At 71.9% G+C, this 57,671-nt stretch carries 33 protein-coding genes (1 of these 33 cut by a window edge); 13 read left to right on the top strand and 20 right to left on the bottom strand.

Going from position 1 to position 57,671, the window contains the following annotated elements:
* Positions 1-725, bottom strand: partial view of a carboxypeptidase regulatory-like domain-containing protein gene (locus tag OG776_RS38795; protein ID WP_329323422.1) — the 5' end (the start) only. 3,535 nt of this gene lie to the left of the window's left edge; the window shows 725 of its 4,260 coding nt (coding positions 1-725); its start codon is at positions 723-725; its stop codon lies beyond the left edge, outside the window.
* Positions 726-1,250: 525 nt separating this feature from the next.
* Between OG776_RS38795 and OG776_RS38790 the strand changes: the two genes are divergently transcribed.
* Entirely contained in the window at positions 1,251-5,318 is a 4,068-nt protein-coding gene (locus OG776_RS38790) for a carboxypeptidase regulatory-like domain-containing protein (protein WP_443077395.1), read from the top strand.
* 168 nt (positions 5,319-5,486) lie between these two features.
* Here OG776_RS38790 and OG776_RS38785 read toward each other — a convergent pair whose 3' ends face one another.
* From OG776_RS38785 to OG776_RS38775, 3 genes are all read right to left on the bottom strand, one after another.
* A complete protein-coding gene (locus OG776_RS38785) occupies positions 5,487-6,059 on the bottom strand; it encodes a hypothetical protein (protein WP_148011204.1) in 573 nt (190 codons plus the stop codon).
* 58 nt (positions 6,060-6,117) lie between these two features.
* A complete protein-coding gene (locus tag OG776_RS38780) occupies positions 6,118-7,485 on the bottom strand; it encodes a S53 family peptidase (RefSeq protein ID WP_329323419.1) in 1,368 nt (455 codons plus the stop codon).
* A gap of 252 nt (positions 7,486-7,737) precedes the next feature.
* On the bottom strand, positions 7,738-9,324 hold the full coding sequence (locus tag OG776_RS38775; RefSeq protein ID WP_329323418.1) for an MFS transporter: 1,587 nt from the start codon (positions 9,322-9,324) through the stop codon (positions 7,738-7,740).
* Positions 9,325-9,466: 142 nt separating this feature from the next.
* On the opposite strand from OG776_RS38775, the gene OG776_RS38770 reads away from it, so the two are divergent.
* Positions 9,467-10,063 (top strand): helix-turn-helix domain-containing protein, encoded by a 597-nt coding sequence (locus OG776_RS38770; protein ID WP_222723813.1) that lies wholly within the window; start codon positions 9,467-9,469, stop codon positions 10,061-10,063.
* A 116-nt stretch (positions 10,064-10,179) separates the two neighbouring features.
* Positions 10,180-11,052 (top strand): class I SAM-dependent methyltransferase, encoded by an 873-nt coding sequence (locus OG776_RS38765; RefSeq protein WP_329323417.1) that lies wholly within the window; start codon positions 10,180-10,182, stop codon positions 11,050-11,052.
* 160 nt (positions 11,053-11,212) lie between these two features.
* Here OG776_RS38765 and OG776_RS38760 read toward each other — a convergent pair whose 3' ends face one another.
* The 3 genes from OG776_RS38760 to OG776_RS38750 form a co-directional block, all read right to left on the bottom strand.
* Positions 11,213-14,440, bottom strand: coding sequence for a family 78 glycoside hydrolase catalytic domain (locus OG776_RS38760; protein WP_329323416.1), 3,228 nt, complete (start codon positions 14,438-14,440; stop codon positions 11,213-11,215).
* Positions 14,441-14,890: 450 nt separating this feature from the next.
* Positions 14,891-15,832, bottom strand: coding sequence for a D-2-hydroxyacid dehydrogenase family protein (locus OG776_RS38755; protein ID WP_148011209.1), 942 nt, complete (start codon positions 15,830-15,832; stop codon positions 14,891-14,893).
* 181 nt (positions 15,833-16,013) lie between these two features.
* Positions 16,014-17,069: an aldo/keto reductase gene (locus tag OG776_RS38750; protein WP_148011210.1), complete on the bottom strand. Its 1,056-nt coding sequence runs from the start codon at positions 17,067-17,069 to the stop codon at positions 16,014-16,016.
* A gap of 92 nt (positions 17,070-17,161) precedes the next feature.
* On the opposite strand from OG776_RS38750, the gene OG776_RS38745 reads away from it, so the two are divergent.
* Positions 17,162-17,758 carry a TetR/AcrR family transcriptional regulator gene (locus tag OG776_RS38745; RefSeq protein WP_329323415.1) on the top strand — a complete coding sequence of 199 codons (597 nt, stop codon included), beginning with the start codon at positions 17,162-17,164 and terminating at the stop codon, positions 17,756-17,758.
* A 135-nt stretch (positions 17,759-17,893) separates the two neighbouring features.
* Here OG776_RS38745 and OG776_RS38740 read toward each other — a convergent pair whose 3' ends face one another.
* On the bottom strand, positions 17,894-18,538 hold the full coding sequence (locus OG776_RS38740; protein ID WP_148011212.1) for a dihydrofolate reductase family protein: 645 nt from the start codon (positions 18,536-18,538) through the stop codon (positions 17,894-17,896).
* 665 nt (positions 18,539-19,203) lie between these two features.
* Here OG776_RS38740 and OG776_RS38735 point away from each other — a divergent pair.
* Complete coding sequence (locus OG776_RS38735; RefSeq protein WP_148011213.1) at positions 19,204-20,067, top strand: L,D-transpeptidase family protein; 864 nt, start codon at positions 19,204-19,206, stop codon at positions 20,065-20,067.
* Between the two features lie 109 nt (positions 20,068-20,176).
* Here OG776_RS38735 and OG776_RS38730 read toward each other — a convergent pair whose 3' ends face one another.
* The gene (locus tag OG776_RS38730) at positions 20,177-20,917 is read right to left on the bottom strand and encodes a VOC family protein (protein ID WP_329323414.1); all 741 of its coding nucleotides are present in this window, start codon (positions 20,915-20,917) and stop codon (positions 20,177-20,179) included.
* Positions 20,918-21,162: 245 nt separating this feature from the next.
* On the opposite strand from OG776_RS38730, the gene OG776_RS38725 reads away from it, so the two are divergent.
* Entirely contained in the window at positions 21,163-22,170 is a 1,008-nt protein-coding gene (locus OG776_RS38725) for a methyltransferase (RefSeq protein ID WP_148011215.1), read from the top strand.
* Positions 22,171-22,401: 231 nt separating this feature from the next.
* Here OG776_RS38725 and OG776_RS38720 read toward each other — a convergent pair whose 3' ends face one another.
* Positions 22,402-22,992, bottom strand: coding sequence for a malonic semialdehyde reductase (locus tag OG776_RS38720; protein ID WP_148011216.1), 591 nt, complete (start codon positions 22,990-22,992; stop codon positions 22,402-22,404).
* Positions 22,993-23,303: 311 nt separating this feature from the next.
* On the bottom strand, positions 23,304-26,162 hold the full coding sequence (locus OG776_RS38715; RefSeq protein ID WP_329323413.1) for a helix-turn-helix transcriptional regulator: 2,859 nt from the start codon (positions 26,160-26,162) through the stop codon (positions 23,304-23,306).
* Between the two features lie 159 nt (positions 26,163-26,321).
* On the opposite strand from OG776_RS38715, the gene OG776_RS38710 reads away from it, so the two are divergent.
* Positions 26,322-27,836: a 4-hydroxyphenylacetate 3-hydroxylase family protein gene (locus tag OG776_RS38710; protein WP_261994701.1), complete on the top strand. Its 1,515-nt coding sequence runs from the start codon at positions 26,322-26,324 to the stop codon at positions 27,834-27,836.
* 19 nt (positions 27,837-27,855) lie between these two features.
* On the opposite strand, the gene OG776_RS38705 is transcribed toward OG776_RS38710, so the two are convergent.
* From OG776_RS38705 to OG776_RS38690, 4 genes are all read right to left on the bottom strand, one after another.
* A complete protein-coding gene (locus OG776_RS38705) occupies positions 27,856-30,075 on the bottom strand; it encodes a helix-turn-helix transcriptional regulator (protein WP_148011219.1) in 2,220 nt (739 codons plus the stop codon).
* Positions 30,076-30,208: 133 nt separating this feature from the next.
* Entirely contained in the window at positions 30,209-30,679 is a 471-nt protein-coding gene (locus OG776_RS38700) for a flavin reductase family protein (RefSeq protein ID WP_148011220.1), read from the bottom strand.
* Between the two features lie 346 nt (positions 30,680-31,025).
* Positions 31,026-31,895: a dioxygenase family protein gene (locus OG776_RS38695; RefSeq protein WP_148011221.1), complete on the bottom strand. Its 870-nt coding sequence runs from the start codon at positions 31,893-31,895 to the stop codon at positions 31,026-31,028.
* Positions 31,888-33,021 (bottom strand): maleylacetate reductase, encoded by a 1,134-nt coding sequence (locus OG776_RS38690; protein WP_148011222.1) that lies wholly within the window; start codon positions 33,019-33,021, stop codon positions 31,888-31,890. Before OG776_RS38690 ends, OG776_RS38695 begins: the two co-directional genes overlap by 8 nt.
* Positions 33,022-33,378: 357 nt before the next feature.
* Between OG776_RS38690 and OG776_RS38685 the strand changes: the two genes are divergently transcribed.
* The 4 genes from OG776_RS38685 (at position 33,379) to OG776_RS38670 (ending at position 38,274) form a co-directional block, all read left to right on the top strand.
* Positions 33,379-35,553, top strand: a complete 2,175-nt coding sequence (locus tag OG776_RS38685) for a SpoIIE family protein phosphatase (protein ID WP_329323412.1) — start codon at positions 33,379-33,381, stop codon at positions 35,551-35,553.
* Between the two features lie 142 nt (positions 35,554-35,695).
* Positions 35,696-36,382: a TetR/AcrR family transcriptional regulator gene (locus OG776_RS38680; RefSeq protein WP_148014748.1), complete on the top strand. Its 687-nt coding sequence runs from the start codon at positions 35,696-35,698 to the stop codon at positions 36,380-36,382.
* A complete protein-coding gene (locus OG776_RS38675) occupies positions 36,379-37,143 on the top strand; it encodes an SDR family NAD(P)-dependent oxidoreductase (protein WP_148014747.1) in 765 nt (254 codons plus the stop codon). The genes OG776_RS38680 and OG776_RS38675 overlap by 4 nt, the downstream gene beginning before the upstream one ends.
* A gap of 252 nt (positions 37,144-37,395) precedes the next feature.
* Positions 37,396-38,274, top strand: a complete 879-nt coding sequence (locus OG776_RS38670; RefSeq protein WP_148014746.1) for an ABC transporter substrate-binding protein — start codon at positions 37,396-37,398, stop codon at positions 38,272-38,274.
* A 705-nt stretch (positions 38,275-38,979) separates the two neighbouring features.
* Here OG776_RS38670 and OG776_RS38665 read toward each other — a convergent pair.
* Entirely contained in the window at positions 38,980-39,498 is a 519-nt protein-coding gene (locus tag OG776_RS38665) for a hypothetical protein (RefSeq protein ID WP_148014745.1), read from the bottom strand.
* A gap of 523 nt (positions 39,499-40,021) precedes the next feature.
* On the bottom strand, positions 40,022-47,014 hold the full coding sequence (locus OG776_RS38660) for a glycoside hydrolase domain-containing protein (protein ID WP_329323410.1): 6,993 nt from the start codon (positions 47,012-47,014) through the stop codon (positions 40,022-40,024).
* A gap of 764 nt (positions 47,015-47,778) precedes the next feature.
* Here OG776_RS38660 and OG776_RS38655 point away from each other — a divergent pair.
* The gene (locus OG776_RS38655) at positions 47,779-48,675 is read left to right on the top strand and encodes an alpha/beta fold hydrolase (protein ID WP_261994786.1); all 897 of its coding nucleotides are present in this window, start codon (positions 47,779-47,781) and stop codon (positions 48,673-48,675) included.
* A 117-nt stretch (positions 48,676-48,792) separates the two neighbouring features.
* Here OG776_RS38655 and OG776_RS38650 read toward each other — a convergent pair whose 3' ends face one another.
* The 3 genes from OG776_RS38650 to OG776_RS38640 all read right to left on the bottom strand — a co-directional run bounded on the left by OG776_RS38650 (position 48,793) and on the right by OG776_RS38640 (position 53,230).
* Positions 48,793-49,680, bottom strand: a complete 888-nt coding sequence (locus tag OG776_RS38650; protein WP_148011774.1) for an NAD-dependent protein deacetylase — start codon at positions 49,678-49,680, stop codon at positions 48,793-48,795.
* Positions 49,681-49,922: 242 nt separating this feature from the next.
* Positions 49,923-52,013 carry a tetratricopeptide repeat protein gene (locus OG776_RS38645; protein ID WP_148011775.1) on the bottom strand — a complete coding sequence of 697 codons (2,091 nt, stop codon included), beginning with the start codon at positions 52,011-52,013 and terminating at the stop codon, positions 49,923-49,925.
* Positions 52,010-53,230, bottom strand: a complete 1,221-nt coding sequence (locus OG776_RS38640) for a hypothetical protein (protein WP_329323409.1) — start codon at positions 53,228-53,230, stop codon at positions 52,010-52,012. Before OG776_RS38640 ends, OG776_RS38645 begins: the two co-directional genes overlap by 4 nt.
* Positions 53,231-54,931: 1,701 nt before the next feature.
* Between OG776_RS38640 and rph the strand changes: the two genes are divergently transcribed.
* Positions 54,932-57,556 carry a rifamycin-inactivating phosphotransferase gene (gene rph, locus OG776_RS38635; RefSeq protein ID WP_329323408.1) on the top strand — a complete coding sequence of 875 codons (2,625 nt, stop codon included), beginning with the start codon at positions 54,932-54,934 and terminating at the stop codon, positions 57,554-57,556.
* The last annotated feature ends 115 nt before the right edge of the window (positions 57,557-57,671 follow it).

Genomic DNA, 57,671 nt, shown 5'->3' with positions numbered 1-57,671 from the left:
AAGTAGGCCTCGTCGTAGGCCAGTTGCCCGCTGTCGTCGCTGTAACCGCCCCAGGAGTTGGAGACGTAGCGCGCGCCGAGGGACACCGCGGTGTTCTCGGCCGTGCCCAGGTCGTCGGAGGACGGGGAGTCCGCCTCGACCAGCAGGATGTGGGCGTCGGGCGCGATCGCGGAGACCATGTCGAGGTCGAGGGAGATCTCCCCCGCCCAGCCGTCGTCGGCGGTCGGGTAGGCGGTGGCGCCGTGCTCGTCGACCTTGCGGAAGCAGCCGTTCTCCGAGGTGCAGGCGGGCAGCCCGAACTGCTGTCGGTAGACCGCGAGATCGGCCTCGGCGCCGGGATTGTCGTAGGCGTCCACGACGGCGATCGTGGCCCCGGCCCCGCCGTCGGCCGGCAGCCCGTAGGCCGCGCGGAGGTCGGCCGGTGAGTAGCCGTCGGGGTCCGTCCGGCCCGCCGCGTCGCGGCGCAGGCCGAGGGTGGCGGGTACGTCGGTGCGGCGCAGGGCGAAGCAGGTGAAGGAGCCTGGGCGGGGGGCGCCGCAGGCGGGCTCGGCGGAGACGGCCGGTGCCGGGGAAGCGGACGGACGGGACGGCGAGGCCGAGGCGAAGGCCTGTCCGGGCAGCAGTGCCCCCAGGACGGCGAGGACGGCGGCGGCCACCGTGGCCGCGAGGGACCGTGGGCGGGACGGTCTGCGCCGTCCGGGACCGGCGGGCGAACTGTGCAGCAAGGACGTCTCCATGGGGTGACGGGGCGGGGCCCGGCATCGTGCGGAACGGGGGCGCTCGGCGGAAGTGACGTGTTGACCAGCACAAAAGTCCAACCATTCGTGTCGGCCGGTCAACGCGGACACCTGGCGGTTTGACGCCGTGTCGTATTCACGCCTTGGACACATTCCGCTGAACACGGCTTCGCGGGGGGCGTATTGCGTCCGCTCAACGGACGGACGGAATCGCGCATTCCCTGTGAAACGCCCTTGAATCGCAGGTCAAGGACGCGTCCATCGGCCCTCACTGTTGACGGACCGTCACCGCAGTCACCCAACGCAACTGATTGACACGCGAATTACTGGTCCCGCTAATTAGCCCCCGGTGAATACCAACCCATTCACCGTCGCCCGAGAGCCGTGTACGGGTCGACCCCAGCAACCACGCATGGGAGTCACACGTTGCGCACCACAGGCACTACAGCGAGAACCAGATCCCCGCTCCGTCGGACCGTCTCCGCCGGCCTGGCCGTGTTCGGCGCCACCGCGATGGCGCTGCTCGGTCTCCAGGTCCCGGCGTCGGCCTCGACCGCCGCGCACACCTCCACCTCCGCCTCCGCCGACAGCGCGCGTCCGCTCTTCGAGCCGACCTGTGCCGTCCCGAAACGAAGCCACTTCTCCTGCTTCGCCCTGCGCCGCTCCGACGTCAAGTCGGTCAAGGGCGTGATGCGGGCCGCGGACTCACCCGACGGCTACGGTGCCGCCGATCTGCAGAGCGCGTACAACCTCGCGGCCGACGGCGGTGGCGGGCAGACCGTCGCCATCGTCGACGCCTTCGACGACCCCAGCGCCGAGGCGGACCTCGCCGTCTACCGTCAGCAGTACGGACTGCCCGCCTGCACCTCGGACAGCGGCTGCTTCCACAAGGTCGACCAGCGCGGCGGGACCGACTACCCCACTCCCGACCCCGGTTGGGCCGGCGAGATCTCCCTCGACCTCGACATGGTCTCCGCGATCGCGCCCAACGCCCACATCCTGCTCGTCGAGGCGGACGACAACAGCTTCGAGAGCCTGTCCGCGGCGGTGGACGAGGCGGTCGCCCTCGGCGCGAAGTTCGTCTCCAACTCGTACGGCACCGACTACCGCGGCGGGACCGGCGAGGACCCGTCCGAGACCACCACACTGGACGCCCACTACAACCACCCGGGTGTCGCCATCACGGCGTCCACGGGCGACTACGCCTACGGGGTCGGCTACCCGGCGGCCTCCCAGTACGTGACCTCCGTCGGCGGCACCACGCTGACCCGGGCGCCGTCCACACCGCGCGGCTGGACGGAGTCGGCCTGGAACCTCGCCGGCTCCGGCTGCTCGCTGTACGAGCCCAAGCCGGCCTTCCAGCACGACACCGGCTGTGACAAGCGGGCGCTCGCCGACGTCTCCGCCGTCGCGGAGGACGTCGCGGTCTACCAGACCTACGGCAACGGCGGCTGGGCCGTGTACGGCGGCACCAGCGTCTCCGCGCCCATCATCGCGTCGGTGTACGCCGACGCCGGAACCCCCGTGCCCGGCACCTACCCGAACTCCTACCCGTACGCCACGCACGCCGGGATCAACGACATCACCACCGGCAGCAACGGCACCTGCTCCCCGTCGTACCTGTGCAACGGCACCGACGGCTACGACGGTCCCACCGGCCTCGGCACCCCGGCCGGCCTGTCCGCGTTCCGCAGCGGTCCGCACGGCGTGATCTCCGGCACGGTGACCGACAGCGCCACCGGCAAGCCGGTCGCCTCGGCCACCGTCGGCGCGGGCACCAACGTCGCGCACACGGACTCCTCCGGCGCGTACTCCCTGACCGTGCCGACCGGCACGTACGACGTCACGGTCCAGGCGTTCGGCTACGCCGACGGCTCGGCCGGCGGCGTCGTGGTCGACGACGGCGCCACCCTCACCAAGAGCTTCTCCCTCACCCCGGTGGCGAGCCGGACCGTGGCCGGCAAGGTCGTGGACGGCTCCGGCCACGGATGGCCGCTCTACGCCAGGATCACCGCGGACGGGGTGCCCGGCTCCGTGTGGACCGACCCGGTCACCGGCTCCTACAGCCTCGACCTGCCCGAAGGACACACCTACACCCTGCACGTCGCCACGGCCTCCACCGGCTACCGGGCCGTCACCAAGAAGGTCGACGTCGGCGGCTCCGACCAGACCGTCGGCTTCCAGGTCCCCGTCGACTCCTGGGCCACCAGCACACCCGGATACCAGGTCCACGACACCGGCGCCACCGAGCCCTTCGACGCCACCGACGCCCCGCCGACGGGCTGGAGTGTGGTCAACGCGGAAGGGACAGAAGGTGGTTGGCAGTTCGACGACCCCTCCAACCGCGGCAACGGCACCGGCGGTGACGGGGCGTTCGCCATCGCCGACAGCGACCACTTCGGCGGCGCGGCCACCCAGGACACCTCGCTGGTGACCCCGGTCTACGACTTCACCGGCAAGGACGACCCGGAGCTGGCGTTCAACACCCAGTACCAGCAGTTCAACAACCAGACCGCCGAGGTCGAGGCGACGGAGGACGGCGGCAAGACCTGGACCAAGGTCTGGACCGCGGGCTCGTCCATCTTCCCCGGCCAGCGGATCACCGTCCCGCTCACCGACTTCGCGGGCAAGTCCGCGGTGCGGCTGCGCTTCCACTTCGCCTCGCACTTCGGCTGGTGGTGGTCCGTCGACAACGTCTTCATCGGGGACCGCGCGGTCACGCCCACCCCCGGTGCTCTCGTCGTCGGCACCGTGAGCGACGCGAACACCTCCACGGGCGTGGTCGGCGCCACCGTCACCAGCCAGGACAAGCCCACCGAGCAGGCCGCCTCGGTCGCCACCCCGGACGACCCGAACCTCTCCGACGGCTACTACTCGCTCTTCTCGACGACTTTCGGCAGCCACTCCTTCACCGCCGCCAGGTCCAAGTACTCCTCCCAGTCCAAGGCGGTCAAGGTCGGGGCCGACAGCGCGGTCGCGGCCGACTTCACCCTCAAGGCCGGAAACATCACCGTCACCCCCGGGTCCGTTGCCGCCACCGTCGCCTGGGGCGGCTCCAAGACGCAGAACCTGACGGTGAAGAACACCGGAGGGGCGCCCGCCACGGTCAAGCTCGGCGAGCAGTCCGGTGCCTTCACCCAGCAGGGCGAGGGCGCCGCGCTGCGGACCGTCAAGGGCGAGTTCACTCCGCTGTCCAGCAAGGCCCACGCCAAGAGCGGTACGGCCGGGCCCGCCGCCGTGCCGGCCGACGGCCCGTGGCAGACGGCCCCGGACTTCCCGGGCGCCATCATGGACAACGCTGTCAGCGCCCAGGACGGCAAGGTCTACTCGGCCTTCGGCTTCACCGGGACGGCCGACAGCAAGGACATGTACGTCCTCGACCCGGTCGCCGGCGGCTGGACCAAGCTGGCGAGCGCGTCCGACACCCGTGAGGACCCCGCGCACGGCTTCATCGACGGCAAGTTCTACGCCGTCGGCGGCTGGGCGGCGAGTGGCAACCCCGACGCCAAACTGGAGATCTACGACCCGGGTTCGGACAGCTGGACCACGGGCGCGTCCGCGCCCAAGCCGTACGCGGGCTCCGGCAGCGCCGTCCTCGACGGCAAGCTGTACATGGTCGGCGGTTGCGGCGCCGACTCCTGCGGCACCACCGACGCCAGTGTCTACGACCCCAAGTCCGACTCGTGGTCCGCGATCGCCGCCTACCCCGAGCCCATCTCGTGGCAGGCCTGCGGGGCCGTCGACGACCTGCTCTACTGCGCGGGCGGTCTGGGCTCCGGAAACAGCGACGTGTCCCACACCTACGTCTACGACCCTGGTGCCGACAGCTGGTCCCCGCTCGCGGACATGCCCGCCCCGCAGTGGGGTTCGGCCTACACCGCGGCCAACGGGCAGCTCCTGCTGGCCGGTGGTGTCGGCAACAACGCCCTCACCAACCGCAGCCAGGCCTTCGACCCGAAGGCCGGTACCTGGAGCGCGCTGCCCAACCCCACCGTTCCCACCTACCGGGGCGGCGGCGCCCCCGGCTTCTACAAGGTCGGCGGCGGCACCGCACCGAGTACTCCGACGTCCAAGGCCGAGCTGCTGCCCGGCTACGACCAGACCGGATCGGGCGACATCACCTGGCTGGGTGAGAGCACCGACCAGTTCACCCTGCAGCCCGGTGCGAAGGCGACCGTCACCGTCTCCCTGGACGCCTCGGTCCCCGAGGTGACCCAGCCCGGTGACTTCACCGCAGCCCTCACCGTCGGCACCGACACACCGTACTCCGTGCCGCGCGTCCCGGTCAGCCTGCATGTCAACCCGCCCAAGACCTGGGGCAAGATCACCGGTACCGTCCTCGGCGCCACCGCGTCCGGCGGCACCGCGCCGCTGGCCGGGGCGACCGTGCAGATCGACAGCTGGGCGTCGACGTACACCCTCACCACCGCCGCCGACGGCACCTACGCGCTCTGGCTCGACACCCGTAACAATCCGCTGACCGTCATCGTCGCCAAGGACGGCTACCAGCCGACCGTGACGACGGTGAAGATCCAGAAGGGAGCGACGGTCACCAGCAACTTCACGCTCAAGCGCAAGTAGCACGGAAGGCCGTGCCAGGGCGCCGACAGCGCGGGGAACCGCACCACTGACGCGCTGTCGGCCCGACTGGGCATGAAGGGTGGGCCGGTCCTCGCGGGCCGGCCCACCCGTGCTTCCGCGGGCGACCCCGTCTCCGGAGCGGGAGTTGTCCGCGGCAGCGGTCACCTCCTAGTAGGCCTCCTCGCCCTGTCCCAGCCCGAGCCCGGTGGTCCAGGAGGTGAACGTGACACCCGCCTGGTACACCTCGTTGGCTCCGGGTGTGTAGAAGTACGTGCTGCGGCTGGTGCGATCGGGCATGGACAGGGTCATCGAGCCGACCTTGAGGGTGTGTTCGGCGGCGTCCGGGATGTTGTAGATCGCCGTGGTGTGCAGCGGGGAGTCGGGCCTCAGGACGAGGGTGCCGCCCCGGCCGTTCACGCTGACCGGAATGGGCTTGTCCTCGTCGGCGGTTCCCTTCACGGTGATCAGCGGTGTGTCCTTGAGGGTGCAGGAGACGCCGTCATGGGCGAGCAGGGTCAGGTCGAAGCTGCGTCGGCTGAGACTCGCGGTGTAGCCGCCGAAGTAGAACGAGACGTCGTCCATGGTGCACGGGCGGGGTGCCGGTGCCTTCGCGGCCGCCGGTCGTACGACGGGCCCGGCGGCCGCGGTGTCGCCGATGGTGGCGCTCGCCACCGCCGCACCGCTCAGCAGAAGGGCGGCGGCCACTGCCCCGACGGCCGCGGCACGGGAATTGAGACGCATGGGGTACCTCCACAGCACGTAGGAAAGGCGGGCCGGCACGGCCCGGGAGACGGCCTGGTCAGAACGCGCCCAGGCCGTGCGGGACACCGAGACCGGTCGGACCGTCCCAGCCCGGGCCCGCGGTGCACACGGCGGTGGTGACGCCGGTGTACGAGGCGCACTGGTGGTAGTCCTCGTTGTTGCCGCTCGTGATGTCCGTGAAGCCGGCCTTCGGAGCGCGGTACAGACTCCTCGGTCCGTCGACCGCGGAGAGGTGGCCGGCGCGGGCGAACAGTCCGGCCACATAGGGCGCGGAAGCACTGGTGCCTCCGGCGACCGCCCACTCGTACGGGTCGTCGCTGCTGGGTGCGTAGGTGTCGTACACGGCCACCCCGGTGGCGGGATCGGCGTCCGCGGAGATGTCGGACGCCGCCCGGTGACCGCCGCAGGCCGCCGCGACCGAACGCGGCTGGCCGGTGGCGGCGGGGAAGGCCGTCTCGCACCCGCTGCCCGCGGCCCACCACGCGGTGGGCTTCTCGCCGTCGGCGGGCAGGGTGATGCCGCCCACGCTGATCACCGAGGGCAGCGCGGACGGCCAGGACTGGTGGATGCCGCCGTTGAAGCCGGTGTCGCCGGTGGACGCGGTGATGGCCACCCCCTTGTGGTCCAGAGCGGTGGCACGCGGGCCCCGTGTGTTCTGAACGTCCGTGCGGTAGCCGTAGCTGATGCTGACCGCCGACGCGCCCGCGTCCACCGCCGTGTTCACCGCGCGGGCGAAGTCGGCGGTGGACACGTCGTTGTCGTCCTGGGCGTCCTGCCACGGCACGGATATCTCCAGGAGGCGGCAGGTGGGGCAGGCGGCGGAGGCCATGTCGAGGTCGAGCGCGGTCTCGACGGCGACCTGCTCCTCCAGGTAGCTGCCCTGGGCTCCCGTCTGCGCGGCCGGCTGCCTCCTCCCGTCGTAGTTCGTCAGGGTGAGGCACCCGGAGGCCGTGGTGCAGGCCGGAAGCCCGAACTCCTCGCGGTAGACGGCGAGATCCTTCTCCAGCGTCGGATAGACACCCGCGTCGATGATGGCGATGGTCCGCGTGCTGCGGGAGACGGTGGTCAGGCCGTAGGCCGCCTCCAGTTCGGCCGGGCTGTAGCCGACCGGGGCCGCCGACCTCAGCGGTGTCTTCCCCGCTGAGTCCTCGGTGACCACCTTGGCGTGGCACCGGGGGCAGACGTCCCGTTGCGCATGGTGGTCGAGAAGCGTCCCGTCGCGCACCTCCTGGTGCAGACGCGCCACGCTCTCACCGGAGTTCGCGGTCCCGGTCAGCCGCGTGACCGGGGGCTTCGGTGTACCGGAGACCGCCGCGACGGGAACCGCCGCCGGCGAGTTCGCCAGGGCGGAGACCGCCGCGGCGGGAACCGCCGCCGGCGAGTTCGCCAGGAGCGAGGCACACACCAGCGTCATGATCGCTGCCGCCGCGCCCGCCCCCCGGCGTCTCCCCGAAACGGTTCCGGCCCAGGTCCATTCTCGTCGTCTCACACGCACTCGATTCACTGGTGACCGTGCGGCCCGCCGCACGAAGACTCGGCGGGCCTCTGACACCTCGTTAACGCTGATGCTCGAAGGGCGAGTTCACGGTTGATCAGTAATTTCTGAGCAAGGCTTCCGCGGGAGCGGCTCTCTGTCGCGGAACCGGCTCTCCCGCGGTCACCGGGTGGCGGCGGCCTCCGTGGCGCCGGTCCCCTCGGCGGCGGGGGTCGCGTCCCTCGGGCCGCGGAGGGCGACGTGGAGGAAGAGAGCGCCCATGACGGCGACGCCCGCCCACATGGCCTGCTTCCAGCCGTCGACGAAGGACTGCTGGGCGGCCTGGACCAGGTCGTGCGCGTACGGGCCGTTGTCGCCCGCCACCTCGACGGCGTTGGCCACGCCCTGCCGGGCGGTGTCCGCGGCCCCCTGGGGGATGCCGTCCAGCCTGTCGTCGATGGCGCTGCGGTAGCCCGCCGACAGCAGTGCCCCGAGCAGCGCGACGCCGAGTGCGGTGCCGAACTCGCGCGTGACGTCGTTGAGCGCGGACGCGACGCCCTGCTTCTCTCGCGGCAGCGACGCCGTGACCGCTTCGGTGGCGGGGGTCATCGACAGGCCCATGCCGGTGCCCATGGCGAGCAGGCCCGGCAGGACGGCCGGATAACCGCCGTCGACGGAGACGAAGAGGGCCATGAGAGCCAGTCCGAAGGCGGCCAGCGCGATGCCCGCGGCCATGGTCCGGCGGGAGCCCGTCCGCGCGGCGAGCCTGGGAGCAAGGCCCGAAGCCGCCATCATCATGACGGCCATGGGCATCAGGGCCACTGTGGACCGCAGCCCCGACCAGCCGAGAACCGCCTGGAAGAACGGGAAGAGGACCACGGCGATGCCGGCCTGGACGCCGAAGACCACGAGGAGGGTGATCGAGCCGCCGGTCAGGCCGCGCTCACGGAACAGGCGCACGTCCAGCAGCGCGGCGTCGCGGCGCGCCAACTGCCGGGCCACGAAGCCGATGGCGGCGATCACACCGACGGCGAGGCCGATCAGTGTCCTGGGGTTCGTCCAGCCGCGTTCGGGTCCCTCCTGCAGGGCGAGGACGAGTCCGGTGACGGCGACGGCCGAGAGCAGCGCGCCCACGGTGTCGAAGCGATGGGCCGAGCTCTCGCGGGAGTCGGGAACCCACCTCAGCGTCATGGCCAGAGCGACGACGACCAGGACGACCGGCAGGACGAACAGCCCGTGCCAGTCCGCCACATCGACGAGGAGCGCGGAGAGGAACATGCCCAGGATGCCGCCGCCTCCGGCGACGCCCGTCCACACGCCGATCGCCTTGCCGCGCTGCCGTTCGGGGAAGGTGGAGGTGATGACGGCGAGGGTGACGGGCATGATCATGGCGGCGCCGACGCCACCGGCCACGCGTGCGACGAGCATGATCTCGGCCGACCGGGCCAGGCCCGCGAGCACGCTCGCGGCACCGAAGACACCCAGTCCGGTGATCAGCACCGGCCTGCGGCCCAGCCGGTCGCCGATGGCGCCGAGCGGCAGCAGCAGCGCGGCCAGGACGAGGGTGTAGCTGTTGATGATCCACAGGACGGTGCTCTGCGCGGCACCGAACTCGACGGCCATGTGGGTCTGCGCGACGTTCAGCCCGGACACCGAGGCGATGACGGCCATCAAGGCGACGGAGACGGCGATCAGGATCGCGCGCAGCCGACGTGCGTCGGGCACACCACCTCCCGGTTCGGTGGGCTGTGCGGGCCGGTTCGTGTTCATGGGTCCTCCCGGAGAGGGGCATGGCGGGTCGGCGCCGGGACGGAGCCGGTCGCCGCGTGAGAAGGGCGGAGGCCACCGCGCCGCGGGCCGTCCACGCGAGGACGCTAATCCCGCCTTGCATCCGAGGCATACGATGTTGCCCATGACGCAAGAAGATGAAGAGCTGGACAGCCTGGTGCGCAAACGCATCCGCGCGCTGCGGGTGGCGCAGGGCTGGTCGCTGGAGGAGCTGGCCACCCGCGCCCGCCTGAGCCAGTCCTCACTGAGCCGTATCGAGAACGGCCGCCGCCGCCTCGCGCTGGATCAGCTGGTGACCCTCGCCCGCGCCCTGGACACCACGCTGGACCAGCTCGTCGAGAACGCGGCCGACGACGTGGTCGTCAGCCCGATGATCGACAGCGCCCACAGCCTGATGCGCTGGCCGGTGAAGGGTGACCCCGGCATGAGCGTGGTGCGGCAGCGCATGACCGAACCGGCACCCGACAACCCGGCGCGCATGCGTGCGCACCCCGGGCGCGAATGGCTCGTCGTCCTGTCCGGCACCGCGACCCTCATGCTCGGTCACCGCCGCTTCCGTATCGAGACCAACCAGGCCGCGGAGTTCCCGACGATGATGCCGCACGCGATCGGCGCCGAGGGTGGTCCCTGCGAGATCCTGGGCATCTTCGACCGTGACGCCCGCCGCGGCCACCAGCGCGAGGGGACGGACCCGCCCGCTCCACGGGACACGGACGCATGACCGAGAGGGCCGGGCGACCGGTCCGGTCTTGCGCGCCGGGCAGCAGACACGGCCATCGCCTTGCGCGTTCCGGGAGAACCTGTGCCCGAGGCGCATGACGGTCCTACCGTGAAGCCATGAACCGAGCTCACGCGCACACCCGCCACGACGACGCTCCGCACGGCGCCCACCAGGACCACGGACCCGACGGCGAGGCGGAGATCCTCGACCTCGACGCCGAGGTGCTGGCCGAGCATCTGGCGTCCGTCACGGCCTGGCTGCCGCTGGCGGCCGGTCCGCGCCGGATCGTGGATCTGGGCTGTGGCACGGGCGCGGGCACCTTCGCCCTTCTCGACCGCTTCCCCGACGCCCACGTCACCGCCGTCGACGCGTCCCCCGGCCACCTCCAGCACCTGCGCGAGAAGGCCTGCGCCCGCGGTGTGCAGGAGCGCGTACGGACGGTGCAGGCCGACCTCGACGACCCCACGTGGCCCGACCTCGGGACGCCGGACCTGGTGTGGGCGTCGGCCTCCATGCACCACATGGCCCACCCCGGCCGCACGCTGCGCGCCGTGCGTGACACGCTCGCGCCCGGCGGCCTCTTCGCGGTCGTCGAACTGGTCGGCTTCCCCCGCTTCCTGCCCGAAGGCGCGCCGGAGGACCGGCCCGGTCTGGAGGAGCGCTGCCACGCCGCCACCGACCGCTTCCACGCCGAGCACGTGCCCCACCGCGGCGCCGACTGGGGCCCGATGCTGACCGCCGCCGGGTTCGCGATCGAGGGCGAGCGCACCGTCGCCGTGCACATCGAGGGCTCGCGCAGCGAGGCGATCGGCCGCTACGCCCTCGGCAGTCTGCGCCGCATCCGCGACACCGCGGCCGTCACGCTCTCCCCCGACGACCTCACCGCGCTCGACCGCCTCCTCGACACCGACGGACCGCACAGCATCCTGCGCCGTGACGACCTGGTGGTACGCACCGAGCGCACCGTCTGGGCGGCGCGCCGCACCTGACCTCGGGCGCCCCCGGCCAGGGGCAGGCCGGTACCTGCCCCCGGCCGTCCGACGCGACTCATGGCCCTCGGCCCCGACCGGTCGGACGCGGAACGCGATCACGACCGGGGAGGGCCGAGGCGCCGAAGGCACGCGGCGCAGAAGTTGCCGGGGGCCGGGCCTACCCCGTCACACGGAAGCTGTGGCTGCCCGCGCCGACCGTGAAGTGGGCGTATCCGCCCTCGCGTTCGCCGGCCACGGCGTCCGCGGGTGCGTGGGCCGTCTGCCGCCCGCCGACCGGCACGAGGACGTCGGCGGTCGACCCCATCGGCACGTCGACGCGCAGGGTGAACCGCCCCCGCGTCCGGGCCCACGACGAGGTGATCCGGCCGAGCGGTGACTCGACATGGGCCGAGGCGTGGGTCAGGCCGCCGACGACGTGGGGCCGGATCCGCACCTTCGCGTAGGCGGGTGCGGTGGCCTGGACACCGGCGACGTCCTGGTAGAGCCAGTCGTCCACCGTGCCCATGAACGCGTGGTCGTGCGAGCGCGAGTTCGCGTTCCACTCCTCCCACATCGTCGTGGCTCCCAGGCCCTCGAACCAGTAACCCCAGCCCGGATAGGTGGGGTTGGTGGCCACCGCGTACGCCAGATCAGCGTGCCCCGCCTCGGTGAGGACAGGAAGGAGGACCTTGGTGCCGAGGGCGCCCGTGTCCAGGTGGTCGCCTCGGGCGTGAAGGTCCGCGACGAGGTGGTCGATCACGGCCGCACGGTGTTCCTCGGGTACCAGACCGAAGCTGAGCGGCAGCAGGTTCGACGTCTGCCGATAGCCCGCCGCCTCGTTGTCGTAGTAGGCCCCCTTGTCCCGGTGGTAGAAGGTGGCGTTGAAGGTGTCCTTGACCTGGGCCGCGAACGCGTCGAAGTGCCGCGCGTCGGCGTCATGCCCCAGCGCCTCGGCCATCGTCGCGAGCCGGGTCGCGGTGAGGTAGATGTACGCGGTTCCCGAAAGCCGGGTGCCCTCGGGCGCGTTGGAGCCCTCCGGGGAGAGCCAGTCGCCGTAGCTGAAGCCCGTGTAGATACCGCCGGTGCCGGCGATGTCGTGCTCGTAGTACGCCAGCCAGGCCTTCATCCCGTCGTAGTTCTCGGCGACCGCCTTCGTGTCTCCGTAGTACCAGTACAGGTCCCAGGTACCGAGCACGTAACTGGCCGACCAGACCGGGTCCTTGACCAGTTTGCCCGACTCGGTGGTGGGGACGGTGGGGCCGATCGATCCGTCGGCGTTCTGGTCGTCGCGGTGCGAGCGCATCCAGCTCTCGTAGAAGTTCCGCATGTCGAAGTTCGCGATCGCCGAGTCCGCGTACAGGAAGCCGTCGGCCGTGTAAGGGCGCTTCTCGTACATGGGTGTGTCGGTCGGGATCGAGTGCAGGTTGTTGAGGACGGTGTCGGCCTGGGCGTCCTGGTAGCGGTTCAGCAGGTCGCTCGAGCTGGTGAAGTCACCGGTCGTCCGCACCGCCGTGTGGACCCTCATCCCGTCGACGGACCGGAGGGTGACGCCCTGGGGGACGACGACCTGGGCGTAGCGGAATCCGGCGTAGCTGTTACTCGGCTGGTAGCTCTCCACTCCGTCGCCCTTGAGGGTGTACGAGTAGGTCTGCAGAGCCATCCCGAAGGCCCCGGTGTTGTCGACGGTTCCGTCGGCGCGCAGCTTCTCACCGTAGGTGACGGTCACGGTCGCTCCGGCGGGCCCCTGGACACCGATGCGGGCCCAGCCCGCCGTGGGGCTGCCGTAGTCGTAGACGTGTGTGCCCTCGGCCGGAGCGGTGGTGTGCTCGGCATTCAGATGATCGGTCACCTTGACGGGCGGGAAGCTCTCCGAGCGGAGGGTGCCCTTCGGCCCGTCGACGTTCAGCGCGGGGTGCCAGGCGGTGTCGTCGAAGCCGGGCCGGCTCCAGCCGGGCTGCTCCGCGCGGGCGTCGTAACTCTCCCCGAACCAGAGCGATTCGGTGATCGTCGGTCCGTCGGACACCTTCCACCCGCTGTCGCTGACCACTCGGCGGTGTGTGCCGTCGGTGTAGGTGAGGTCGAGTTCCAGCTTGAGCTTGGGCTCGCCCCACCAGGACGACGCCTTCCACTCGTCGGGGTTCGTCATCGAGTAGAAGCCGCGCCCCAGGCTGACCCCGACGGCGTTGCCGCCGGTGCGCAGCGCGTCCGTGACGTCGTACGTGGCGTACAGGACCGTCTTGTCGTAGACCGTGAATCCGGGTTCGAGCTCGCGGTCGCCGATGCGTCGGCCGTTCAGGTAGAGCTTGTTGTACCCGAGGCCCGCGATGTGGGCCCGGGCCGAGGCGATGGGCTTGCTCGCGGTGAACTCGTCCCGCAGCAGTGTCTCGGGGGGCGGTGGCGCCGACACCGACCGGCCCCAGGGACCCGAGCCGTAGCGGGCTGCCACGCGGGCGTTCGGCCAGGCCGTGTCGTCGTGTCCGGGCTGTTCCCACCCGTCGTCCGCGGAGTTCGCGGCCTTCCAGGCACTGTCGGTGACGAGGTCGGCCGGTGATCCCGCCCCTTCGAAGTGCACGCTGCCGAGCACGCCCGCCGGCCCCTGGCTGGTGTTCGTCGCCTCCACCGCGAGCACGTTGGTGCCCGTGCGCAGGTACGGGGCGATGTCGACGACGGTCGCGGTGCGCCAGGAGTCCGCGACGCGCGCGGAGCCGGCCACCTCGGTGCCGTTGACGTAGAGGGTGAAGCGGTCGTCGGCGGTGAGCTGCGTCTCCGCCGAGCCGATCCGCGCCCCGTCGGGCAGGTCGAAGCTCCGGCGCAGGTAACGCGACCCGGCGGGAGCCGAGTCGGACGGGTCCCCCTCCGGGTACCAGATCCAGTTCGCGTCGTCGAGCCGCAGCGCGGGAGCCTTCGCGTGCGCCCCGATCCAACTCCCCTGGAAGTCACCGGGGTCGACGAAGGCCGTCTCGAACCGGGCTTCATCGCTCCACGGTGACACCTCCCCCGCGCCGTCCCATGTTCGTACGCGCCAGTAGTAGCGGGTACGTGACGTGAGAGCGGGTCCGCCGTACGTCACGTCGTAGGACCGGGAGGAGCGCACGCGTCCGCTGTCCCACACCTTTCCCCGGCCGTCGCGCGACGTCGACACCTCGATCTCGTACGCCGTCTGCCCGGCGGCGGCGCGCCCGGTCGCGCCACGGCCCAGGGCCGACCGCCAACTCAGGCCCGGCCGGGGGACGTCGACACCCAGGGGCTGGACCTGATGCTCGACCTCGAGGTCGCTCACCACCGGCGCCGGCCCGCTTGTCGACCGCCCCTGCCGGATGTCCGCGCCGGACACCGCCGCCGCCCCGGGTGTCGTGGCCAGACCTGACGCGGCCACCACGAAAGACAGCATCAGCCCGACAGCCATCCCGCGCTTCCTCAAGCTTGCCTCCATCGGCCGCGGACGTCTCGGGGCACGGCACGGCCACCGCCCCGCCGAGTGATTGAATCGTTTCAATCGTCCCGTATGTCACTCAACCACAGGCGTCTCGACGGGGACAAGAGGCCGGCGGCCGATCCGTTCGTCGGGCGCCCCGTTCGTCAACGGGCCTCTGGCACAAGGCCGATGTGCGACTTCGGCCCGATAGCGTGGGCGACGGTCCGGTCCCGGTCAGATCAGGGTGAAAGCACCGTCCTCGGCCATGGGTATGGGTGGGCGCGCACGAGACAGCAGGCACCACGACTGGCGGGCTCCGTCAGAGGCGCCGGGGAGCGGTGGACGCGGCTCTTCCAGGGTTCCCCGGCATCCGCGAGTGCCCCCGCCTATCGGGGTTCCCCGGCCTCGACCGGGCACCGGGGGGCACCCGTAGGGCTGGGCTCAGTCGATGACGCGGACCGGCTGGCCCGCGCGGAACGCGGCGATGTCCTCCACGGCGTCGCGGTAGAAGACCTCGTAGAGTTCGCTGGTCACGTAACCGATGTGCGGGGTGAGCACGGTGTTCGGCAGCGCGCGGAGCGGGTGGTCGGCGGGCAGTGGCTCGGTGTCGTAGACGTCGAGTGCGGCGCACCGGATCGTCTCGCGACGCAAGGCGTCCAGCAGCGCGTCCTGGTCGACGATCGGGCCGCGTGAGGTGTTCACCAGGATCGACGACGGCTTCATCGCGGCGAGTTCGGCGCCGCCGACCAGCCCTCGGGTGCGGGAACTGAGCACCAGGTGCACCGACAACACGTCGGCGGCGGCGAAGAGTTCGTCCTTGGTGACCGCCCTGACTCCGTGCTCGGCCGCGCGTCCGGGGGTCAGGTTCTCGCTCCAGGCGATGGTGTCCATGCCGAAGGCCTGGCCGATCCGCGCCACCCGGCTGCCCAGGTTTCCCAGTCCGAGGAGGCCGAGGGTCTTTCCGCGCAGCTCTGTGCCGACCGTGCGCTGCCAGCCCCCGTCCCGTACGGCTCGCTCCTCGGTCGGCAGATTGCGCGCGGCGGCGAGGATCAGGGCCCAGGTGAGCTCGACCGTGGGCTCGGGGTAATACCCGGTCCCGCAGACCACGACTCCCTGCCGGGTGGCGGCCGCCACGTCGATCGCGGCGTTGCGTGGGCCGGTGGTGACCAGCAGTCTCAGATCGGGCAGCCGGGCCAGGACGTCGGCGCTGAACCGGGTGCGCTCGCGCATCGCGACGACCACCTCGAAGCCGGCGAGTGCGCGGGCCAGTTCGTCGACGTCCGGGATGTGGTCGGTGAACACCGTCACCTCGGCGTTCAGACCGCTCCAGTCGGCACGGTCGAGTGCGACATTCTGGTAGTCGTCCAGCACCGCGATCTTCATGGGACCGATGCTAATACCCTGACCGGGAGGGTCCGCCGGTTGCCTCGCCGCCCCGGGCCTCCGGCAAGCGTTCCCGGACCCGGTGGGGCGATCACGGCCGACCCGGAATCTCCGCGCTCACCCACGCCACGCTTCCGTCCGCGCTCCGTCCGCGCTCCGTCCGCGCGCCGTTCCCCCGCTGTCAGCCGGCCGCCGCTCCAGGCTCCCCGTCGGCCGCCGTACGCTCTCCGGTCGGGCGCCTGCGCAGAGTGGTCCGCTGGAGTGCGGGCGGCGTATAGGCCATGTCGAGGCGGCCGACGTCGGTGCCGGGGGCGACGATCTCGTCGATCCTGTCGAGGATCTCGTCGTCGAGGGCGATGCCGGCTCCGGCGAGCAGGTCCTCGAGCTGCTCCATGGTGCGGGGGCCGATGATGGCCGACGTGACGCCGGGGTGGGCCACCGCGAAGGCCATCGCGAGATGGGTCAGTTTGATCCCGGCTTCGTCGGCGAGCGGGACGAGCCGCTCGACGGCGTCGAGACGGCGTTCGTCGCGGTAGTGCTTGAAGGGCAGCGCGGCACGGTGCGTGTCCGCCTGACGCCCCTTGCGGAAGCGCCCGGTGAGCATGCCCTGGGCCAGCGGGCTCCAGACCAGGGTCCCCATGCCGTAGCGCTGGGTGACCGGCAGGACCTCGCGCTCGATGCCGCGGTCGAGGATCGAGTACGCCGGCTGCTCGGTGCGGAAGCGCTCCAGGCCCCGGCGGTCGGCGGCCCACTGCGCCTCGACGATGTCCGAGGCGGGGAACGTGGACGAGCCGATGTGACGCACCTTGCCGCTGCGGACCAGGTCGGTCAGCGCGGACAGGGTCTCCTCGATGTCGACGGTCGGGTCCGGTCGGTGGACCTGGTAGAGGTCGATGTGGTCGGTGCGCAGGCGGCGGAGCGAGTTCTCGACCTCCGCGATGATCCAGCGCCGGGAGGTGCCACGCTGGTTCGGGTCGTCCCCCATCGCGCCGTTGACCTTGGTGGCGAGGACCACGTGGTCGCGGCGCCCCTTCAGCGCCTTGCCGACGATCTCCTCGGACTCACCGCGGGAGTAGACGTCGGCCGTGTCGATGAAGTTGATGCCCGCGTCCAGCGCCCGGTGGATGATGCGGACCGCGTCGTCGTGGTCCGGGTTGCCGATGGCGCCGAACATCATCGCTCCCAGGCAGTAGGGGCTCACCTGGATGCCTGTCCGGCCCAGCGTGCGACAGCGCATGACTCTCCTCGAAGTGCCGTAACATGGAGTAAGCGGAACGACTTCTCACTTAGAGAATACGGAACACCTTCTCACTTAGCAACGGAGGCTCGGTGGGCACGGCAGCACCCGAACCGTCACGGCGTGTACGAGCCGACGCGCGGCGCAGCATCGACGCCCTGGTCGAAGCGGCCCGCGACGTCTTCGCCACCCAGGGCGTGGACGCCCCCGTCCGCGAGATCACCAAGAAGGCCGGGGTGGGCCTCGCCACCTTCTACCGGCACTTCCCCGACCGCTCCGACCTGGTCAGCGCGGTCTTCCGGCACGAGGTGGACGCCTGCGCGGACGCCGCCGTCGCCATGGCCGCCGCGCACGAACCCTTCGACGCCCTCGCGCGCTGGCTGCGCCGCTTCACCGAGTTCATCGGGACCAAGCGGGGACTGGCCACGGCACTGCACTCCGGCAACCCCGCCTACGAGCCGCTTCCCGCCTACTTCCAGCAGCGCTTCGAGCCCGCCCTCACGTCCCTGCTCGTCACCGCGGCCGCCGCCGGCGACATCCGCGGTGACGTCGAGGCCACGGAGCTGCTGAGCGCCGTGGCACGGCTGTGCTCACCGGCCGACGCGGACCGCGCGCGCGACGACCGCATGATCGCCCTGCTCCTCGACGGACTCCGCTACGGCGCCCGCGTCCGGCCCCAGGACCACTGAGGGCTGTTCCGCCGCGGACGGGCGCGCGGGGCGGCGCGCCGTCCCCCGTCCACGCCACTCCATCCCAGGCGCCGACCGTGAGGCCGTGTCTCGCGTCCGGGGCGTGAGGGCCCCGCCCGCCCCCGATGTGCCGGTTCAGTCGCCGCGGCCGACTCCACGATCGGGTGCGCTCATGTCCCCCGTCCGGGGCGTACCGTCGGCGAGGCCGTAACGCAGGTACACGGTGCCCCGGGGACCGGCCACAGGCGGTTCGAGGAGGGTGACGTTCGCGGGCACCACGCCGCCGTCGAACACCTTCTTGCCGACGCCGAGCATGACCGGGTGCACCCAGAGGTCAAGACGGTCGAAGAGTTTCTCGCGCAGCAGGGTCTGCACCAGGTTCAGGCTCCCGACGACCCTCACGTGCTCGTGCCGGTCACGGATCTGGCGCACCGCCGCGGCCAGGTCCGGCCCGATGCTCGTGGACCCGGCCCACGAGAGGTCGGGCCTGCCCCGGGACGCCACGTACTTCGGGACGCCGTTGAAGAGCGTGGCGATCTCGTTGTCCTCGCCGCCCTTCTGGTGGGGCCAGTAGGAGGCGAAGATGTCGTACGTGCGCCGGCCGAGCAGGAGGGCGTCCGTGCCCTCGTACGCGGCGCCGATCTGCGCCCCGGTCACCTCGTCCATTAGGGGTGCCTGCCAGCCGCCGAACGGGAACCCTTCAGGGTCCTCGTCGGGGCCTCCGGGCGCCTGCCCGACGAGGTCGAGGGTCGCGAACAGTTCGATGTGGATGAGGCCCATGCCTTGCTCCCGATGAGTGGGGTGTCCCGTTCGACGGATAGACCGGCGGGCCCCTTCGGACTCATCGGTGCCGCGGCACCGGCTCTCGCGGCGGCTTCGCCGCCTTCGTCCAGCACCGCGTACCGTTTTCCGAGCTGCCGGATTCCGGGACGGATTCCTTCGGATTCCCGCGGTGCACCCGCGCGGGTGGCGGACACGCAGGGACGGAAGCAGCGAGAGGAAGCCACGGCGTCCGGGGGGCCACCTACGGCGTCATGCCGGACCTGCCCGGAGTCGAAGTGCTGGGACAGGTGTCCGATCCGCCGGGGCGGGAAGGCGTCGGTGTGATGTTCCCAGGGACGGACCGAACCCCGCTCGGGAGCACGCGGCAGCGGCTCGTCGTGGATCCGTCCACCGGGACGGTGCTCAGTGAGCGGCAGGTGCTGATCGCACCCTCGGCCCGGGTCCGCGCGGCGGGCCCCGACGCGGACGCGGCGCCGGACCACCGGGCGGCGGCCCGGATGAGCCGGGGTGAGCACCGCGTCACGGGGCTGAAGGACGCCCGCCGCCGAGTCGGGGGGCCGCCGCCGCGGTGCTTTCGTCGGAGACCGGCTCCGGGGGCAGCCGTACGCGACAGGCGCGGGTCTCTCACCGAGGTCCGCCGGACAGCAACCACGTTGGGAATCATGACTACAGAACAGCACCGTCCGGTCCCGGCGGACGAGCGCCCGGCGGCGCGGCTCGACGGCGGCCCCGGGGGCTCCCTCGGCCCACGCCGGGCGGTGGCCGCGACCGTCGTCCTCTCCGCCCTGCTGAGCGGGTGCGCGGGTGCCGGGTCCGGGACCGGCCACGGTGAGCGGATGTCCGTGCGCGAGGACGGTGCGCACACCGGGCGGAGGGCAGGTGCCGGCATGCCGTCCACGTCCGCCACCACCCGCCCGTCGGCGCACCCCGCCCCGGCCCCGGGGAAGCTCCCCGGGGTGGGGCCGCGCATGCTGGCCCGGATACCCGACCGGACGCGTCAGGTGGTGCTGGTCACAGGGGAGAACGCGAACTCCCCCAGGTCCACCGTGGTGTTGTACCGACGCACCGGCGCGGGGTGGCGCCCCGGCGCGGTCTGGCGGGCCCACAACGCCTTCCGGGGCTGGACGCGTGACCACCGTGCCGGCGATCTCCGTTCTCCCGTCGGTGTCTTCACGCTGACCGCCGCGGGCGGCCGGCTCGCGGACCCGGGGAGCGGGTTGCCCTACGACCGCTCCGGAGGCTTCACCGCGCACGGCACGGGATTCGAGGGTGAGCCGCTCGCCGGATCGTTCGACTACGTCATCGCGATCGACTACAACCACCGGCCGGGCACCTCACCGCTGGACCGGGGCCGTCCCATGGGCGCGAGCAGAGGCGGTGGCATATGGCTGCACGTCGACCACGGCGGTCCCACGCACGGATGCGTCGGTCTCGGAACGGACCACATGAAGGAACTGCTGCGGGTCCTCGAACCTGCCCGGCACCCGGTGATCGTGATGGGGGACGCCGCCTCCCTCGGCGCCTGACCACCGGCCGGATCCGCGCTCGCCCCGGCGACGCGGCGGGCGCCATCGACCGCCAGGCTCCCGGGCGGCGTACCCGGATGTCCTCTCGTCAGCGAGGCGACGACGTGGGTCAGAACGGGGCCAGCACGCAGAACTCGTGGCCCTCCGGGTCGCTCAGGCACGTCCACGGGACGTCGCCCTGTCCGACGTCGAGGCCGGCGGCGCCGAGCTCCCGCAGCCGGGCCACCTCCGCCGCCGTGTCGTCACCGGGATACGGCAGCAGGTCGAGATGGACACGGTCCGGCACCGTCTTCACACCGGGCGTGCGGAGGAGTTCGAGGTACGGGCCGACGCCCCGGGCGGAGCGCAACGCCGCGTGCTCGTCGGTCACTTCGTGCGGGGTCCAGTCGATCGCCTCGCTCCAGAACCGGGCCATGGCCCGAGGGTCGGCGCAGTCGACCACCACCGCGGCGATCGGTCCGGTGTCCCGGTAGATCTCCCGGGGCTCCAGCACGCAGAACTCGTTGCCCTCCGGGTCGGCCAGCACCGTCCAGGGGACGTCACCCTGGCCCACGTCCGCGGGTGTCGCACCGAGAGCCCGGAGTCGCGCGACCAACTCCGCCTGATGGGCCGGGGAGGTGGTGGCGAGGTCGAGGTGCACCCGGTTCTTCGTCGCCGTCCTGGCGTCCGGGACGGCGACGACATCGACGCCGACGAAGACCGGGTCGGGCCAGGTGAAGGGGCCGGGCGGTGCGACGTAGACGGTCTCGCCGGGGCTGAAGACGCTCCAGCCGAGCGCCTCGGCCCAGAACCGGCCGACCGCCGCGGTGTCGAGCGCCTTGATGTTCACCTGAACCGGCCGCAGTGACATGGCGGGATCCTACGTGACACCTCCTCCGGTTCCGTGTCTCCACGGGTCCCTCCGGGAGTCGTCGCGCCGTGCGGGCACCGGCCGCGTCGGTCCGGAACGGGGACCGGCCCGGAGCCGGTGCGCGGGGCGGATGCCGCCGGCCGCGGTCGGCGGGGCAGCGGACGTCCTTCGAGCCTCACCGGCAGGGGAACCGGCGTCGTCGAGACTGGTGCGCGCCCGTTCCCCTCCGAAAGGACCCTCCCTCCATGTCCGCTCCCGTCCCGCCGCCCGCCGTCGTGATGTCCCAGCTGCTCGGGGGCTTCCAGGTCTCACAGGCCCTCTACGTCGTCGCGAAACTGGACATCTGCACGATGCTGGACGACGGCCCCCGGACCGTCGCCGAACTGGCGGAGCGCAGCGGCGCGCTGGCGGGCCCGCTCGGCCGCCTGGTCCGCACGCTGACCATGGTCGGGGTGTTCCGCACGGAGGGCGATCTGGTGACGGCCACGCCCCTCGGCGCGCTGTTGTCCCGCGCTCATCCGGCCTCGCTGGCCGCCGTGGCCGAGCTGTGGATGGAGACGCATTACGGGCCGTTCGGCGAGCTGTTGGAGACGGTGCGCACGGGCGTGCCGGGAGCGGACCGGTACTTCGGCAAGCCGATGTTCGCGTGGCTGTCCGAGGATCCCGCGCGGTCGGAACTCATGACCCGCGCGATGGCGAACGTGACCGGTGCACTGCGGGCGGGGATGTTCGACGGGTACGAGCTGCCGCCGGGCCGGGTCGTGGCGGACATCGGCGGCGCGGACGGTTCGGTGCTGGGCCGGCTGATCGGTGACCGGCCGGAGCGGGTCGGCGTGGTGCTCGATCTCCCGGAGGTCGAGCCCGCGGCCACCGCGCGGCTGACCGAACTGGGGCTGGGCGACCGGATCACCTTCACGGCGGGTGACTTCTTCGCGTCGGTTCCGGCGGCCGACGTCTACGTGCTCAGCTTCGTCCTGCACGACTGGGACGACGAGTCCGGCGTCCGCGTGCTGGAGTCGATCCGCGAGGCCGCGCGTCCCGGGGCCCGGCTGCTCGTGCTGGAGGGTGTGGTCCCGCCCGGCGACACACCTCACCTGACGAAGATGGTGGACCTGACCATGCTGGGCATGCTGCCGGGCAGGGAGCGGACCGAGCCGGAGTTCCGCGCGCTGCTGGAGAAGGCCGGGTTCACCCTCGACCGTGTGGTCCCCACGCCGACCGCCTTCTCGATCGTCGAGGCGTCCGTGAACTGACCGTCGCGGAGGGCGTCCGGGGCCGGGAACCGGCGTCCGCATCCGGCGTCCCCGCGTCCTTCCTGCGCCCCCGCGGAGACGCCTTCCGTCTCCGCGGGACCTCTCCGTGTCCGGGGCGTCCGGGGCGCCCAGGGCCGAACGTACCCGGCCGGCCGGGTCGACCGTGCGTGGCCGGCCGGCGCACGGCCGTTCCCCCACGCATCGGGGGCGGTCGCGACGAAGCCCCCCTCGTCAGACCGTGGTGACCACCTGTTCGTACGTCAGACGCGGGGAGCGCGGGAACCAGGCGTTCTCGCCGGGCCGGCCGATGTTCACGACGGCGAGGACGGAGTGCTCGCCGTCACCGAAGAACTCCTTGTCGACGCCCTCGGCGTCGAAACCGGTCATCGGACCGGCGGCCAGACCGGCGGCGCGGACCCCGATGATGAAGTAGCCGACCTGCAGCAGTGCGTTGAGGCGTGCGGACCTCTCGCGGACCGCACGATCGGCGAAGAGGTTCCTTGCCTCCGGGAAGTGCGGGAACTGGCTGGGCAGTTCCTCGTGGAACTCCAGGTCGGCGGCGAGGATCGCGACGAGCGGGGCGGCCAGGGTCTTCTTCCGGTTGCCCTCGGACAGATGCGTGCCCAGGCGGTCGCGCGCCTCGGCGGAACGGACCAGCACGATCCGCAGCGGCTGCTGGTTCATCGACGTGGGGCCGTACTTGACCAGGTCGTGAATGGCCTCGATCTGATCGTCCGTCACCGGCTCGTCGGTGAAGGTGTTGGCGGTGCGTGCCTCCCGGAACAGGAGGTCCTGGGCGGCTGGTTCGAGCGCGAGGGACATGTGAACCTCTTACGGTGGGATGTCTGTGTTTCCCGGTGGTGCCGGACGGCGCGGCGGAGGAACCGGCCGCCCCCGCCCGGCGGGAGCACGGCGGTCGTGGCCGTCTCCACGGACCCCGCCGAAGGGCCCCGAACGACACCGGGGCAGCGCCGGATCGGCCGGCGCCGCGTGGGGGTGACGGTGCCGCTCCGGGAGCCGCGCCGTCGCTGCCAGCATCACGGGTGGTGCCGGGGTCGGGCGTCACCCATTCAAGGGATCCTCGCCGTTCCGTCCCCCGGCCGTCGCACCGTTGGGCCGGGTCGCCGCACCGTTCAGTCGGCCCCGTCGGTGCCGACGGCCCGCTCGATCGCCAGTCGGGTCAGCTCGACCCGGGAGTTGATGCCCAGTTTGGTGAAGATGTGCTTCATGTGCGTGTTGACGGTGTGCACGGACACGTAGAGCTGGTCGGCGATGGCCCGGTTGGTGAGCCCCTCGACGACGAGCGGGATCAGTTTCCGCTCGGATTCGGTGAGACCGTCCAGGCCCTGCGGACCGGACGGGTGGTGGCGGGTGGCCGGGGCGGTCCGCACGCCGAGTCGGCGCAGGCGTCGCCTGATCCGTTCCTGGTCGCGGGCGGCTCCCGAGGCCGTCGCCAGCCGGGCGGCTTCCTCGAAGTACGGGATCCCCGCCGTCCGGTCGGCCGATGCCGCCAGGAGTTCGCCGAGGTCCTCGCAGGCCGCGGCCAGGGCGGGCGGTCTGCCGGTGCTCCGGTAGGCGGTGACGGCGGACGCCAGTGCGGTGGGGTCGCGCCGGAGCAGGCCGTCCACGTGCGCGCGGACCGCACCGACGATCCGCCGGCTCTCGTCCTGCGCGGTCAGGCTGCGCAGCGCGACGGACACGGCCCGGGCGAGCGAGGGGTCCTCGTCACGGAGGGCTATCCGCACGATCGCGGGCCAGTGGGACGGGGGGACCGCGAGCAGCCGCGCCGGCTCATGGCTCGGGAAACTCACCGCGAGTGCCGCCGCCGCGTCGGCGTCCCGGCCCTCCGCGTCCGCCAGCCGGGCGCGCGCGAGGGACACCCAGGGCCCGTACCTCTGCGTCGTGTTCGCGCCGCATCCGGCTCCGGCGGCGCGGAGGTGATCCGCGGCCCTGGTGAGGTCACCGCGTCCGATCTCCACCAGGGCCAGCACGGAGCGGGCCTGCGGGTTCGGCAGCGTGATCTCGAGCTCGCCCGCGACCATCAGGCTGGCCTCGGCCTCCACGGCCGCGTCGTCCAGCGCGCCCTGCTCCAGGAGTGCGCAGGCACGGACGGCGTGCCAGTGGGGCAGTGACCAGCCGAGGCCCATCGCCTCCGCCTCGCGCTGCCCCTCCCGCAGGATCCGTTCGGTGTCCGCGAGCCGGTCGGTGGCGGTCAGTACGGTGGCCAGCCACAGTGCCGGGATCCGCGGAGGCCGGAGGTAGAGCGCGGCGGACCGGGTGGCCGCGCGGCGGGTGGCCTCCTCGGCGAGTTCGAGGGCGCGGGGCAGGCGGCCTCGGTAGAAGGACGTCTGCGACTGGAATACCATGGCGCTGACGACGACGGCCGGGTCATGGCTGTGGTACGAGGCCTCGACCAGCCAGGGACCGGTCTGTTCGGCGGCGGTGACGTCGCCGAGGTACACATGGCCCGTCGCCTTGGTCTTGAGGAGCCGGACGCGCAGGTCGGACGGGAGCGCGGGAAGGTCCAGTGCCTGCCGCAGGTGGGTCATCGCGGCCGCGTCGTCGCCGGCGGCCTGGTGGATCTCGGCGGCCACGAGGCGCAGGTACGCCTCCTGCAGGGGTTCGAGGCCCTCGGGGAGTGTGGCGTCGACCAGGTCGAGCGCCTCGTGGACGCGGCGGGTCCGGCCGAGATACTCGGCGGCATCGGTCAGCAGGGTGATGCGGCGCGGGTCGTGGCGGGGCAGCAGTCCGGCGACCCGCTGGGCCAGGTCGGCCGCGGCGTCGGGAGCCGACGACGACAGTTCCCGTACGGCGGTGGTCAACGTGGTCACGGCCTCGTCGTCGGCGGGGCCGCCCGACATGACCACGTGCCAGGCCACCTCGGCCGACCGTGCTCCGACACCGCGCAGGCTGTCGGCGGCCTCCCGGTGCAGGGCGATCCGTACGGCGGTCGGCAGGTTCTCGTGGACGGCCTGGCGGATGAGGTCGTGGCGGAAGGCGACGCGTGGGCCGTCGGCGGAGAGCAGACCGGAGTTCAGTGCGGCCTCGACGCCCGACAGCAGGCTGCCGACCTGTCTGCCGAGCATCCGGGCGGCCGTGCCGAGGTCGAACTCGCGGCCGAGGACGGACCCGATCTGGAGCAGCCGCACGGCGTCTTCCGGGAGCCGGTCGAGGCGGGCGGCGATGCTGCGCCGGAAACTGACGGGGATGCCGTCGTGCAGAAGGCTCGCCTCGCCCGCCTCCGTCCTGGCGATGTCCGTGTCGGCGAACGCCCGCACCAGTTCGATGGCCAGGAAGGGGTTGCCGGCGACGGCGCGCAGCAGCCGGACCAGGCCGGGCGACGGCGGTGTCCCGAGGACGTCCGCCGCGATGTCCCGCAGCGCCCGCTGCGGCAGGGGGCCCAGGGTCAGCCAGCGGGCCCCTAGGCGTTCGAGGTCGTCGCGGACCCGGGCCACGGTCGGCCGCTCGGTGTCCGACCGTACGGCCAGCACCCACAGGATCCGTGAGGCGGCGAGGCGGCCGGGCAGGGTGCGCAGCACGAAAAGCGTGGCCGGGTCCGCCCATTGGGCGTCGTCCACGAGGACGGCCACCGGGGCGTGCTGAGCCCGGTCCTCCAGCGCGTCCGTGATGCTGTCCAGGAGCCAGAGCCGCTGGTCGTCGGTGGCCGCGGCGGCCCGGTGGGAACCGTCGGAGGACTGCAGGGCGGACTGCAGACCGGCGCCCGCCGCATACTGGTCGAGTTCGTCGGCCCGTACGGACACCACGTCGAACCCGGACCGCCGCGCCGTCCCGTCGAGTTCCGCGAGCAGCCGGCTCTTGCCGACGCCGGGCGCGCCCTCCATGACGACGCAGGCGCCCCGTCCGCCGCGCACGGTCTCCAGGGCCTCACGGACAGCCGTGATCTCGCGGTCCCGCCCCCGCAGGCGCGGACCGCTCGCGCCCTGGTCCCCACGCCCGCCCGGGCGGTCGCCGGCGGCGTCTTGGCTGCTCATGCCGCAAGCATGGCTCACGGCCGGGTCCGCCCTCAACGCCGGTTTCCCGGTGACGGGTCCTTTCACCCGGGTGATTCCCGGCGGCCCGCCGCCGAGTCACCCCGCCCCGTCGCATGCTCCCTGCCATCCGGATCTCTTGCCCCTGGAGAGGAACACGACGTGCGAACAGGCAAGGAATACCTGGCAGCGCTGAACGACGGCCGCAAGGTGTGGGTGGGTGACGAACTCGTCGAGAACGTGGCCACGCACCCCAAGACCCGGGCGTACGCCCAGAGTCTCGCGGCCTTCTACGACCTGCACCACCGCCCCGACCTGCAGGACGTCATGACGTACGTGGACGAGGACGGCGTCCGGCGGTCCATGACGTGGTTCCAGCACCGCTCGAAGGAGGACCTGCGGCGCAAGCGGCGCTACCTGGAGACGGTGCAGCGGGAACTCGGCGGGGGCGCGATCCCGCGCACCCCGGATGTCAACAACTACGTGCTGCTGACCTACATCGACGACCCGGAGCCGTGGAGCAGCCAGTCCGTCGGGACCGGCGGGAGGGACCTCACGGCGGGGATCCTCGACTTCTGGGACGTGGTGCGGGACGGTGACCTCAACGCGACGCCGGCCTTCGTCGACCCGCAGGCGGACCGCTCCCGCGATTCGGCGCAGGCCGAGTCGCCGGCCCTGCGGGTGGTGGGCACCTCGGACGAGGGCATCACCGTGCGAGGCGTGAAGGCGATCAGCACCGGCGCGGCCTTCGGCGACTGGATCCACATCGGGGTCTTCTACCGCCCCGGGATCATCGCGGAACAGATCATCTACGGGGCGGTGAAGCCCGACACCCCCGGAGTCACCATCATCTGCCGGGAGAGCAACGTCCCCGACGGCGACGAGATCGAGCACCCGCTCGCCTCGCAGGGTGACGAGCTGGACAGTGTCATCGTGTTCGAGGACGTGTTCATCCCCTGGAACCGCGTCTTCCACATCGGTAACCCCCAGCACGCGTCGCTCTACCCGCAGCGTGTCTTCGACTGGCTGCACTACCACTCGCTGGTGCGCGCCATGGTGAAGGCGGAGCTGATGCTCGGCCTGGCCCTGCTGATCACCGAGCACATCGGCACGTACCAGCTGCCGCCGGTGCAGGCCCGGGTCGCCCGTTTCGCGGGCTTCCACCAGACGCTCAAGGCGCACACGGTCGGGTGCGAGGACGAAGGGTTCTTCACGCCGGGCGGCATCTTCAAGCCCAACGTCCTGATGTTCGACTTCGGGCGGGCGTACTACATCGAGCAGATCACCGACATGGTCCACGAACTCCTCGACCTGGCCGGCCGCTCCGCGCTCATCTACCCGTCCGAGGGCCAGTGGCAGCAGCCCGAACTGCGGCCTTGGCTGGAGGCGTTGCAGACGGGCCCGGTCGGCAGGCCCTACGACCGGCTGAAGATCAGCCGGGTGATCCGCGACATGTTCCTGTCCGACTGGGGCGGCCGCATCAGCACCTTCGAGAACTTCAACGGCACGCCCCTGCTGGCCATCCGCAGCCTCACCATGAAGCGCGCCGAGATGTCACCGACCGGCAGCATGGCGGACCTGGCGCGCAAGGTCTGCGGCATCGAGAGCGTGAGCGAGGAAGGGGAGACCGCGTACCAGGCCCAGGCGACCTACGCCCGACGCCAGGACGCCTCCTAGCAGGACGCCAGGGCCCGGTTCAGAGCACACCGCTCTCCCGGGCCCTGGCGACCGCGCCGCCCCTGTCGTGCGCGTCGAGCTTGCGGAAGATCGCCCGTACCTGGGTCTTCACGGTGTTGTGGGACACATAGAGCTCCGAGGCGATCTCCCGCAGGGTCAACGGGCCGCACAGGGCGCGGAGCACCCGCCGCTCCCCCACCGACAGATCCTGCGGGCGGGGTTCGCCGGGGGGCACCGCGGTGTCCTCCCCGGTCCGGCCGAGCAGGTCCGTGAGGATCCCGGGCGATTCGCAGTGGGCCGCCTCCCGTTCAGCCGCCTCGCGGGCCTCTTCCGCCGCTCCGCCGTCGCCCCGGGCGCTCTCCAGCCGCGACCGCGTGAAGTGGCACAGGGCGCGTACGTGGGGTTCGCTGCCGGTCCGGGGTGAGGACGCCAGCACGGCTTCCGCGGTCGCCAGGACCTGTTCGGCCTCTTCGGTCCTGCCCTCTTCGAGCAGCAGGCCGGCCCGGCCGAGGTACGCGGGCACGGAGACGAAGTGCCGGTCGAGTCCTGCGGCCGCCACCGCGTCGAGGGCCTCGTCACCGAGCACGCGCGTCAGTTCGTACCGTCCGGCCAGCAGCGCACCCATCGCGCGCAGTCCCAGGGCGCGGACGAGCGCCAGGCCGTGCCCGGCCGCGTGCGCGTCCCGGGTGGCCTCACCGAGCAGCGCCTCCGCCTCCGCGTACCGGCGGCTCCACAACAGCGCGGCGCCGCGGGCCGTGCAGGCCAGGGCGCGCCACGCGGTCAGCGGCAGGGTGCCCGCGACGGCGGCTTCGCCGAGACGGCCGGCGGTCAGCATCTCCCCGGTCAGACAGCAGGCCACGACCTGTGCGACGGCCGTGGCGTCGGACACCGTGCCGCCCTCGCCGACGATCTCGCCTCCCGTCTGCCGGAGCCGGGCCACGTCCAGCCAGCGGCGGGCCGTCTCCGGGGCGCCTCCCGAAAGGGCCGCCATCGCGGCCACGACGCACAGTCGCGCGTCGGCGGTGACCGTTCGGGGCGGCAGGAGGTCCAGCCACCGGGAGACCTGCGCACCGCGCCCCGCCGAGACCGCCCCCTCCCAGCCGTCCAGGACCGACCGGACGGCCGCGGACTCGTCGGCGCCGAGCATCCAGTGCCGTACGGCCGCTGCCGTCTGCCCCTGGCGGGAGTACCACCGGGCCGCCGAACGGTGCAGGGACACGACGGTGCCGGACCCCTCGGACGCGAGCACGTCGGACAGCAGCGCGGACAGTGCCCTGTGGTGCCGGTACGCCGACGGATCGGCGGCGACGGGCACGAGCAGCTGCACGGTCCGCGCGAGTTCGCGCAGCACCACGCCCGCCCGGTCCCCGGCCAGGGCCTGGCAGGGCCCGGCGCTCAGCTGGTCGAGCACACTCGTGCGCAGCAGGAACCGGCGCTGTTCGGCGGTGAGGCGGTCCAGCACCTCGGTGGCGAGATACTCGGTGACCGCCCGTCGGCCGCGGGCCGAACTCCCCTCCGTGTCGGCCCCGTTCGCCGAGCGGGCGACGGCGCGCCCCATGACGCACAGCCCCGCCGCCCATCCCTCGGTGGCCTCGTACAGCTCGGTCGAGACGTCGGGCGTCGGAGGCGAACCGAGCTGACGCGTCAGTACCGCCTCCGCCTCCCCCGGAGTGAACGCCAGGTCGTGCAGGGTGAGTTCGGCGACCAGGCCGCGTGCGCGCAGGGTCGGCAGCGGGCTGCCGGGAACGTGCCGGGTCGACAGCACGACGCGGAGACCCGGGGGCAGCCTGATCAGGAAGTCCGAGAGGCTGCGCACCGCGTCGGCGTCCGTGACGGATTCGAGTCCGTCGAGGATGAGCGTGAGCGGTCCCGCTCCGCCCAGTCCGGTCACCAGGTCCGGCAGGATCTCCTCGAGCCATGTGTCGACCGTCCAGCCGCGCCCGTCCAGACGACCGGGCAGGTCCGGCCGTACCCGCCGCACCGCTCCCAGGACGCAGGACCAGAGCCGGTCCGGGGAGTTGTCGTACGTGTCGAGGCTGAGCCAGGCGCACTGCCCACGGGCCGACGGGCCCTGCGACCACTCGGCGAGGAGCACCGTCTTCCCTGCGCCGGCCGGAGCGCAGAGCACCACCACGGGCTCGGTCGCCGCGTCGAGCGCGCGCAGGAGACGCGGCCGGGACAGGAGGTGCGGGGGCTGGGCCGGAGGACGCAGCTTGAAGGACGCGACGGAGCTGGTCATGGCACCTTCCGTGGGGTCGTCGGGACGGGCGGAGCCCCCGACGGCCCCGGCTCCTCGCGGGAGCCGGCCGTCGGGGGTGGGGGCGGACCGGTCACGGGACGGACGGCGCCCTCGTCCGGTCCGCCGCTCCGGGCTACCGCGGAGACCTGAGCGTGCCGAAGCCGCCCGCGAAGTGGAGCAGCGGCCGGCAGTCCGTCCGGTGCGCCCAGTGACGGACGTCGCCGACGAAGATGGTGTGGTCGCCGCCGGGGAGCGCGTCGGCGACGTCGCACACGACCGCCGCGATGGCGTCCTTCAGGACGGGTACGCCGTGGTCGTCGACGGTCTCGACGCCCGCGAACTTGTCCGCCTTGGACGCGGCGAAGTTCCGTGCCAGGTGCTCGCTGTCCTCACCGAGCACATTGACGGCGAAGCGGCCGTGCGCCGCGATCGCGGTCCGTGTGTACAGGTGGTTGCCGATGCATACGAGCAGTTGGATCGGGTCGAGGGAGAGGGCGGACACGGCACTCGCCGTCATCCCGATCGGTGTGTTCCCGGAGCAGGTGGTGATCACGCTGACTCCGGTGGCGAGCCGGCTCATCGTGGCTCGGAATTCGACTGTCATGTCAAGGGTTTCGGACATCGCAGAACCTCCGTGAAAGTCGGGAAGAGCGTCGGCCCGCGGCACGGGTCACCGGAGGGATCCGTCGCCTCACCCGGTGGGTCGGCGGGCGGGCCGTTCGTGCGCGGAAGGGGTGAAGGAGTGGGGACGGGCCTCCCCTGACGTGCGTGGGCCGGCCGGGAGCACGCCGGGGTGGGCGCTGTTCGCCTCGCTGACCGGGGAGTCGGGGTCCGGCGTAGTGCCGGGGGTTCCCGCGGCCGCCGGCTCGTCGCCGCGGCCGGACCACCGGGTGTCCGGGCCGGCGGGCGGGGCCGCCACGAACCGGTTCGCGTCACGAACCGGTTCGTCCTCAGCGGGCGGGACGGGGTTCGAGGACGAAGGTGTGCCGCAGCAGGGTGTAGGGCACGTCGGTCAGCCCGCGGCACGGCCCGGCGTCGGCCGCGTACGAGTCGTAGGACGCGACCAGTGACTCCTTGACGCCGAACACCGGATCGGTGTCCAGGTAGGGGTCGTCCGACGGGAACAGCATGCTCGTCACGCGCTGGAATCCCGGCGCGTCGATCAGCAGGTGCACATGGGCGGGACGCATGGGGGACCTGCCGGTCGCGCTCAGGAGTTCACCGACCGGGCCGTCACCGGGTATCGGGTAGCTGGCCGGGCGGATGGAACGGAAGGCGAAGTGTCCCTGCTCGTCGGTCCGGAACAGCGCGCGCATGGCCGTGTCCACCTGACCGGGCACGTCCACGTCGTAGTGACCCTCGGCGTCGCTGTGCCAGACGTCCACCGCGGCGTCGTTCACCGGCGCTCCGTCACGGTCGACGACCCGTCCCTCGAAGAACATCGGGGTTCCGGGCAGGCCCGCGGAGATGTCGGCGTCGTCGGCGTGGCGCGGCCTGTCCTCCCGGAAGAAGGGGCCGAGGACGCTGTTCTGCGTGGCTTCGGCGGGGCGCCGGTTGCTCAGGGCGTCGACCAGCATGGTGATGCCCAGGACGTCGGACAGCAGGATGAACTCCTGGCGGGTCGGTGTGCACTTCTGCCCGGTGCGGGTCAGGAAGTCCACTCCCCGGGCCCACTCCTCCTCGGTCGGTTCGACGTCACGGACGAAGTCGTGGAGGTGGCGCACCAGTGAGGTGAGGATCTCCGCGAGTCGGGCGTCCTTGGTGTCCCGCATGGTGGCGGTCACGGCCTCGGTGATGGTGTCGCCGGTCAGATCACGCATGGCGCGCTCCCGTGGTGATGGGGGGTTCGATGACGAAGTCGGTCCGCGGGCGTCCGGCGCCCGGTGGTGTTCTCGGTGCCTCCCCGGCCCAGGCACGGGTCAGGAGGTCGCGGACGGCGGCCCGGTCGACCGGGCGGGGGTTCCAGTAGCCGTCCCGCACGATCAGCTCGGCCGCCTCCTCGATCCCCTGCTCGGGCATGCCGAGGTCCCGGAGTGCCGTCGGGGCACCGAGTCCCCCCGCGAAGCCGAAGAGGCCGCTCGCGACGTCGTCCGCCGGGAGCGCCCGCTCGACGCGTGCCATGGCCTCGGGCGCCGCCGGCCGGTTGTAGGCGACCACGTGCGGCAGGACGACCGTGTGGGTCTCGGCGTGCGGGAGGCCGAACGTGCCGCCCAGCACGTGGCAGACCTTGTGGTGCAGGGCCATGCCCACCGTGCCGAGGCAGGTGCCCGCCAGCCATGCCCCGTACAGCGCGTCGGCACGTGCCTCGGCGTCGTCCGGCCGCCGCGCGATGACCGGAAGGGACCGGACGAGGGAGTCGAGCGCCTCACCGGCCATCAGGAAGGCGACCGGGTCACGGTCTCGTGCGTAGAGGGCCTCGACGGCGTGCGCCATCGCATTGACGCCGCTGACCACCGAACTCGCCGCCGGAAAGGTGAGCGTCAGGTCGATGTCGTAGACCACCGTCCTGACCCGCGCCTCCGGCAGCCGCCGGGTCGTCTTCCTGTTGCCCTCGGTCTCGCCGAGGATGGGGGTCATCTCGGAGCCGGCGTACGTGGTGGGCAGGGCGAGTTGAGGAAGCCCGGTCCGTACGGCGATCGCCTTGCCGAGGCCGATGGCCGATCCGCCGCCGACGGCCAGCACGGAGTCCGCCTCCACGGATCCGGCGTACGCGACCGCCTGTTGCGTGACCTCGACGGGAGTGTGCGGGGCTGCCTCGGCGAAGGTCCCCACGGCCGCCGCGCCCAGCAGGTCGCGCATCTCCGCCGCCTGGTCCGTCTGACCGGGTGTGCACACGACGAGCACCCGGCGGCATCCGAGAAGGTCGGCCTCCTCGGGAACGACGGCGCGCGTACCGCTGCCGAAGACCACCTTGGTCAGCTGTCCCCGATGCACGAATGTCTTCATGAGAATGTCCTCGGTCCTACGGGCCCTGGGTTCATGGGGAGAGCGTCGGCACTCCGCTGACGTGCGTCAACGGGATCCACGAGTGATAGCGGGATTCCGCAGCGGAATACCTTGTTCGCGCAACGTTCACCGACGGATCGGTCCGGGTCCCCCGGGCGATATCACTCATCTGCGTGATGGCGGCGAACGGCCCGTCGGGGGACCGGGGGCTTGGGTGGACCGGGGAGTTGGGTGGACCGGGGGGTGTGGTTGTCGGTCCGGGGATTCGGAGGACGCCGGGTCGGACCGGCGGTGCGGCCCGTCCGGAGCGGCGGGCACGGCGCGCGGGGCCTGCCCGTGCGGACGTAGGCTGCTGCTATGTGCGCCATACGGGAGGACGGTGCCGCACAGCCCTACGGGGCCCGCCCCCCGCCGCCGACCGCGACGGCATGCCGGGCCGAGCTGGACCGGCTGCTGGAACAGGCCGTGCGCGACACGGGTGTGCACGCGGGAGCGGTCTTCCTCACGGCGCCCGACGGACGGTCGCTGCGACTGGAGGTGACCGAGGGCATCCCCGCGGAGTTCCTCACGCCCTGGTTCGGGGTGGCGCTGTCCAGTCACGTCCCGGTGGCCGAAGCGGTGCGTGAGCAGCGGCTCGTCTGGCTCGGCGACCCCCAGGAACTGGCGCGCCGATACCCGCGGACGGCGATCGCCCTGCCCTACCACCACGCGGTGGCCGTGGTACCGCTCCTCACCGGGACCACGGCCTGGGGCGCACTGCTGCTGATCTGGCCCGGCTCCGGTTCCGCCGGTCCCGCCGGCCCGAGCCCCGAACGGGTTCGTGCCGCCGGTCGGCACCTGGCGTGGTTCCTGCGTGACGCCGCCCGCACCGGCCATCCCCTCGGTCCCGGACCGGTGCCACGGACCCTGCCGCAGCCGCCCGCCCGCGCGAGAGCGCCGGCCGAGGCGGTGGCCGCCGCGGAACTCGTCGAACGGCTGCCCGAGGGCAACTGCTCCCTCGATCTCGACGGCAGATTCACCTTCGTCAGCACCACCGCCGCCGCCCTGCTCGGCAGCACCGTCCCCCGTCTGCTCGGGACGCGCCCGTGGCAGTCGTTGCCCTGGTGCGGGGACCCGGCCTTCGAGGACCACTTCCGTGCCGCAGTGGTCAGTCGCGAGCCCGGTTTCCACACCGCCATGCCCGCGCCGGACCGGTGGCTCGCCGTCGAGCTCTACCCCGGCGGATCGGGCGTGAGCGTCCGTGTCTCGCCGACCGATCCGGGCGGAGTCCCCGAGCCCGCGCCCGCCGGAACGCGGACGCCCCCGGGTGAGCCGATCCGCCTGGGCGAGATCCACCAGGTGCTGCACCTCGCCGCCGCGCTCTCCGAGGCCGTCGGGGTCGACGACGTCGTCGACCTGATCACTGAGGAGATGCTGCCCGCCTTCGGGGCCCGGACCGTGGCCCTGCTCGCGGCCGAGGACGGCCGCACGCGCGTCATCGGCTGCCGGGGCTACCACGCCCAGCTCCTGCGGCAGTTCGACGGAGCGCCGCTGACCTCCCCGGCCCCCGCGATCCAGGTCCTCACCACCGGCGTGCCCAGCTTCTTCGCCACCTTCGAGGAGCTCTGCCGCGTCTATCCGGCCGCGCCCCGCCATGACGGCCAGTGCGCCTGGGCCTTCCTGCCACTGATCGCCTCCGGGCGCCCGGTGGGTTCGTGCGTGTTCGCCTTCGACCGCCCCCGCCCCTTCCCGGCCCGCCAGCGGGTCGTCTTCACCGCGCTCGCCGGTCTCATCGCGCAGGCGCTGGAGAGGGCCCACCTGTACGACACCAGCAAGGAGCTCGCGCAGACCCTGCAGGCGGCCCTCCTCCCGGACTCGCTGCCCGACCTCCCCGGGCTGGACGCGGCCGCCCGGTACCTGCCCAGCGTCCGCGGCATGGACATCGGCGGCGACTTCTACGACCTGGTACGGGTGGACGACACCGTCGCGGTGGCGGTCATCGGTGACGTCCAGGGCCACAACGCCACCGCCGCCGCGCTCGTGGGCCGCATCCGCCCCGTCATCCGCTCGCAGGCCCTCGCCGGGGCCACACCGGCACACGCCCTCACCCAGGCCAACCGCCTGCTCGTCGACATGAATCCCGGCCGCTTCGTCAGCTGTCTGTACATCCATCTCGATCTCGCGCGCCACCGGGCCGTCCTGGCCACCGCCGGGCATCCCCCACCGGTCCTGCGCCACCCGGACGGTCACGCCGAAGTCCTCGCGCTCCCGCCCGGCCTGCTGCTCGGCATCGATCCGGAGGCGGACTACCCCTCGACCACGATCTCCTGGGCCCCCGGCACCGTCCTCGCCCTGTACACCGACGGGCTCGTGGAGACCCCCGGAACCGACCTGGACGACGCCATGAGCGGGCTCGCCTCCCAACTCGCGCGGGCCGTCCGGCCCCAGTCCATGGACCGGCTCGCCACGGACCTGATCGACCATGCGCGGCAGACCGCCACCCGGACGGACGACATCGCGCTGCTGCTCCTCGCGCTCACCACCGCCGAGTAGGTCCCGCCCCCGGCTTCCCTCCCGTGCCTGCGCCCCGCCGGTCACCTCACCTCCCGCCCCGCCTCTCCCGTCCCGGCGCCACGTACTGCCACCCGCCGCCCATGTCTTGACAGTGGATGAGCATGAAGCCAGCATGGAAACTATGGAAACTGAATCAGTTTCGCAGTTTTCCACTGAACGTGGGCAACGGGCCGACGCGATCGTGGAGGCCGCCGGCCGGCTGTTCTTCGCGCCGGGCTCCGCCCGGGTGAGCATGGACGATCTCGCCCGCGAGCTCGGGATGAGCAAGAAGACGATCTACCGCCACTTCCCGGACAGGCGCAGCCTGCTGACCGCCGTGCTGGACCGGCAGTTCGGCGCGGTGGAGGCCACGCTGGCCGCCGCCACCGAGGAGACGGAGGGCCGGCCGTTCGGGGTGCGGGTGCAGGGCTTCCTGCTCGCGGCGGGCAGCGAACTCGGACGTATCGGGGCTGCCCAACTCACCTTGGGACGGGGCGATGTGATGCTTCGTCACTATGTGGAGCAGCGCCTGGACGCGGTGGTCTACGGACGGCTCGACGAGCTGTTCCGGGAAGGGCACCGGCAGGGACTGCTGCCGATGCCACCCGAGTTGCTGAGCGAGATCACCCGGGGCGCGGTGGAGCGCCTGCTCACCTCGCGGCTGCCGCACGAGCTCGACCGGACCGCGGCCGATCTGCTGCGCGCGGCCGTCGACACCGTGCTCCACGGGGCGATACGCCCGGCACACCCCGACGACGAAGGACGCGAGGCGGTCACTCCGGCGGCCCGCGACGACGAGCACGACGACGAACAGGAGGTGGGCTCATGACCGGGGCGACCGGCAGGGTGGTACTGGTGACAGGGGCCGGCAGCGGAATCGGGGCGGCCGCCGCGCGGCTGCTGGCCGCACGGGGGATGCGCGTGGTGGTCAACTACCTGAGCAACACCACGGCGGCCGAGGAGGTCGTGGCCGGTATCGAGGCCGCCGGCGGGCAGGCCATGGCCGTGCGGGCCGACGTGCGTGAGGTCGCGGCGATCGACGGCATGGTCGAGCGGGTCCGCGCCGCCTGGGGCGGCGTCGACGTCCTCGTGCACAACGCGCTGATCCCGTTCGCGGTCAAGTCGTTCCAGGACATGACCTGGGACGAACTCGGCGGCAAGCTCGACGGGGAGATGCACGCGGCGTTCGCCCTCACCAAAGCGGTCCTGCCCGGCATGGCCGAACAGGGCTGGGGGCGCATCGTCTACATCAGTACCGGGCTCAGCCGCAGGCCGCGGGAGAACATGATCGCCCTGGGCACGGCCAAGGCCGCGCTGGAGCAGTTCGGCCGGTACGTCGCCCAGGAGCTGGGCCCGCAGGGCATCACGGTCAACATCGTCTCGGCGGGCCCGGTGGAGGACACCCGCATGGCCCGTATGACGGACGTGTTCGACGACGCGCACAAGCAGCGGCAGATCTCCGCCACTCCCCTGGGCCGCCTGGCCCATCCGGACGACGTCGCCCGGGCGATCGCCTTCTACGCCGACGAGGACAACTCCTTCATGACCGGCACCACGGCCGCCGTCAACGGCGGCATGGCCATGTACTGACACCCGACCGCGCCCCTTGCCACACCCGGCCGCGGTCCGCACCGTTCGGGCGGGACCCTGGCGCGCGAGAACCTGAGGTCCGGGTCCGGCACCCACCGGCGGGCATCCGACACCCGCCGCCCTTCACGCGCAACTCGCCGTCCCCCTTTCGGCATTCGGCATTCGGCATTCGGCATTCGGCATTCGGCATTCGGCCGCACGCTTCCAGCACACCGTCCCCCAGCGCCGCGACACCTTCCAGGAAAGGCCTTCATGCACACGATCGATCTCGCCTACGTCGGGCGGGGCCTGCACGAGGAACTGGCCGCCTACATCGCCGACCAGGAGGACTTCTACGCGGACGAGGGTGTGCACGTCGCCCTGCGCGACGGCTGCACCTGGGACGAGGAGCGGCTGCGCCGCGGCGCCACCATCGGCCTCGGCCGGGCACTGCTGTCCCGCCTGACCGACGGCACCCCCTGGGTCGCCCTCAACGTCAACACCACCCGCCCGCTGTTCTGGTTCCTCGCCCGTCCGGGGCTCACCTCCCTGGCCGACCTGGCCGGGCGACGGCTCGCGGTGCACGCCCCGCACACGGCACCCGGCTGCTTCACCAGGATCGTGCTGCGCCGGGCCGGCCTCGACCCGGACCGCGACATGGACACCGTGGTCCGCGCGCCCGGGGACTACGGCATGGACCTGCGTCTGCTGCGGGAGGGCAAGCTCGACGCGGCCCTGGTCGGCAGCACCATGGCGCCGGAGGCCGTGGCCGCCGAACACGGCTGGCGGGTACTGGGCTGGGTCGGCGACCACTTCCGGATCCCCACCGTGGGCCTGGCGGTCGACCCTACCTACACCGACCCGGACGACCCTGCCGTCCACGCCGTCCTGCGGGCCCATCGCCGCGCCCTCCAGGTGATCCACAACGACCCCGACACCACCGTGCGGCACATGCGGACGTTTCTGGGCGGTCAGACCAGTGAGGAGGTCCGGGCGCACTACGACGCGTTCATCGCACCGCACTTCACCACCGACGGCCAGGCAGACCTCGCCGTCGGTGAGGCCGCGATCACGGCGGTCGCCGCCGAACTCGGCGTACCGGCCTCCGTCACGGCGGCCGAGTTCTACCGCACCTCGCCCACCACTCCGTAGCACCTGCCCGACAGGGCACACGGGGCGTGGCAAAGACACTCGCCCGCCCCGCGTCCGGCGCCCGGTGTCACACTCCCCCGACGGTCTTCCGTCCGAAGACGCCGGACCTGGAGTCGGCCGGGGAGGGGAAGGCCCGACCGGCCTTCCCCTCCCCGGCTTTGACGTGCGCGCCCGTTCGCGCCGCCGGTGGCCCGCACGTCGACAGGTGAGGCCGTGGCCTACTTCACACCATGGAAAGCACACCGAATCACACGTTCCGTGACGTACGGTTTCAACCGTCGACACCCGTGCAGATCCGGTACCGGCTGGCGGCGGACGGCGAGGCGCTGGTGGCGGCCCTGATGCCGCTCGCACGGTGGAGCAGTGACCGCGCCGGGTCCCGGGGATGAGGTGCGAGCCGTCGGTGAGTCCCGCCCTGGGATCGTCCGCGGCCGTCGCGCGCCCGGCTGCCGGGCTGTCGCGCGTCGGGCTGCCGCGCGCCGGCACCCGGTACCGTTCCTGATCCGACGAAGTGTGTCGCGGACCTCGAACACCACCGCACACTTCGTCGCACACTGCTTCTCCGTCCGACGGTCTCCGCATCACACCGTGAGAGATCGCCGTACCCGCGCGGCGTCCCACCGACCCGACCGCGGAGGCTCTCGGGGTGTCACCCCACGGTGCCGGTGATCGGCACTGGGCCGCCGTGAGCCCGGGGAGACACCGTCAGTCCCGGCCGACCGGCGGAGCCTGGTAGCGGCCCCGGCCCACCCGATGGGCACGGGAGGTGGCGACCAGACGATCGAGGGTGCTGCGCACCGCGTTGATGCTGCCCGCGCTCTCGTCACGGCCGAGCGCCTCGGCGATGTCGCGCGCCCGCAGCACGGCGTCCGGATCGCGCGTGAGAATCGCGATCACCTGCTCCGTGAAGCGGCGGCCCTGCAGCTCGGGCGGGGTCGAACCCGCCTTCGTGGCGGGCGCGTCGGCCGTCGTGCGGCCGCCTCGACCCCCGGCGGGAGGCCGGGGCGACTCGGGCTCGCCGTCCGCGGGCCGGGACACGGCCTGCAGTGCGGCCAGTGCTCCGCGCAGGGATTCGATGTGGCCCGACACCACCGCCAACTGCGCCTGGAGCGACTTCTGCTGGGCGTACAGGTCCGCCTGCTGCTCTTCCAGCTGGCCGAGTTCGGACTTCAGCAACGCCGTCGCCGTCTCGATGCCGTTCGCCGCCGAGGCCGCCGCTGACATGTGTGCTCCCTGATCCTCATACCGAACGAGCCGTGCGGGCCGTGTCACCACCGCCGTCGGAGCCGGCGCGGAGCAGGCCACGGGGCTCTCCCCACGCCTCTGAGCATACGGTGATCCGTTCCGTACCGTGACACGTGTGACTCCCGCGGGAGCGCACCCGGCCGCTGTCGAGGCGGCCACCCGGTCCCCGCGGCCGGCGGGAACCCCGTCCCGCCGGACCCGCTCGGTGGGTCCCCGCCGCGCCGCCGCGCGGTGTGAAGAGCCCGTGCCACGACTTTCGGAAGCGGTGTCACCGGGCGATCACACGGAAGGACCCGGCCTGCGTCCGCAACCCGCCACCGGCGGTCGGAGCAGCCCGCTACCAGGGACCGCGACCGCCCGGGCGTCGAAGGCCGCCGGCACGACAACGGCCCCTCGGGACGAACCGTTGTGGTTCGTCCCGAGGGGCCGGCCGTTCACGGCTGTGAGTTCCGGGGGCTCGGCGGCATGCTGCCGAGCCCCCGGCTCACGGCTCGTCAGACGGTCACATCGTGCCTCTCACCCCACGGGCCGCCAAGGGCCGCGCCCAGTCCGCGGACGGCGACCAGAGTCCCGGGCCGCCGGCTGAGCCGGCCCCCGCCCCTCCCGGACCCCACGGGCCGGAGAGGGACCACAGGGTGGATTCCCCGGCGTCGCGGTAGCCGGCGGTGCCGCCCGCCGCGACCGGCCGGTCGTCCCGGTCCGTGGGCTGGAAGCCGACCGTGTAGGTCCGGGTCACCGAACCGCTGGCCGAGGTCACCTTGATGGTGCGGGTGGTGAACCCGTGCCCGGTCGAGGAGAGGACCGAACTGCCGTCGGTGACCTTCACCCGCGCACCGGACTGCACCGGTACGGCGGAGACGGCCGGGATCCTGGCGTTCTTCGGCCAGTCGACGACATAGGTGGACACGTTCGGGTCGAACCCGGGGATCGCGACACCTCCGACCGTGATCGCCTTCGCGTCGGCGACACTGGCCTTGGTGGCGTCCGAGAAGTTCTTCACCGTGACCGACCCGTCGGCGTTGACGACCACCTTCGCCGCCATCGCCGCCGCGAGGTTGATCCGCTGCCAGCTCGCGCCGCCGTCGGCGGTGAGGTCGAGCGGGTACCCGGAGTCCGTCGCGGTCTGCTCCAGGATCTGGGTGCGCTGCTCGGTGGTGAGGTCCGGGAAGGCGGTGATCAGCAGGGCCGCCGCGTCGGACGGCGTCTTGAGCGCCTGCCCCGCTTTGCCCACCTGGGAGAACCCGTAGGTCAGACGCCGCGTGTACAGGTCGACGTCCTGCGCGTCGCTCAGACCGGCGTACGAGTCGCCCCCACAGGCCGCGAGGGTGTCTCCGTATCCCTTCTCCTGGCACTGCGCGAGCAGCACGTTCTCCATCTCGGTGTGGGCCTGCTGCAGCAGCTTCGCGAAGTCGGGGTCCGCCCACCGGTGCGCCACGGTGGCCTGGCCGGAGATCCGGCCGCCCATGACGTCCAGCGGGTAGTGGAACCCGAGGACGATGCGGTTGTCCCCGTACTCCGAAGTGCGCGCGAGGATGGACGGCGCCAGCTCCGGCAGGAGCGTGGCGAGGATCGTGCCGGCCTCGTAGCCGCCGTAGGTGTGGCCGCTCGGGTAGGAGCCGCTGGTGGCGAGACTGCCGTACGAACCGTCCTGCGACTCGTAGACGGACCCGCCGTCGCCGACGAATCCGAGCCGTACGTAAGGACGCAGGTACCCGTAGTGGTTCTTGGCCGCGTCGACCTTGTCGAGGTTCTGCGTGACGCGGGAGAACAGGGCGTTCGTCTTGGGCAGTTGACCGCCCTTCAGCGCGTCGCTGTAGATCTGGCCGAGCCGCGACCCGAGCCCGTCCGCCATCGTGACGGTGGAGCTGTTCGTCGCGTCGACCTCGGCCCGGTCCACCTCCTTCTGCGTCGCGGCGTTGTTGATCCGGACGGCGATCCGGTCGTTCTCGGCGGTCAGCGGGGTGCCCTGGGCCACCTTGCTGTTGGCGCCGATGATGCCGGAGCCAAGGTCGCCGACGCCGTTCAGCAGGCCGTAGAAGTAGTCGGTCCCGTCACCGGTTCCCGGCCACTTGTCCGACGTGTAGGCCGCGTTGAGCGTCTCGTCCGGGAAGGGGGACGACACGTACGCCGGGTCGGCGGCGTCCGCCGTGCCGGTCGCCGCGGAGTCCTCCGCCGGGGTGCTGGAGACGGAGTCGTCCGAGGTCCCGGCCAGGGTGATCGCGGTGACGGTGGCCGTGTGCGCCTTCGCCCCGCCCGCGGTCGTGAGCAGCGCGGTGTCCGCCGTGGCGGCGACGTGCGCGGTGGTTCCGTCGCCCAGGGCCACGGTGTAGCCGATGACCGGGAATCCGCCGTCGCCGGCGGGCCGCCAGGTCACCCGGACCTGCTTGCCGTCGGTGATCACGCCGGTGACGGCCGGCTTCTGCGGCTTGCCGCCACCGGTCACCACCGGCGCGGTGGCCGGGCTGGGACTCGAGGTGCCGACCCCGTTCACCGCACGGACCCGGGCCGTGTAGGACTTGCCGGCCCGCAGCCAGGTGAAGGTCGTGCTCCGGCTGTCCGGATCCCGGATCTCGGCCTGGTGGCCGTCGTCCAGGGTGACCTTGTAGCCGGTGACCGGTGAGCCGCCGGTGTCCCCGGGCGCGGCCCAGGAGACGGTCACGCTCGTGCCGGACGACGTCGCCGACACCGCCCCGGGCGAGGCGGGCACCGACCTGGGCTTCGTGGCGAGCCCGGCCATGGCGCGCTGGAGCGCGTCGTACCGTGCCGTCAGGGTCGCGTCCGTGGTGGTGTCGCTCGCGAGCGCGGTCCTCGCGTCGGTGAGCGCCTTGGTGAACGCCTTCCACGAGGTGTCCGTGTAGCGGGTGTCCTGGAGGGCCGACGCGGTGGTGACCAGGTCCTCCAGGCGCAGCCTCGGCACCGGTATGAGCTGCTTGGCGGCGAGGGTCAGGCTGCGGGTCCGGGTGTCGGCCTCGAGCTGGGTCGCGCCGTCGGCGTCGACGAGGGTGCGGGCGGCGGCGAGTTCGCGCCGGTACACACCGAAGTCGACGGTGTCGTAGCGTGCTTCGTCGGCGGAGAGCCCCTCGTACTGCTCGATCGCCTTGCGCAGGGCGGACTTGTCGGTGACGGCGGGCGTCTCGACGTGGTTGAAGGTGATCCGGCCCAGGTTCGCGACGTACGGGTGCGAGGAGTCCGGGGTCGTCGCCAGCCGCAGATGGACGGTGTGCGTGCCGGTGATCGCCTTGGGCAGGGTCAGGCTCGTCGTCCCTCCGGACGACCACGCCGATCCGGTGACCGGCAGCGGGACGGTCGCGTACGGCGTGCCGGGGTTGGCCGTGTCGAAGGAGTCCAGATAGAGGTCGACCGCGGAACCGGTGCCGCAGCGGGCGGAGTTGTTGACGTAGGTGATCGTGACGGTGCTCTTCGGCGAGGCACCGAAGTCGATGTCCCCGTAGGTGAGCCAGGCTCCGTTGTAGGTGCCGCCGAGGTCGGTGGTGGAACCCGAACCGGTCCAGCCGACCGGTTCGCTCTTGAGCCCGCCGCCGCTGTTCGCGCGCCACGCCGTGGCGTCGAAACCGACGGGCGCGTCGGTCTCCTGCGTCAGGGCCAGCGAGTAGACGTTGCCCACGTAGGGCTGGGACGAGGTCTGCGTGCTGGAGACGAAGTCGGCGTACACGTCCTGGACGCCGGTGAAGACGCTCGGATCGAGGTGGACGCTCGTGGTCGCGATGGTTCCCCAGCCCGAACCGCTGTAGTCGAGCGGCACGGACACGGTCTTCGGGCCGTCCTTCGAACCGAGGTGCAGTTCGATGTGCGAGTCCGAGGCCGCGCGCGACTGGGGCTTGTCATAGCGGACGGTGAGGGTGTCGGCGCCGTCCCGGAGGTCGGTGTCCTTCCACTCGGCCCACGCGCCGTTCGTCACGTTCTCGAAGATGCCGTTCGAGAGGTTGAGCGGAGCCGAACCGCCCCCGGTCGTCGTGCTGTTGACCGCGGTGAGGGTGGCGAGCGTCGTCGTCGGGGACGTGGAGACCTCGTACGGCGAGAACTGGTACCAGTCGAAGTTCGACACCCACTGCTGGCCGGCCGGCGCGTGGAACACGAAGGTCGCGCTCGACGCGTTCAGCAGCGCGTCCGGGTCGGTGACGGCGGCCTGCACCGTGCTGTAGTACTGCCAGCCGCCGGTTCCCGGGAGCTGGACGGTGGCGACGACGGGCCCGTCGGCGGCACCGGCGTGGATGTCGACGCTGCTCGGCTTCGCGTTGGTCGCCTGCGAGTTGGCGTAGCGGACCGAGAGGGTCCTGGGGGCGACCCCGCCGAAGTCGAGCTTGGTGTACCGCTCCCAGGCGCCTTCGGTGACGCCACCGAGGTTGCCGTCCGAGTTGTTCCGCTCGCTGACGAGGCTGGGACCCTCCTTCTGGTCGGGGGACTCGGCCTGCAGGACGGCGTAGCCGCCCTCGTCGATGGTGAGCGTGTCGATGGCGGAGTGCAGGGCGTCACCGGCGGCCATGATCGTGCCCGTCGCGGAGGTGGTGTCCGCGAGAACGGTCCGCGCGCGTTCGAGCGCCGACCTGAACAGGCTCCAGGAACCGTCGGAGTAGTTGCCGCTGCGGACCAGGGACGCCTGGTCGACCAGGGTGCGGAGCGCCTTGCGGTGCACCTCGGCGGCGGAGATGGTCAGCGGGTCGGTCGGGGACGTCCCGGTACCGTGGACCGTCGAGGCCCGCACGCCGTGGGCGAAGGCCTCGTCGGCGAAGGTGATGCCGAAGTGCGCGTCGGCCTGTGCGCTGCCGGTGAGTGACAGGGTCGCCGTGCGCGAGCCGGTGACCCGGAGGTCGGCCGTGACACCGCCCGGGAGGCCGGTCACGGTCGCCGCTCCGGTCCTGGTCAGGCTGGTCCCGTTGCGGGCGGCGAACGACGCGGGTCCGGACAGGGTGAGCTTCACGCTGCCGTCGACCTTGCCGTCCGCGCCGGTGTCGACGGTGTCCGGGCGGGCGGAGAGGACGGTGTCGCCCTTGCCCGTTCCCGCGCCGTCGTCACCCGTGTCGCCGCCGTCGGTGTTCAGCGAGTACGCGGGCTGCGAGTGGGTGCCCCACTGCGAGGGCTTGGAACCCATGGTGAAGTCCAGGGTTCCGCCGGAGATGATCTGGGAGTAGTCGAGCCACGTGTTGTCGAACCGCTTGCCGTCGAGGGTCGCGTTCTGCACGTAGTAGTTGCCCGGCGAGACGCCGTCGGCCTTCACCGTGAACTTGGAGCCGTTGGCGTAGGTGATCGTGGTCGCGTCGAAGAACGGGCTGCCGATCTGGAACTGGCTGGAGCCGGCGGTCACCGGGAACAGGCCCAGGGCGGCGCCGACGAACATGGTCGACATGGTGCCGGCGTCGTTGTCCATGGTCGGCAGGAAGCCGTTCGGGGACAGCTTGTACACCTGGGTCTTGACCGGCGGGGTGAACTGGCCGCCGGAGCTGGGCGCTTCGTTCGTGGAGCCCGTCGCGATGTAGCGGTTCCAGGTCGTGCCGGTGTAGATGGACCGCACCCACTTCTGGGTCAGGCTCGGCTCACCGACGTAGTTGAAGAGGTACGGGGCCTGCAGGTCGATCTCGTTGGCGTTGGAGTGCAGCATGGTCGAGCCGTCGTCGACGGCGGAGTCCTCGCCGAACATGTGCTTGACCGCGGCCTTGCCGGCCTTGTCGCCGCCCATGGCCTTGATGAGGCCGCCCATGTCGTAGGCGTCGTACCAGTGGTACTGCCACAGCGTGCCCTGGTAGAGGCCGGCCGCCTCGAACTTCTCGTAGTCGGCGCTCTGCCAGTCGCCGCCCGTGGCGCGCGGGGTGAGCAGGCCGACCTTGGTGCCGTCGGACGAGGTCCACGCGTCGGACTTCACGAGGTTGTCGATCGCCATGGTCGACTGGGCGCGCAGCTTCTTCGCGTCCGCGTCCTTGCCGAGGGCGTCGGCGATGACGGACAGCGCCCACTGGTCGTAGCCGCGCTGGACGGTCGTACCGGGATCACCGCTGACGTACCCCTGCCGCAGCTGGGCGCCGGTGTAGTACCCGGAGTACAACAGCAGCGCCGGGTACGCCTCGTCGAGCCGGTCGAAGTTCTTGAAGCCCTTCGACAGCGCGTCGGCGACCAGGACCGCCGAGCGCTCCCAGCGCACGGTCGGAACCGAGTGGGTGAGGCTGCCGAGGCTCTTGCCGGAGGCGCGCTGGTCGGCGAAGAGCTCGATCAGCGACTGGATCATGTCCCGGTAGGTGGCCGGGTCGATGTACGCCTCGACGGAGTACTTGCGGAAGTCGTCCCAGGTGGACCAACCGTCGTAGTACGTGAAGCCGTTCGCCTTGTGCACCGCTCCGTCCGCGCCGCGGTACGTTCCGCTGGTGCTGGTGGCGTTCACCGGCAGCGCGTACATGCGGTAGAGGTGCGTGTAGAACTCCTTGGTGAGCGTCGACCCGGGGTCGGACTTCGCCGAGGAGCGCACGTCGACCGCGCCGAGCGCGCTGTTCCAGGCCGCCTTCGTCCGGTCGCGGGCCTGGTCGAAGGTGAGCCCCCCGACCTCGTTCTTCTGGTCGGTCGCCGCCTGTTCGGCGCTGATGGGCGACAGGGTGACGCGCAGTTCGACGTCGTTCCCGGCGGAAGGGTCGAACCCGAGGACGGCGCCGGTGTCGGAGCCGTCCTGGGCGGTCGCGTCCGTCAGCTTGCCGTCGTTGCCCCAGCTCTTCAGTGAGGTCACCGGGACGTTCGTGGTGGCGTTGTAGTACAGCTGGTACGAGGCGCCGTTGAACGATCCCGCGATGAGCCCGGAGATCGAGGTCGTCCCGTCGGCGAGCTTCGTCGCCTTCATCGTCGAACGGGTCCGGCTGGTGAAGTTGTTGGCCAGGTCGAGGACGAGTTCGGGGTTCGACCCGGCGGGGAAGCTGTACCGCTCGAGCGCCGTGCGCGTCGTCGCGGTCATCTCGGCCTTGACGGTGCCGGGGTCCTGGGTCACCGACGAGGCGGTTCCGGAGACTGATCCGAGCCCCACCTGGTAGGAACCGGGCGTCGCGCTCTCGTCGTCGTGGCGGTACGTGTGGGCGTACGTGCTGGGGGCGGGGCGCTTGTCGTACCGCACGGAGGTCGGCACGACGAGCAGGTCACCGCCGCCGCCCGAGCCGCCGACGCCGTCGAGGTTGGTCGCGGTGAAGCCCGCGATGTGGTCCTCGTTGTAGTCGTACCCGGTGTGGTTGCGGTCCGGAGTCGTCAGCGGGTTGACCTTCGCGAGGCCGTGGGGCGCCTGCGCGCCCGGCAGGTCGTTGCCGTCGTCACCCGCGGTCGACACGAAGGGGTCGACCAGCTTCGTGTAGTCGGTGCCACCGGACGTCCCCGCGGACTTGGTGGGGGCGGGCAGGGCCGCGGCAGCGCCGCCGCCCGCCAGCGCGGCGGCGCCGAGTGCCCCGGTGACCAGTACGGCGACCGCCGCACGCAGTGTCCGGCGACGCCCGCCGGGTCTCTCGACAGCCACGCCACGCAAGGGTGGATGGGATCTGATGAACACGTAACCTCTCCAGCGTCGTTGTACGCACGCCCGGTTCACTCACCAGAAGACAACGTTGTCAGCCCGGTACACCGGGCGCGCAACCCAGGTTGAGACGGAAGTGGACACACAGGATTGCATCCGCGGGCCGGATTGCACCCGCCGCGTTCACAACCACCGGTCATCAGACACGGAAAAGGCGTACGACAGGCGAACAGTACTCATACAGCTCGCGCGTTCCGGACACCCTGCGGGCGACGCCGGGGGGGCGGCGTGTGTGGAGTTGCGGGGGTGAGGAGTTGTCAGGGGGCGTGTCCCCCACTTCCTGTCGGCCGGTCCGGTTTCACGAAGTGGAGACCGCGGCACGGGACCGTTCAGGCCCGGGAGCACCGTGCGGCGCCCGGCAGGACACGGCCCGCGGGCTCGGCGGGACCGGTCGCGCGACCGCCGGATCGACGGCGCCCCCGCCCGGGGCCCGAGGCCCTCCCGCGGCTCGCGCCCCCGCGCGCCGAACCACAGCGGCCGCACATCCCGGAGACCCCATGCCCACCCGCACAGTCGACGATCTCCTGCACGGCACCCTGCCCTCCCCGCTCCCCGCTCCCCGCTCTCGCCGCGCAGTACCCGCCTCGCCGTTCGTCCCGGGTCCGCGTGTGCCCGTACCGATGTCACAACCGGCCCGGGCCGCGGGTCATACAGGCGTCGGCCGCATCAGCGGGACACACCCCGACGGCATCGGAAGGACGGAAGAAGTGCTCGAACGCAACCTGGACCGTACGGAGCGACTCGCGCCCGGCGTGCACGAGATCGTGATCGACGGCGTCGTCCAGCGCTATCACGTGGCGGGGAACGGCCCGGTCTGCCTGGTGCACTCCGGCGGCCCTGGGGTCCACTGGGAATACCTGCGGATGCCGCTCCTCGAACAGCACATGACGGCGGTCTACGTGGCCCCGGTCGGGGCCGGGGAGTCGGGAGACCTTCCGGACGGCCACTACAGCATGGAACGGTACGCGCGCTTCGTCGACGGAGTCGTGGACCACCTGGACGTGCCGGAGGTCTACCTGATGGGGCACTCCGCCGGCGGTTTCGTGGCCCTGCAGTACGAGTTGGACCACCCTGGCAAGCTGGCGGGGATCATCCTCTACGACAGTGCTCCCCTCCTCGGCCCGGACCTGCACGCGGAGGCGGCGGCGCAGATGACCGCGTTCGCGCGGCGGCACGCCGGACGTCCCGAGGCCGCGGACGTCGTGGCCGCGTACCGGCGGTCACAGACGCCCCCGACCACCGGGGCCGAGGTCACCGCGCACGTACGGCGCCTGATTCCCGCGTACTTCGCCGACTACTGGGGGCTGCCGGACGAGTTGAAGGAGGCGGTGGGGAGCGTGGAGGCGGAGTACGTGCCGTCCGCGGGCATTTGGGACGTGCGGGGCACACTGGGGAAGGTCGGCATCCCCGCACTGATTCTCGTCGGCCGCCACGACTGGATATGCCCCGTCCGATGGGCCGAGGAGATGCACGCGGAGATGGCGGGTTCCCGGCTCACCGTCTTCGAGAGCAGCGGTCACTTCGCGCATCTCGAGGAACCCGGGGCGTTCGTGCGTGCCGTGACCGGTTTCCTCGCCGAGTGTGCCGGGCGGGCGGCGGTCTGAGGGCTCCGGCGGGGATCACCGGAGGCGGCACCCGGGCGTCGCGGCTCCCCGCCCGGCCGGGGGGGGTGGTCGGCGTCCTCGGCGCTGCCGTCCGGCCGCCGCCACCGCGTCTCCGGCTCAGGTCTCCAGGGGGATGTCCAGCCGGCCGGCCACGGTGGCCAGGGCGGCCCCGAGGGGAACCGCGACCCGGGCGAGCGCGTGCTGGTCGCCCCGGGTCGGATCGTGGTTGACGATCAGCACCGGGGTCCCGGCCTCGGCCGCCTGACGGACGAACCGCAGTCCGGACATGACGGTGAGCGACGATCCGAGCACCAGAAGCGCGTCGGCCTCGCGGACCAGGCGGCGGCAGTGGTCGACCCGGGGCGGGGGAACGGTCTCGCCGAAGAACACGACGTCCGGCTTGAGGACGCCGCCGCAGTCCGCGCAGGGCACGACCCGGAAGTCACCGACCTGCGCGTCGGTGAGGTCGGCGTCACCGTCCGGGTTGATCGCGGCGGCCACCGGCTCGAAACCCGGATTGGCTGTCTCCAGCCGCTCGGCGAGGTCCTGGCGCGAGCTCGACGCGCGGCAGGAGAGACAGACCACCCGGTCCAGGCTTCCGTGAAGTTCCAGGACGCCCTCGCTGCCGGCGGACTGGTGCAGCCCGTCCACGTTCTGTGTGATCACGCCCGAGAGCAGACCGTGCCGGCCGAACGCGGCGACCGCCCGGTGTCCGTCGTTCGGACGGGCCCGGCCGAAGGTCCGCCAGCCGAGGTGGCTGCGCGCCCAGTACCGTCGTCGGGCCTGGTCGCCGCCGGTGAAGTCCTGGTAGGTCATCGGGGTGTGCCGGCTCAGGCTGCCGCCCGCACCCCGGTAGTCGGGTATGCCTGACTCGGTGGAGATGCCGGCTCCGCTGAGCACCAGCACACCACCGGCGCCCAGCATGTCCGTGATCGGCTCCAGGTCCGTGGTGCCGGGCGGCAGGTCCTCGGTGGGGGTCCAGCTCAGGGTGGGACGCATGCGCATGCTGCCAGGGTACGGGCGCGGTCCGCGAACCGGCCCGGAGACCTCTGCCGGCCGGCGAGCTCCGTGCGGGTGCCCGCCCGTCCCCGGGTGCCACGGGCTCCCGCGCCCGGGCCCCCGGCGCCGGGCCCCGCTTCACGGGCCGGGCCGGGCCGGATCGGGAGCGTTCCGGTGTCACGATGCCGAGGAGGCGCGGGAGCCGTTCTCGTGACGACGGGAGCGACGGCGCGGCGCGGGTGGCGGTCTCAGCGGACGCTTGAGGCGGTGCAGAGCCGCCGTTGCTCCTGGAGCTCGACGGTGTCGGCGTCCGGCAGGGTGAGTGCCTGGTCGAAGTCGTCGAGGGCCAGGTCGGGGTGGCCGGCGGCCAGGTGGGCGATGCCCCGGTTGAGCAGGACGTCGGGGTCGTCGCCGACCGCCTCGAGTGCGGCGGTCAGGTCCGTGACGGCCAGATCCGGGTGCGACCGGCGGAAGTGGACGACGGCACGGTTGATCAGTGCGGCCGGATAGCGCGGGTCCTTTTCGAGCGCGCCGTCGAAGGCTTCGAGCGCGCGGCGGAGTTGATCGCGTTGCAGGAGGATCGTGCCCTTCAGGCAGAGCAGTTGGAGTTCACCGGGGTGAAGGCTCAGTCCGGCGTCCGTGTCCGCCTCGGCCGCGTCGAGGTCGCCGGTCTCCAGCAGCAGTTCGGCGCGTGCGATGCGGGTGTCGAGGTCGCCCGGTTCCATGTCGAGCACCAGGGTGAAGTCCGCGAGCGCCCCCGGACGGTCGCCGACCTGCGCGCGGGCGGTGCCGCGGTTGTAGTGCAGTTCGGGGAACGGAGGCGCGAGACGCACCGCACGGTCGTAGTCGGCCAGGGCCGCGTCGAAGTCGCCGCGGTCCCGCGAGATCCTGGCCCGTTCCGAGAGGTAGTCGGTGTAGTACGGGTCCATGTCGACGAGCCGGGTGTAGTCGGCGTGGGCCTCGTCCGGCCGCCCGAGGGCCACCAGCAGTCGGGCGCGGTTGTAGAGCAGTTGGGAGCGGTGCAGGGCCCACTGGTCGTCGTCGAGCCGCTCGTCGAGCCGGGTGATGCACGATTCCACGAGCGCCAGGGCGCGGTGCAGGTTGCCGCGGTGCATCTCGACGAGGGCCAGGCCGTTGTCGTGGAAGACGCTGTACGTGAGCCGTTCGGCCGGATCCGGGAGGATTCCCGCGATGGCGACCGCGTTGTGCTGCCACTGCACGGCCAGCTCGTGGTCGCGGGGCTTCAGGAACCGGGTGTGCAGCATGGCGACTGCATAGCTGGTCATCATGTGGATCTTGGGGTCGGTGAACCGGCGCAGCAGGCCCTGGTACAGCTCCATGGACTGTTCCAGGCGTCCGACCGGGATGCAGGCCGCGGCCGCCTCGCGGGTGAACTCCCAGTAGTCGTGTTCGTGCGCGCGGGGGTCGGTCAGACCGCGGCCGCGCAGCCCGAGGTCGACCACCGCGGCGGAGAAGCCGGTGGCGACGGCATGGCGCTGGGCCGCGAGCAGGGCGGTCCGGCCGGCGCCGGAGGGGTCGCTGCCGTGTTCGCGGTGGTGGGCGATCGCGCCCATGCGGATGCCCCAAGTGGCCGTCGGCTCGAGGGAGTCGGCGCGCCGGTCGTGGAGGAGGGCGCGGGTCCGCGGGTCGGTGCGCTGATATCCGCCGTGCGCGCGCGGGTCGTCGTCGGTGCAGTCGCCGTCCACGTAGACGGCGGCCCATTCGGAGGGGGTCCGGTCGTCGGCCGGGGGCTCGGCGGTGTGTGCGGGCCCGGTGGGGCGCGGGGCTGGCAGCACGGGCACGCCGGCCAGGGCGTCCTGGAGCTCACCGGAGAGTGTGCCCCCGGTCGCCGAGACCACGACGCGCAGTCGGCTCGGGTCCGCCCGGCGCAGCAGCAGGGCGATCAGTTCCTGTGTGGTGGGTTCGGCGGCGTGCGCTTCCTCGAAGGCGATCTCCAGGGCGGCGCCGTCGTGGATGCGCCGGGCGTACTCCAGCAGGAAGCCGACGATGCCCTGGCTCATGCAGCGGACCCAGCCGGCGCCGAAGAAGCGGGTGCGTTCCTCGTAGGGGGCTTCGTCCGCGAGGGTGCGCGGCGGCGGTCCGATGAGGCGGGAGAGTTCGGGCATGCCGTACAGGAGGGCCACGCGATGGTCCTCGACGAGGTCGGGCCAGCGCCGGTGGGCTTCGGGCAGGACTGCCCGGAGCACGGTGTCCACTCCGGTGCAGGGACCGCGCAGCCGCTGGTGGCAGCGGACCACGAGGGCCTTGTCGGTGTGGGCAGCGATGGCGCGCAGGCGGTCGTCACGCCTGTCTCCGACGATCCGCAGATGGCCCGTCATGCGAGTTCAACCTCCGGTGAAGAGGACGTGAGGGAGTGGGCGGACTTGTTGTTCCGGCGTTTCCTCCGGGACAGCACGACGAGTGCGACGATCTGGGCCACGTTCATGCACAGGGACAGCACGGCGTCCCAGAACGACGCGTCCACCGCGCCGGAGCGGAGGGCACGTCCGGCGATGCTGACGTAGTCGACCGTCACGGGGACGCTGACGAAGACGGTGATTCCGATGAACGCGGCATATCCCAGGACGATGAACGGCCCGTAGAAAGTACCGACGCGGCGGTCACGGAGTGTCCAGTTCTCCTCGTCCACGATTCGGTCGGGCCGGTTCACCAGACGCCACAGGCGATTCTTCAGCAGAGTCATTCCGGCGTCGTGCAGGTCGTAGCAGTTCCACGCGGTGGCCGCCACATAATAGAGGTCGGTGCGGAGATAGAGCTGAAACTGCCACAGCATACGCACCGCGACCGTGAAGGCCAGACCGAGACAGAGGCGGCCGGTGAACGAGAACGTTCCGCCGGGATTCCGGGTCAGATCGGCGACCAGTCCGAGCATCGCGAAGACGACGCCGTCGCACACCATTCCGGCGAAGAACGGAAGATAGCGTTTCACCCTCGGAACGCTGAGCAGTCCGTTGATCTGGGTTTCGGCCACGATGTACGTGAGGCGGTTGCTCACGCTCAGACGCGTGGGCAGGCCGAGGCGCCGGCCGGCCAGGATGTGGAAGCCCTCGTGCAGCAGGAGCAGCGGCACCTGGCCAAGGGTGATGACCAGTTGGACCGCGAGCAGCGAGTGCGTGAAGAAGATCTGCCCGGGGCGGGGGGCCAGGTCGGGGCGGGCGATCGCGGCCCATGTCCAGCCGCCGATCAAGGTGCCGTAGAGGATCCAGGCCGGCACGGAGAAGGCCGCGCGGCCCCAGGCGCGCAGCCGGACCGGCGACGCGGGAGCGGCCGGCTCCGTCGGGTCGCCCTCGCTGACGAACCCGAGTTCGCGCAGGGTGTCGAGGAAATCCTGGAGATCGGCCCCCTCCCCGAACGTGGCCTCGTACCAGTCCGCGGCGGCCGCGGGCGTCATTCCCCCCATGAGCCGCTGCAGCAATTGCGCGCCGTCGACGGGGAACACCGCGTAGGAGCCGGTGTCCAGCCGGCCGACCACCACCTCGTCGTCGCCCTCGGGAACGAAGCTCAGTTCGTGGAATACGAGGCCGTCACCGGCCACAGGCCCTCCTCCAGGGAAATGCGGAGCACAAGGGAACGCGGAACGGGAAACCCGGGTGCGCCGGCAGGCGGCGCACCCGAGCGTGGAACAGCGAGGCGATCAGGCCTGGACGGAGTACGGGCACTGACACGCGGCCGACGTCAGGCGCACGTCGCCGGTTCGGCGCACCGCAATCTTCTTGGAGCCGGCCTTCTTACGCATGGCGACAGTCGACTTCATGACAGTCCTTTCTCGAAGGAACGCACCGACCGGCGGTCGGCGGCAATCAAAGATCTTCCAGCCGGATCGCCGGAACAAGGTTCGATCGCGCCAATCGGTTCATCCGGCCCTTCCGGATAAGTGCCGGACGGTTGCCAGAAAGCGTTTTCGCACTGCCCCGTGACGCGGAATCCGACATTCACCACTGAATCCGCAGCGAAGGCCGCACCGACATCGTTGCCAGGTGACACCAAGGTGCCGTTTCCGCACCTGGGGCGCCCGGAGGGCCCTGTACGAAATCAGCGGCCCGTCGGCCACGCCACACAAAGCGGAGCGCGCTCCGCCGTATTCCGTTTGTCCGCGCCGCCTTTTCCTTCGCCTGAGGAAATGCCATCAACGCGTCAAGGAATCGACCGCACACCGTCCGTGCACCGTCGCCGCACCCTCCGTACCCGAAGAAGGACAAGGTTCTCCGGATATCGGACACGCGAACACGGCGAAAGGGTCCGCCGAGGGTCCTCACCCCCCTCTCCTCCGCTTCGGCCGCGGAGGTACGCGCCGACCCCGCCGCGCGGCCCGGATCCCACCGGAGTCGCGGCACCTTTGGGCATGTCCCCGTCAGTCGACCGTTTCCGGTTCTTTCCGTCGGGGGTGCGCGGATACGGGGTCCGGCGTGCGGCGGCCCCCACGGCTCGTTTCCGTCCGCGAGGGGAGGGCGCCGACGCACCGGTCGGGGCGAAGACCCCGCACCGCCCAGCTCATCTGCGCGCGAAGGCGTGGACGCGGCCGGCCGTCACGCTCGTCCTCGGGTGGTCCCGGCGCCCGCGGAGCGGAACGGCCCGGCGGGATTCCCGGCCCGGCCCTCGTGGCCGATACCGGTCGCCGACGACGGGCCTTCCTTGATGTCTCCCGGATGTCTCCCGCCGCGAGGACGCGTTCCGGGAGCGTGCGGGCACCCCGGGCCGTGTGCCGGTCGGCGGGGCGTCGGCCGGGCTAGCCACCGGGCCCGAGACACGTGTCCGTGTGCCGCGCACCCTCGCTCCGCCGGGAGCCTGCGGGTCCCGGCCGACGGTGGACGCCGGGAAGAAGACGGCGCCGGGAGCGCCGGAGAAACGACGAAGGCAAGGAGATTCCTCTCCCTGCCTCTCTCAACTTATAGCGCACCGGGGGGCTTGCGGCAAGGCCCCGGTGGTGCCGCAAAATCATCGGCCGAGGCCACAACCTGCGGGAATGGGAGCACGACGTGCGTGAGTCGGGGACGTATGGGGGACGCCGGGACGCCGGAACGGCGGCGAGGGAGCCGGCCCTCCGGCCGCGAGTGCGCGGAGCCGCGCCGCGCGGGTGCGCGTCGTCCGGCCGGGCGACGCGGTCGCCCTCTCCGTCGGCGGAACGGCGGTCGGTGAACACGCCGTGCCGGGCCGGGCGTTCGGCGGAACCGACGACGTCGGTGCGCCGACCGACGGGTGCGGTGCCTCAAGGCACGACGGTCCCGGGGGTGTCGCGATGACCGAGCGGTACGTATGCGACCTTTCCGAGGCCGACGGGACACAGGTCGCGGTCGTGGGCGGCAAGGGCGCGCAGCTGGGCGTGCTGTCGCGGATGGACGGCGTCCGGGTCCCGGACGGCTTCTGTGTGACGACGGACGCCTTCCGGCGGATCATGGCGGAGGCGCCCGCCGTCGAAGAACAGCTCGACCGGCTGTCACGCGTGGACCCGGACGACCGGGAGGGGGTCCGGACGGCCGCCGAGCGGATCCGGCGCACCATCGAGGGGATCACGGTCCCGGGCGACCTCGCGGCGGAGATCACTCGCGCGCTCGCGCGCCTGGGCGACCGGGCCGCCTTCGCCGTCCGGTCCAGTGCGACGGCGGAGGACCTGCCGACGGCCTCCTTCGCCGGCCAGCAGGACACGTACCTGAACGTCGTGGGTACCGCGGCGGTCCTCCGGCACGTCAGCCGGTGCTGGGCCTCGCTGTTCACCGAGCGGGCCGTGACCTACCGACGCCGCCAGGGCATCGATCACCGTACGGTCCGCATGGCGGTGGTCGTGCAGCGGATGGTCCTCCCGCGGGCGTCCGGCGTGCTGTTCACGGCCGACCCCGTCACGGGCGACCGGACGGTCGCCACGGTGGACGCCGGCTTCGGCCTCGGCGAGGCCCTGGTCTCCGGCCTGGTGAACCCGGACGTCCTCGAGGTCCGGCACGGCGAAGTCGTCGCCCGGACCGTCGCCGCCAAGAAGCGTGCCGTTCACGCCCTGCCGGACGGCGGTACGCGGGAAGTGGCGATCGACGCGCGGCAGCAGGAACAGCCGGCGCTGACGGACGAGCAGGCCGTACGGCTGGTACGGCTCGGCCGGCGCATCGAAGCGCACTTCGGCCGCCCGCAGGACATCGAGTGGTGCCTGGCCGACGACGACTTCCAGATCGTCCAGAGCCGTCCGATCACCACCCTGTTCCCCGTCCCCGAGGCGGCCGACGAGGAGAACCACGTCTATGTCTCGGTCGGTCATCAGCAGATGATGACCGACCCCATGAAGCCCCTGGGGCTCTCCATGTGGCGGCTGACGGCCATGGTGCCGATGCACGAGGCCGGCGGGAGGCTGTTCGTCGACGTCACCCGGCGTCTGGCCGCGCCCGCGAGCCGCACCGCCCTGCTGGACGTCATGGGCAAGGGCGATCCTCTGGTCAGGGACGCCCTGGAGACCGTCCTCGAACGCGAGGACTTCGTCCCGCCGCCGGACACGGGTCCCGGCGGGCCGCCCGCAGCCGGAGCGTCCGCCCGGGACACCTCCGCGCGCGGTGCGTCGGTCCCCGTCGAGACCGATCCGGCGATCGTCTCCGAGCTGATCGAGCGCAGCCGGACGTCCGTCGCCGCCCTGGCACGCGACATCCGGACGAAGAGCGGACCGGCGCTGTTCGACTTCCTGCGGGAGGCGTTCGAGGAGCACAAGCGGGTCCTCGGCGACCCCCTGAGCATCCAGGCGATCATGGCGGGGATGGAGGCCACCTGGTGGCTCAACGACAGACTGATGGAGTGGCTGGGCGAGAAGAACGCGGCTGACACGCTGACCCTCTCCGCTCCCGACAACGTCACCTCGGAGATGGGCCTGGCGCTCCTCGACGTCGCGGACGTGATCCGCCCGAAGGCGGAGGTCGTCGCGTTCCTGCGGGACGTCGGGGACGAGGACTTCCTGGACGGGCTGGTGAAGCTCCCGGGCGGGGCCGAAGCACGCGACGCCATCGAGGCGTACCTCGACCGGTACGGCATGCGCTGCGCCGGTGAGATCGACATCACCAGGCCACGCTGGCGCGAGCGCCCCGGCACGATCGTGCCCGCGCTCCTCGACAACGTCAGGAACTTCGCGCCGGGCGCGGCCGGGCGCCGCTTCGAGGAAGGGCTGCGCAAGGCGCGCCGGAAGGAACAGGACGTCCTGTCCCGTCTGCGGGCGCTCCCGGACGGGGACCGGAAGGCCGACGAGACCCGCCGGATGATCGCCCGGGTCCGTGCCTTCATCGGCTACCGCGAGTACCCGAAGTACGGCATCGTCTGCCGCTACTTCATCTACAAGCAGGCCCTGTTGAGGGAGGCCGAACAGCTCGTGCGGGCCGGTGTGATCCCCGAGACGGAGGACGTCTTCCACCTCACGTTCCAGGAGTTCCACGACGTCGTGCGCTCCCGGCAGGTGGACACGCGGCTCATCCAGGAGCGCAAGGACGCGTTCCGGTCGTACGCGGCGCTCACCCCGCCCCGGGTCCTCACCTCGGACGGCGTGGCGCTCTCGGGTTCGTACCGGCGCGACGACGTCCCGGCCGGTGCCCTGACCGGCCTCCCGGTCTCCGCGGGGACCGTCGAGGGCAGGGCCCGCGTCGTCCTCGACATGGCGGAGGCGGACCTCGCGGCGGGCGACATCCTGGTCACGACCTTCACGGACCCCAGCTGGTCACCGCTCTTCGTCGGCATCGCGGGGCTGGTGACCGAGGTGGGCGGCCTGATGACCCACGGCGCGGTGATCGCCCGGGAGTACGGCCTGCCCGCGGTCGTCGGCGTGGACCGGGCCACCCGGCTGATCCGGGACGGGCAGCGGATCCGGATCCACGGAACCGACGGGTACGTCGAGATCCTCCCCTGACCGACCCGGCGGGGTAAGGCCGTCGGCGGCGCCCGCCCGGAACCGGGGCCGGGCGCCCGAGGACCGCGTCGCGACCGTCCGCCGGAGACGGAAGGGCGTCCGCCGCGGTGGACGC

This window comes from Streptomyces sp. NBC_01689 (assembly GCF_036250675.1).
Taxonomy (GTDB): domain Bacteria; phylum Actinomycetota; class Actinomycetes; order Streptomycetales; family Streptomycetaceae; genus Streptomyces.
The sequence above is the reverse complement of the archived record's forward strand: the minus strand, read 5'-3'. Positions and strand labels throughout refer to the sequence as shown.

What these genes read in the sequence shown, in the direction of transcription:
- OG776_RS38665 (WP_148014745.1), bottom strand. Translation starts at nt 39,498, where the DNA reads ATGTCAGCGGCGGCCTCGGCGGCGAACGGCATCGAGACGGCGACGGCG.
- OG776_RS38690 (WP_148011222.1), bottom strand. Translation starts at nt 33,021, where the DNA reads ATGAAGACATTCGTGCATCGGGGACAGCTGACCAAGGTGGTCTTCGGC.
- OG776_RS38705 (WP_148011219.1), bottom strand. Translation starts at nt 30,075, where the DNA reads ATGACCAGCTCCGTCGCGTCCTTCAAGCTGCGTCCTCCGGCCCAGCCC.
- OG776_RS38790 (WP_443077395.1), top strand. Translation starts at nt 1,251, where the DNA reads ATGGCGCTGCTCGGTCTCCAGGTCCCGGCGTCGGCCTCGACCGCCGCG.
- OG776_RS38645 (WP_148011775.1), bottom strand. Translation starts at nt 52,013, where the DNA reads ATGACGGGCCATCTGCGGATCGTCGGAGACAGGCGTGACGACCGCCTG.
- OG776_RS38765 (WP_329323417.1), top strand. Translation starts at nt 10,180, where the DNA reads ATGAACCGAGCTCACGCGCACACCCGCCACGACGACGCTCCGCACGGC.
- OG776_RS38695 (WP_148011221.1), bottom strand. Translation starts at nt 31,895, where the DNA reads ATGCGTGATCTGACCGGCGACACCATCACCGAGGCCGTGACCGCCACC.
- OG776_RS38760 (WP_329323416.1), bottom strand. Translation starts at nt 14,440, where the DNA reads ATGGCTGTCGGGCTGATGCTGTCTTTCGTGGTGGCCGCGTCAGGTCTG.
- OG776_RS38725 (WP_148011215.1), top strand. Translation starts at nt 21,163, where the DNA reads ATGTCCGCTCCCGTCCCGCCGCCCGCCGTCGTGATGTCCCAGCTGCTC.
- OG776_RS38730 (WP_329323414.1), bottom strand. Translation starts at nt 20,917, where the DNA reads ATGTCACTGCGGCCGGTTCAGGTGAACATCAAGGCGCTCGACACCGCG.
- OG776_RS38775 (WP_329323418.1), bottom strand. Translation starts at nt 9,324, where the DNA reads ATGAACACGAACCGGCCCGCACAGCCCACCGAACCGGGAGGTGGTGTG.
- OG776_RS38715 (WP_329323413.1), bottom strand. Translation starts at nt 26,162, where the DNA reads ATGAGCAGCCAAGACGCCGCCGGCGACCGCCCGGGCGGGCGTGGGGAC.
- OG776_RS38685 (WP_329323412.1), top strand. Translation starts at nt 33,379, where the DNA reads ATGTGCGCCATACGGGAGGACGGTGCCGCACAGCCCTACGGGGCCCGC.
- OG776_RS38670 (WP_148014746.1), top strand. Translation starts at nt 37,396, where the DNA reads ATGCACACGATCGATCTCGCCTACGTCGGGCGGGGCCTGCACGAGGAA.
- OG776_RS38680 (WP_148014748.1), top strand. Translation starts at nt 35,696, where the DNA reads ATGGAAACTGAATCAGTTTCGCAGTTTTCCACTGAACGTGGGCAACGG.
- OG776_RS38750 (WP_148011210.1), bottom strand. Translation starts at nt 17,069, where the DNA reads ATGCGCTGTCGCACGCTGGGCCGGACAGGCATCCAGGTGAGCCCCTAC.
- OG776_RS38675 (WP_148014747.1), top strand. Translation starts at nt 36,379, where the DNA reads ATGACCGGGGCGACCGGCAGGGTGGTACTGGTGACAGGGGCCGGCAGC.
- OG776_RS38650 (WP_148011774.1), bottom strand. Translation starts at nt 49,680, where the DNA reads ATGCGCATGCGTCCCACCCTGAGCTGGACCCCCACCGAGGACCTGCCG.
- OG776_RS38735 (WP_148011213.1), top strand. Translation starts at nt 19,204, where the DNA reads ATGACTACAGAACAGCACCGTCCGGTCCCGGCGGACGAGCGCCCGGCG.
- OG776_RS38700 (WP_148011220.1), bottom strand. Translation starts at nt 30,679, where the DNA reads ATGACAGTCGAATTCCGAGCCACGATGAGCCGGCTCGCCACCGGAGTC.
- OG776_RS38755 (WP_148011209.1), bottom strand. Translation starts at nt 15,832, where the DNA reads ATGAAGATCGCGGTGCTGGACGACTACCAGAATGTCGCACTCGACCGT.
- OG776_RS38740 (WP_148011212.1), bottom strand. Translation starts at nt 18,538, where the DNA reads ATGGGCCTCATCCACATCGAACTGTTCGCGACCCTCGACCTCGTCGGG.
- OG776_RS38720 (WP_148011216.1), bottom strand. Translation starts at nt 22,992, where the DNA reads ATGTCCCTCGCGCTCGAACCAGCCGCCCAGGACCTCCTGTTCCGGGAG.
- OG776_RS38770 (WP_222723813.1), top strand. Translation starts at nt 9,467, where the DNA reads ATGACGCAAGAAGATGAAGAGCTGGACAGCCTGGTGCGCAAACGCATC.
- OG776_RS38785 (WP_148011204.1), bottom strand. Translation starts at nt 6,059, where the DNA reads ATGCGTCTCAATTCCCGTGCCGCGGCCGTCGGGGCAGTGGCCGCCGCC.
- rph (WP_329323408.1), top strand. Translation starts at nt 54,932, where the DNA reads ATGACCGAGCGGTACGTATGCGACCTTTCCGAGGCCGACGGGACACAG.